Raw genomic sequence first — 56,702 nt, 5'->3', positions numbered from 1 at the left:
GAACGGCAGAAAACCTGCCTTATGCGCTCTATAGTGTCACCTCCGACCTGAATGATGCCAGATGAGACAACTTCTGGGAACCATCCGGGTCGCACACCACCACCCACGACGCCTGAGGAGGCACCATGACCGAACACCGGACCTCACCGGAACCACCGCCCACACCACCGACACCACCGCCCGTCCCATTTCCTGCACAGCGGATCATCCGCACCGTGATCCAGACGACCGCGGCCGTGATCTTGAGCTCGGTGGCTTGCATCACGACCGCGAGCATCATCGCGCCACAACTCCTGGAGGCGATCCGAGAACTCCTTCCGGACGACGTCTACGCCTGGGCGGCGGCAGCCGTGGCCACGACGGCGGCGATCGCCGCAGCGCTGGCCCGCATCATGGCGATCCCGGGCGTGAACGGGTTCCTGACGAGACTGAGCGCAGGATTCACTCCCCGCCACGCACGACCCGATTCAGGCACTGAATCTGCCACTCAAGAAAGAATTTCATGAATGATTGGCAAAATGAACTGGACAAGACGACGAGATCGCCATAGAGTCGTACTCGAACACACGTTCGAACGTCGGAGGACGTTTCCTCCATCAACAGAAGGGAGAGCTCATGGTTTTGAAGTACCAATACCCGTATGACCTCAGTCATTACGACAGCAGCGACGGGTACAACGCTCCACGAGCCGGCGGCTCAAACCATCGGGGTGCCGACTTCAACGGCTTCCCGGAGGGCAAGCCGATTCCCGCGGTCGCAGCCGGAACCGTCGTCGAGAACTACCGGAGCGGAGGGCTCGGATGGCTTGTCGTCCTGGCGCACTCTGACGGCGCGTTCTCGGGGTACTGCCACATGTACCAGCAGTCCCCGCTCGCCATCGGCACCGCCGTCACGCGAGGGCAGATCCTCGGAGGAATCGGTGACACCGGCGAGTACTCCGAAGGCGCCCACCTCCACCTCACCATCGGGCTCAACCAGTCCGGCGCGACGGGCGGAGGCTCCCACTGGATCGATCACACCGATCCGATCCAGTTCATCAACGATCGCCTCAACGGCGACGACCCAGGCAACACCGGCGGACCGACCGCCCCGACTCAGGAAGAAATCGACGAAATGGCAGCTACGAAGAACGCATCGATCGTCCGCGACTACCAGAAGGAGAACGCGGGCACCCTCGCGATCGCCCTCGTGTACCCGGACGGCAAGGCCGTGAAGCTCGCGGGCAACATGGACGTGGACGGAGCGATCACCGCTCACGTGCAGGTCTACGGCATCTCGCCCACCAACCCGAACAACACGGCGCTGCGCGACAAGTACGCGTCCCAGCTGACCACTGCTCAGTGGAACGCGTTCTGGGCCGTCTACCCGGGCACCAAGATCGGCTTCTGAGCCGAGGAGCCCCACCCGATGCCCCCGAGCAGACCGTAACTGCTCGGGGGCATCCCCATCGGCACCACGAAAGGAGCCTCATGGTTCTCAAGTATCAGCACCCGTTCGCTCAGATCGACCTCGCCGACGGCTGGGGATCGATGGCCGGCGGACGGACCCAACCGCACCGCGGGCTGGACTACCAGCCCGGCGCCGGAGCCGCGATCCCGGCGGTCGCAGCGGGCGTCGTCTCCGCCAACCGGTGGAACGCGGCCCTGGGGAACGTCCTGGTCATCGCCCACCCCGACGGCATGTACTCGGGCTACTCGCACCTGGCGGCCGCCTCACCGCATCAGGTCGGCGCGGCGGTCGTCCGTGGTGAACCCGTCGGCGTCGTCGGGAACACCGGATCCGCCTCCAGCGGAGCCCATCTGCACCTCACCATCACCTTCACCGCGGACGGCACGTGGAACAACGCCGACATCCGCGTCACCACCGATCCGTATCCGTTCATCAACGCTCGCCTGAACGGCGAGGACCCCGTCCAACCACTCAAGGAGTCAGACATGCCCAAGATCATCAGCGTGCCAGGCGGCACCATCGCACTCGTCACCGAGACGTTCGGCACGATGTACACCTCCACCAGCGGCGGGCAGGGGTTCTCCATCGCCGCCAACACGAAGGCGTACGGGCAGGTCACCGGCCTGACCCAGGACCAGGTCACGACGCTCGTCGCCGAGGCGAACGCCCGAGGCCAGCGCATCGCCGACCTCGTCGCGGCCGCGCGGTAACCCACGCCGGAATGGAGGAAGCCCCCGAGCAGACCGTAACTGCTCGGGGGCTTCCTCCATTCTGCACCGTGCACGTCTCGTGCACAGCGCCCAGGCTCGATGCTCAGGCGAACTGCGCGTAGAACGCGTCAGGGTCGTGGGCGAGCGAGGCCTTGACCATGGCGCTCCAGTCGTCGACGACGACCTCGGAAGCGCCGTCCGCGACGCCGTCGAGGCTCGCCCGCGCGACGTCCGCGGGGTCGACCATGGGGCCGTCGTAGCCGGCCATGATGTCGGTGTCGGCGGCCCCGAGGTGGAGGCCCTGCACCGTGATGCCCTTCGAGGCGAGTTCCAAGCGGACCGCGTTCGTCATGTTCCACTCCGCCGCCTTGGCAGCGGCGTATCCGCCGGAGCCGGGGTGGGCGAACCAGCTCAGGGCGGAGAGCACGTTGACGATCGTCCCTCCACCGTTCGCTTCGATCACCGGCGCGAACGCACGCACCATGGCGAGGTTGCCCCAGTAGTGCGTGTCCATCTCCCGCCGAGCGTCCGCGAGGTCGCCGGTCAGCATCGAGCCCTGCGTCGCGATCCCGGCGTTGTTGACGAGCAACGTGACGTCGGTCGCGATCTCGGCCGCCGCAGCGACGGACGCCTGATCGGTGATGTCGAGCTGCAGCACCTCCACGCCCGGGATGTCGACGAGTTCCGGGCGCCGCGCGGTGGCGTACACCTTCGACGCGCCGCGCTCGAGCAGTTGCACGACGAACCGGCGGCCGATGCCCCGGTTCGAGCCGGTGACGAGTGCGACGGATCCTGCGATGTCCATGATTCCCTTCCGCGTGCGGGGCGATCCCGCAGCAGCCTGGTTAGGCTAAGACCTCACATCAATGTCAGGTGCAAGCCAGGAACGGAAGCTCGATGCGCATCGGAGATCTCGCGGCTCGGACCGGGGTGAGCGTCCGCTCGCTCCGGTACTACGAGGAGCAGGGGCTGCTCACCGCCACCCGCACGACGACTGGCCAACGGACCTATGAACGAGCGGCGGTGGAACGCGTCGAGCTCGTGCAGCAGCTCTTCGCCGCCGGGCTGCCGAGCCGCACGATCGTCCAACTGCTCCCCTGTGTCGATGCGGGAGTCGCGACGCCGGAGTCGCTCGCGCTGCTCCGGACCGAACGCGACCGCATCACCGCGCAGATGGCCGACCTCGAAGCAGCACGCGCCCGTTTGGAAACGGTCATCGACATCACGCTCCACCCGACGCCGGAGCACTGCCCCGCGCTGCGCGAGGAGCTTCCGGCCGAGATGGACGCCGCCTGACGCCATCCGGCACGGCTCCGGCAGAGTCGGCCCATCGCGGCTACCATGACCACGTCGGAGGTCGAGGGCTACCGGTCGCTCGCCTTCGCGGCAGCCGAGTCGGGCACGCCTGAGCCCGACTCCCGATCCGGGGGTCAGTGATGAGTGAACCAGCAAAGCAGGGACCGGCGAGTCAGGGACCAGCGACCGCCACCGAGTCGGTCACCGCCCAGGCAGCGCGTACCCGGCTCGAGGAGCGCGTGGCTGGCATCGAGTCGATCCTGATCTCGGTCCCCATGCTGCTACTCGAGATCGCGCTCATCCTCTCGCTGTTCGTCCCCTACGCGACCCAGACGAAGACGGACGAGGACCCCGAGTCCTTCAACCTGTTCTTCTTCCTCGCGGGATTCGCCGATCGTGACGACGACGGCGACCCGGAGGCCGCCTCGATCCTGTTCGCGAGCGCGTTCCTGGTGCTCATCGTGGTGATCATCGGCACGATCTGCACAGCGCCGATGCTCGCGGGCAAGCGGGTCTCGTCGCGAGCGGGAGCGACTGCGGTCACCTTCATCATCGTGCTCATCCTCGGCAACATCGGCGCCTGGATGGTGATGCTGATGGGGGTCTATGCCGACTCGCCCTGGACCATCGGACCTGCCCTGCCACTCCTCAATCTCGGCACCCTGCTCGCGGCGATGATCGCCTTCATGCCCGGTTACCGTCGCATCTGGGAGCGATGAGGCAGTCCCAGTCCCCCGCCGATGCGATCAGCTAGTGCGACTGCAGGACCGCCCAGGCGATGAGGCTGTCCAGACGACGGACGTCCGCGCCCTTCGCGAGCTTCACCTTGATGTGCCCGGCCCGGGTCCAGAGCTCGATCTCGGAATTCCAGTCGAGCGTTCCGGCGTTCTCCGACGACCACATGTTGATTGAGCTGTACGGCAAGGAGTAGATCTCGACCTTCTTGCCGGAGATGCCCTGCGCATCGCGCACGATCAGGCGCTTGGTCGTGAACACCGCGGAGTCGCGGAACGTCTTGAACGCTGCAACGGCTTGCTCACCCTGAACGAGCAGCTGTGTCACATCGGCGGGGATCGGGATCTCGTTCTGCAGGGTCCAGGCCATGATCGGTGCGCTTTCCATGGCCTGAGTGTGGCAGAGGATGGCGGTGGTGCGGTCGCATCGGGATGGGGACCTCTCCCCATCCGTCGATCACGTCGCAGGCCCGCGCCGTTGGCATACTTGCTGCATGCCCGGAACCGACGACACCCGATGAGTGTGCTCGAGGACTATCAGTGGGCCGTCGAGGCAGAGCTGCAGAACACCCCGTTCATCGTCACCCGCCTCCCCGACGGGTTCCAGGTCGGATACGACCTCGCGGACGCCCGCTGGTGGAACGTCCTCCAGCTGAACGAGGTGTCCGACAGCATCACCTACACCGTGCGGGTCGATGAGCGACGTCGGCGGTTCAGCATCACCGACACGGTCAAGCGGATGAGCTGGTCGGCTGGTGTCTCCGGCTTCGTGCCGCGCCTCTCCTGGTCGTTCTCCTGGCAGTCCGGCCGAGTCCGGTACGGCAGGGTCATCATGCTCGGGACCTCCCCCGGCGGGTTCGAGATCGCGTTCAGTCCCGAGAACGAACGCGCGCGCATCAAGGAGATCGGCGAGGAACTCGGTCTGCGTCCTCGCATGAGCCCTCACGTCAGCATCGGGCTCTGGGCGGCGGCCGGTGGCGTCGCGATCGGCCTGATCGTGCCCGCCATCATCATGCTGAGTCTCTCCCTCACTGGGAACCACTGATGCAGGAGCTTCGAATCGGAACGGTGGCGCACTGATGGCAGCAAGCAAGCGCGCGATGGGCGACACACGGGGCTTCCTGCACAGCAGGGTGTTCCAGACGCTGGCGATCGTCTTGATGCTGTTGGCCGGTCCGGTGGCTGTGGTCGTCGGTTCCTTCATGATGGCTGCCGACAGTGACCTGTTGCAGAACGGGGAGCGGACGAGTGGGACGGTCACCGAGGTGGACGACGGAAGGAAGGCGTCGGACCACCGGTTCAGGACCGACTATCTGGCACCCGACGGTACGGAGCAGCGCGTCTGGGCGGACTGGCCCCTCGACGGCAAACCCGCCGTCGGCGACGTCGTCACGGTGATCTACCGCGCGGACGACCCCGGCACGGCGGTGCTCGAGGGCTATGACGGGCCGGGGACCTCGGTCGTCGGTATCGGTATCGTGCTGACCGGCGTGAGTCTCCTGATCGGCACCGCGATGCTCGTCGGCGTCCTGCTCCGTGCGGGACGGGGACCCGAGCCCGGCGAGACTCCGAAGGGCTGACGCCACGCTGTTCGCGCATCCCACAGGAGAGCTGCCGATTCAGGCCGCATACAGACCTTCTGCGACAGCGTCGGCCGAGGCAGCGAAATACGGGTTCCGAACAGCGGAAGCCATCACGAGGTCGACCGGGCGGCCGAACAAGGACTCAAGGTCCTCTCGAAGACCGAAGTACGCGTCGAACGGATCTGCCGACCCCGGCACGAATTCGACGAGCAGGTCGACGTCGCTCCGGCCGTCGTCGAACCGATCGGACAGGGCGGAGCCGAAGATACGCAATCTGGCGACCCCGCGCGCGCGACAGATTGTTCCGAGCGCGCTCGCGTCGACCGAGATCCGTGACGTCATGGAGGGAAGTGTACCGATTCGGCACCAGCCGCGGCAGGCGGAAGGGCCCGAGCTCGTGCTCGTCACGATCTCGGTGGCGCCGTGCACTCGACCGCGCGGCGGCCGAGCCATTGGTGGCGCCGCTCGTCGAGCACATCATCGACGAATTCGGGCTCAGGCGGGAACCCGGCAAGTGCGTCGAAGAGCTGCAGATGCCATTGGATGAGGACAAAGGGACGGCGCTGCACAGAATCATCCGGGCTGATGGCTTGGGTGTCGTCGCATACGCCGGTGACGACCGTGGGGACCTGCCTCCGTTCAGGGTGGCGCTGGATAGCGGCGGGTATGCACTCGTCGTCGACGGCCCCGATGCTGCGGAGGAGGTCGCTTCGGTGGCCGGAGTCCACTTCTCAGGTCCGGGCGAGTTCCAGCAGTGGCTCGGGCAACTCGACGACGCTCTGGGATGACCGGACCGCTCCTCGCGGTCGGCGCGAAGAAGCGGACGCCACGGCCCAACAGAAAAGCACCGAAGAAATCTCCGGTGCTTCTCTCTTGAACAGCTGCTCTGGTAGCAGGAGAGAGATTCGAACTCTCGACCTCACGATTATGAGTCGTGCGCTCTCACCAACTGAGCTACCCTGCCACGTCTCTCCGTATGCCGGCGAGAGCAGTGACGGAGAGAACGAGCCCCGAGCGGGACTTGAACCCGCGACCTCTTCCTTACCAAGGAAGTGCTCTACCACTGAGCTATCGGAGCGCGAACCAAACCGCTCACGCGGAAATGGCACCAGTAGAGACTAGCATCCCGCGAGGGGTGCTTCGTACACCGGATCGGGATCAGTTCGCGGCGAAGGTGTCCGCGGCGTGGACGACCTTCTGCAGGTACGACGCGGCCCCGTTGTACGAGCCGATCGCCGCGATCCAGTCGGCCTCGATGCGGAGGTCCCGGCCGCCGTGGCACAGGTAATGCGCTGCGGCGAGCGCCGCGTCGTCGATCTGCTGCGGGTCCGCGACGCCGTCGCCGTTCCCGTCCGCGCCCCACCGCTGCCAGGTGGACGGGATGAACTGCATCGGCCCGACCGCGCGATCCCATCTGGCGTCGCCGTCGAAGGCGCCGCGGTCCGTGTCGGTGACGGCGTCGAACTCGGTGCCGGTGAGCGCCGGGCCGACGATGGGTGGAACGGCCCGCCCGGCGTCGTCGAGCGCACCGCCGAAGATCGTGCCGTGCCCGGACTCGACGCTGCCGAGCGCGGCCAGCGTGTTCCAGGCGATCCCGCAGCCCGGTTGCCCCTCGGCGACGGCGAGTGCCGCACCGGCATAGGCGACCATCGCGCGCTCGGGGATGCCGAGGCGGAGCGCCGTGGCCGTCGCCCAGGCACGATCCACCCGGTCGGTGATGGCCGCCGGCGCCAGACCGGCCGAGCCCGCGGCCGGGATACCGGGTCCCTCGACGGCGGCGTGGGGCGCGGTTCCGAGGGTCGAGTCCCGCGCTTCCGCCCGACTGACGAGCTCCGGTCCCCACACGACCGCGGCGATGACGATGGCGAGGCCGACGATCGCGACCGCCCCACCGGCGACGAGCCATCCCACGCGGACGTGCGACCGCCGGTTCCGTCGTGTCAGCGCGGCCGGGCGCCGGGAGCCGTTGCGCGCACGGTTCGGCCGGGATCGCGGCTTCCCCGTCGAGCGAGCTGCACTGGTCGTGCGTCGTCCGGGCCCTGCGGTCTTTCGTTGTGCGGGCCGGCGGGCTCCACTCCCCTTCGCCGACGTCCCCACCGGTCCACCGTAGCCGGGTGGTGGTGCCAGCGCGGTGCGCCCACGCGAGCCGGGTCAGCGATGCGCCGCAGGTTCAGTGCTCCTGGGTGGCCTTCGCGGCCTGCTTGGCCTGGCGCTTCGCCCGAAGGTCTTTGGCGACGGCGACGCCCTTCTTGGCGGCGGCATTCGCCTTCGTGCTGGCCTGCTTCGCACCCTCGAACTCCGACGCGAGGACGGCGAGCCCGCCGACGGCGATCAGTGCGCCCGGTCCGGGGAGCGGGATCAGGGCCACGCCGAGCGCCACGGTGCCCCCGCCGACGACTCCGACACCCGCCCGGTACACCCGGTTCGCGGTCGGATTCCGACGGATGATGCCGCGCGTCGTCCGGGCCGCTGATCCGGCGATGCCTCCCGCCTGCGCGGCGACGCGCTTCGCCGTGCTGCGGGCCGAGCCGTCCGATTCCGTGGTCATGTCCCCACTCTAAGCAGGCCGGGCGGGTCGGTGGCCGGGAATCCGGTCCGAATCGACACCCGCGCGCCCGCCCTGGCGACACCGCGCTGGCCAGTCCACGAGCGGCGACAGGCCCCGTGAATGGCCTAGGGTAGCGACATGGACTCCGCCCTCCCGACCACGTCGGCGACCGCAGCTCAGCACGCCTCCCCCGCAGGAGGCTCCACCCCCGGTTCGGAGTGGTGGCGCTCCGCCGTCATCTACCAGATCTACCCGCGATCCTTCGCGGACGCGAACGGCGACGGCCTCGGCGACCTGCCCGGGATCACCTCCCGCCTCGGCGCCCTGCAGGAGCTCGGCGTCGACGCCATCTGGCTGTCCCCGTTCATGACGAGCCCGCAGAAGGACGCCGGCTACGACGTCGCCGACTACTGCGACGTCGACCCCATCTTCGGCACGCTCGCCGACTTCGACGCGATGACCGCCACTGCGCACGCTGCCGGCATCCGCGTCATCGTCGACCTCGTCCCCAACCACTCCTCGAGCGCCCACCGCTGGTTCCAGGAAGCCCTCGCGGCCGGGCCCGGCTCGGCGGAGCGCGCCCGGTACATGTTCCGCGACGGCAAGGGCGAGCACGGCGAGATCGCCCCCAACAACTGGGAGTCCGTCTTCGGCGGTCCGGCCTGGACGCGCGTCACCGAGGCCGACGGCACGCCTGGCCAGTGGTACCTGCACATCTTCGACTCCTCGCAGCCCGACTTCGACTGGACGAACCCGTGGGTCCGCGAGCAGTTCCGCGACGTCCTCCGGTTCTGGCTCGACCGCGGCGTCGACGGGTTCCGCGTCGACGTGGCGCACGGCATGATCAAGGCCGACGGCCTGCCCGACTACACCCCACCGGCCGAGGGCGGCAGCATGGGTGGCGCCTCGGCGGGCGTCGCGCTCGAACCCGGCATCAGCACGGGGCCCGCCTCGTGGCCGGAGACCGCGCCCTACTGGGGTCAGGACGGCGTGCACGAGATCTACCGCGACTGGCACGAGCTCCTGGAGACGTACGACGGCGACCGTGTGCTGTGCGCCGAGGCCTGGGTCGACCCGCTCGACAAGATGGCCCTGTGGGTGCGCCCCGACGAGATGCAGCAGGCGTTCAACTTCCCGTACCTCGAGACCCCCTGGAATGCGGCGGACCTCAAGGCGGTCATCGGCGAGTCGCTGCGGGCGTTCGCGCAGGTCGGCGCTCCGAGCACGTGGGTGCTGTCCAACCACGACGTCGTCCGGCACGCGTCCCGCCTCGCGCTCACGGAGGAGAACCCCCAGGGCTACGGCGTCGGTCCGAACACCCCCGGCCAGCCGGATCGGGCGCTCGGGCTGCAGCGGGCCAGGGCGGCGACCGCCCTCATGCTGAGCCTGCCCGGCGGAGCGTACCTCTATCAAGGCGAGGAGCTCGGGCTCCCCGAGGTCATCGACCTGCCGGATGACGCCCGACAGGACCCGACGTGGTTCCGCACGAACCACGAGCGGTACGGCCGCGACGGCTGCCGCGTGCCGATCCCGTGGGAGGCCGGCCACCCGGCCTACGGCTTCAACACGACCGGCGAGTCCTGGCTGCCGCAGCCCGACGACTGGAACGACTACTCGCGCGACGCACAGGCCGGCATCCCCGGTTCGACCCTGGAGCTGTACCGCACGCTGCTCCGTCTGCGCCGCGAGCACACGCTGGGGCTCGGTTCGATCGCTTGGATCGAGGGGGCTCCCGACACCATCCTCGCGCTGACCAACGGCGCGGTCACGGTCGTCGCGAACACCGGTGCCGACGACATCGCCGTCCCCTCGTCGCTCGCGGACTCGTCCGTGCTCGTCGCGAGCGGACCCTTCGACGGCAGCACCATCCACGGCGACACGACGGTCTGGTTCACGACGCCGTCGACCCTGCCCGTCGGCTGAGACACTCCGCGGCCGGTGTGCCAGCGCGGTGCGCCGACGTGACCGCGGGCGTTTCGGCGCCGGCGCGGTGCACTGACGTGAGCGCGCCGGAATCGGCCCCACCGCGGGGCGTGCGCGTGAGCGCGCCCCTCTGGAGGGGCGCGCTCACGCCGTAGACCCGCGCTCGCGTCAGCGCACCGCGCTGGCCCGAGGGCCGTCAGGTCAGTGGTGGAGGATCGCGACCGCGTGGGCGCCGAGCCGGAGTGATCCGTCCGTCGTGACGACCTCACCGAAGCTGTCGAGGAGTTCGCCGACCCGCAGTGCGAGCTCGACCGGTTCCGTCCCGAAGTTGACCGCCAGGGTGGCCGAGCCACGACGCAGGACGAACGAGCCGGTCGCCTCGTCGACGATCGCCGTCGTGTCGGCGAAGGCCGGATCGGTGAACGCCGGGACCGTCCGTCGCAGCTCGATCACCCGTCGGTACCAGGTCAGCAGCGCCGCGTGCCGTCCACCGGATCGCTCCGACCAGTCGAGCACCGACCGACGATAGGTCTCGGGATCCTGCGGATCCGGCACGTCGGCCTCGTTCCAACCCATCCGGGCGAACTCGGCGATCCGGCCCTTCGCCGTCGCCTCACCGAGCTCGGGCTCCGGGTGCGAGGTGAAGAACTGCCAGGGCGTGGAGGCGGCCCACTCCTCCCCCATGAACAGCATCGGGGTGAACGGCCCCAGCAGCGTGACGGCGGCGGCGATGGCGAGTTGCCCGTCGTCGAGCGTCGCGGCCAGCCGGTCGCCTGTCGCCCGGTTCCCGATCTGGTCGTGGTTCTGGTCGGACACGACGAGCCGCCAGCTCGGCGTCCGTTCGAGGTCGATGCGGCGGCCGTGGTGGCGCTTGCGGAAGCTCGACCACGTGCCGTTGTGGAAGAACCCCTCCTCCATGACCTTGCCGAGTGCACCGAGCGGCGCGAAGTCGGCGTAGTAGCCGGACACCTCGCCGGTGAGCGCGACATGGAGCGCGTGGTGGAAGTCGTCGCTCCACTGCGCGTCGAGGCCGTACCCGCCAGCACCGCCGGGGCCCCGGGGCGTGATGAGCTTCGGGTCGTTCAGATCCGACTCGGCGATCAGCGTGAACGGCCGGTCGAGGTCGGCGCTGAGCGCATCGACCGCGGCGTCGAGTTCCTCGAGGAGGTGGATCGCACGGGTGTCGTGCAGGGCGTGAACCGCATCGAGGCGCAGGCCGTCCACCCCGTACTCCTCGAACCACAGCAGCGCGCTGTCGATGATGTACCGACGCACCTCGTCGGAGTCCGGCCCGTCGAGGTTGAGGCTGTCGCCCCAGGTGTTGCCGGCGCCGTCCGCGAGGTAGGGGCCGAAGCGGGGCAGGACGTTGCCGGAGGGACCGAGGTGGTTGTACACGACGTCCTGGATGACGGCGAGCCCGCGCTCATGGCACGCGGCGACGAAGCGACGGTAGCCGTCCGGTCCGCCGTAGGCCTCGTGGACCGCCGACCAGAAGACGCCGTCGTAGCCCCAGTTCCAGACACCGTTGAACGCGTTGACCGGCAGGATCTCGACGGCGTCGACACCGAGCTCGACCAGGTCGTCGAGCCGTTCGATCGCGCCGTCGAAGGTGGCGGCCTCGGTGAAGGTGCCGATGTGGAGTTCGTAGAGCACGGCACCGATGAGCGAGCGACCCCGCCAGCCGGTCCCGTCGCACGGCACGGGGTCGGATGCGACGACGCGGGACGGGCCGTGGACGCCCTCCGGCTGCCGACGCGAGCGCGGATCGGCGAACGGACCCTCACCGTCGACGAGGTAGCGGTAGTCGCTGTCAACGACCGCCGCGCGGGGCTCGGCACCGTCGAGCGCGATCCACCACCCCTCGGCGACGTCGCGGTCCATCGGGTGCTGCTCACCGCCCAGGACGAGGTCGACGCGCTGGGCCTCGGGTGCCCAGACGCGGAACCCGTCGGCCGGACTCGTGGTGCTGGTCGTCATCGTGCTCACTCCTCGCTCGCGGCCTCGGCCGCATCGTCGGGCCGTGTGAGGACGGCGACGGGATACTGCTCCAGCAGCGCCGCGAGGCGGACCTCTCCGCCCTGCAACTCACGGCCGGTCAGCACGTCGACGAGCCGGCCTTCCGGCAGGGTGACCGTGGTCGACTTCCAGCCACCGTGCTCCGCGAGCCGGAGCGAGAGCCGGGTCGCGACCGTGGTCACGCCACCGCGCGAGAACGCGACGACGTGGTCGGCGGCCGGTCCGTCCGCCCCGATGGGCGTGTACTCGGTGAAGCGCGACGGGTGCTCCCGTCGCAGGCGGAGGAGCCGGCTGGTCACGAGCAGCTTCGCCGCTCCGTCCGCGTCGACCGGCGGCAGCCAACCCTCGTCGAGACGGGCGAGCACCGCACGACGCTCGGCGTAGTCGACCGGGCGACGGTTGTCGGGGTCCACGAGCGATCGGTCCCAGAGCTCGCTGCCCTGGTACACGTCCGGCACGCCGGGCATCGTCAGCTGGATCGCCTTGGCGACCAGACTGTTCGACCATCCGGCCGCCTCGACGTCCGCGACGGCGTCGAGCAGCGCGGCGTTCGCACGACGGCTGTCGTACAGTCCGTCGACCGCGGCGTGCAGGGCGGCCTCGAACATCTCGTCCGGTGCGGTCCAGGTGGTCGAGTCGCCGGCCTCGCGGGCGGCCTTCTCGACGTAGGCGTGCAGTCGTTCGCGCTCGATCGGCCAGGCACCGACGGCCGCCTGCCAGACCAGCTGCTCGAGCTGCCGGTCGGGGAAGCCGTTCGAGGTGTGGAGGGCGACGGCGTGCTCCGCCCACCGGTCCGCGACCTCACTCAGCGCGTCGATGCGGGCACGGACGTCCTCGCTGCGCTTCGTGTCGTGCGTGCTGAGCGTCGTCATCGAGGACGGCCATTCCGCCTGCCGCCGCGCCTGGCGGTGGTGGAACTCGGCGACGCTGATGTCGGTCTCGGCGGGGTCTCCGCCGACCTCGGTCAGCGAGGTGAGCGCCGTGTAGCGGTAGAACGCGGTGTCCTCGACGCCCTTCGCCATCACCATGCCCGAGGTCTGCTGGAAGCGCGCGGCGAGCGGATCGGTCGCGCTGCGCAGGCGGGGAGCCAAGGCGGCGAAGGCGTCGGCGAGCTCCGGCCGACGGGTCTCCGCCTCGTCGAGTGCGGCGTCCAGGTACTCGTCGCCGAGCGGCAGGTAGGAACGGTAGACGGGGAACGCGGTCAGGATCTCGGCGAGCGCGTCGACGGCGTCCGGCACCTCGGGGACGAGCCTCGCGAGGCGGCGGACCTCGGACCCGAGGATCCCGTCGGCGATGCCCCGCTTCGTGGTGTGCACGAGGTCGTCCCAGGCGTCGCGCGTCAACTCGACCCCCGCGAGCTGACCGAGCGTCGGCAGACCGGTCGGGTCGACGAGCACCCGGTCGACGTCGCCCAGGGCGTCGTAGCCGGTGGTGCCGAGCGTGGCCCACTCGGCCGGGAGGTCCTCTTCGCCCTCGAGGATCTTCTCCACCCAGATGGGTGCTCCGCCGATGCGCTCGGACAGTCGGTCGAGGTAGGCACCGGGGTCGAGGAGCCCGTCCGGGTGGTCCACGCGGATCCCGTCGGCGAGGCCGTCGTCGAACCAGCGACCGATCTCGACGTGCGAGCCGTCGAAGACCGCCGGGTCCTCGACCCGGATCGCGGCGAGCGTGTTGACGGCGAAGAACCGTCGGTAGTTCAGCTCGCTGTCGGCGCGGCGCCAGTTGACGAGTTCGTAGTGCTGCCGGTCGTGCACCTCGCGCGGGCTCGCGTCGTCGTCGGCCGTCCCGGGAGCGATGGGCAGTCGGTGGTCGAAGTAGCGGAGTTCGCCGTCCTCGATGCTGAGGTCGTCGAGCGCACTGCGGCCGTCCTCGTCGTCGCCGAGGATCGGCACCCGGATCCGACCGTCGCCGGCCTCCCAGTCGACGTCGAACGCCGCGGCGTGCTCCGCGTCCCGGCCATGCTGGAGCAGGTCCCACCACCAGGCGTTCTCCACCGGTGTCGCGACGCCCATGTGGTTGGGGACGGTGTCGATGAGGACGCCGAGGCCCGCCGAATGGGCCGCTTCGGCGAGCGCCGTGAGCCCGTCGGCACCGCCGCGTTCCGGGTCGACCTCGGTGTGGTCGACGACGTCGTAGCCGTGGGTGGATCCGGGTTCCGCGCGGAGGATCGGCGACAGGTAGACCCAGTCGGCGCCGAGGGCCTGGAGGTAGTCGACGAGCGCCGCGGCGTCCTGCAGCCGGAAGTCGGCGGTCAGTTGGAGGCGGTAGGTCGAGACGGGCACGGCGGAACGCTGTGGCCCGCCGCCGGACACGTCGGTCATGATGCGACCCCCGATCGCAGGAGGGTGAAGGAGGTCCCCTGCACGATCACCGTCGTCGACCCCTCGGCGAGCATCTGCTCCGGGTCACTCGACTCGACGAGCGTCCACGGCAGGCCGGGAGCCTTCGGCAGGCTGAACTCCACGCCGTTCTCGGCCGCGTTGAGCAGCAGGGCGAACGAGGCCGATCCGGCGTGACGGAACACGAAGGTGATCGACCGGGCGTCGGGGTTGTCCCAGTCCTCGTCGGCGAAGGGTTCGTCATCGGACCGGGTGATGAAGACCCGGTCGTCGGCTTTGGAGCCCGGACCCTGGCGGAACCAGTCGGGTCGCAGGGCCGGCTCGGCGAGGCGCAGGGCGATCAGCCGCTTCGTGAAGCCGAGGAGGTCGTGGTCGGCGTGCTCCCAGTCGAACCACGACACCTCGTTGTCCTGGCAGTAGGCGTTGTTGTTGCCGCCCTGGGTGCGGGCGATCTCGTCGCCGCCGAGGATCATCGGGACACCGGCCGACAGCAGGACCGTCGCGAGGAAGTTGCGACGCTGGCGGTCGCGGCGCGCGTTCACGGCGGGGTCGTCCGTCGGACCCTCCGCACCGTTGTTGCTGGAGCGGTTGTCGCTCTCGCCGTCGTTGTTGTCCTCGCCGTTCGCCGCGTTGTGCTTCATCGAGTACGCCGTGAGGTCGGCGAGGGTGAAGCCGTCGTGCGCGGTGACGAAGTTGACGCTGGACAGCGGCGAGCGTCGGGACGCCTCGTAGACGTCCGGGCTGCCGAGGACGCGCTGCGACATGGTGCCGAGCACGCTGTCGGCGCCGTTCCAGAAGTCGCGCACGTCGTCGCGGAACTTCCCGTTCCACTCGGACCAGCTCGCGGGGAAGCCACCGACCTGGTAGCCGGCGGTGTCCCACGGCTCCGCGATCATCTTGATCGGGGCGAGGACCGGGTCCTGCTCGATGAGCGACAGGAACGCGCTGTGGATCTCGGCGGAGCCGTCCTGGCGGGTGAGCGTCGTCGCGAGGTCGAAGCGGAAGCCGTCGACGTGCATCTCGGTCACCCAGTAGCGCAGGGAGTCCATGATGAGGCCGAGCGCCGCAGGGTGTCCGACGTTGACGCTGTTGCCCGTGCCGGTGGTGTCGAAGTAGTGCTCGCGGTCCTCGTCGACGAGACGGTAGTAGGCCGCGTTGTCGATGCCCTTGAACGACAGGGTCGGGCCCATGTGGTTGCCCTCGGCCGTGTGGTTGTAGACGACGTCGAGGATGACCTCGAGGCCGGCGGCGTGCATCGCCTTGACCATGGCCTTGAACTCGTCGACCTGCCCACCGGTGTCGCCGGCGGCCGCGTACTCGCCGTGCGGGGCGAAGAAGCCGATCGAGTTGTAGCCCCAGTAGTTGCGGAGGCCCTTCTCCTCGAGGTGGCTGTCCTGCACGAACTGGTGCACGGGGAGGAGTTCGACCGCGGTCACGCCGAGGTCGGTGAGGTAGCGGATGGCCGCCGGGTGGGCGAGACCGGCGTAGGTGCCGCGGATCTCCTCGGGCACCTCGGCGAGCTGCTTGGTGAAGCCCTTCACGTGGACCTCGTACACGATCGTCTCGGCGAGCGGGATGCGCGGGGCGACGTCCTGTCCGTCGGCGTCCCAGTCGAACGAGGACGGGTCGGTGACCACGCCGAGCGCGACGTGGCCTGCGGAGTCGGTGTCGTCCATCGTCTCCGGCGCGTCGAGACGGTGGCTGAACTGCGCCTGGCCGAGGTCGTATCGCCCCGTGACCGCCGTCGCGTGCGGGTCGAGCAGCACCTTCGCCGGGTTGTGCCGGAGACCGTTCGCCGGGTCCCAGGGGCCGTCGACGCGGATGCCGTACCGCGTCCCGGGGACGAGGCCCTCCACCAGTCCGTGGAACACGTGTCCGGTGCGCTGTTCGAGGCGCGTCTGCTGTTCTTCCCCGCCCTGGGGGAAGATGCACACGGTGACGGCGTCGGCGGTCTCCGAGTAGATGGCGACGTTCGCACCATCGCCCCGAAGGGTGACGCCGAGCGGATAGGGGGTCGAGAGCGTCATGGCGCCCTTTCACTCGAAGGGATCGATCGTTGTTGAGACGGTACACCGGCCGGATGACTTCCCCGGATCCGGACGAAACGTGGTAATGGGCCGATCAGAAGGCGAAGATGCCGATCGCGACACCGATGGCGAGCCCCGCGGCGGCCGTCGCGGCGGCGAGGAGCAACGCGATCCGCGGGTCGACGCCCTGGTCGACGACGAGACCGAGCCGTGCACGCACCCGACGGACCCGGCGCACGCGCGACTCCGACCAGATCTCGCGCAGGCTGGCCGCGACCTCGTGGGCGGCGGGTCGGTCCTCCGGCTTGCGGGCGGTCATCGACCGCAGCAGCGGGTGCCAGGCGGCGGGGAGCTCGGGCGGGATCACTGGGTCACGGTGCAGGCGTGCGATGGCGGCCTCGACGAGACCGCCGTCGAACTCCCGGCGCCCGGTGACGGCCTCGAGCAGGACGAGTCCGAGCGAGTAGATGTCCGTCTCGGTGCCGACGGTGTCGCCGAGCGCCTGCTCGGGCGAGAGGTAGGACGCCGTGCCGGAGATGGCCTCGGTGTTCGTGAGGCGCGACCCGCCCACGAAGTGCGCGATCCCGAAGTCGGACAGCTTCACGAGGTTCGCGTGGCCGAACGCGGCGATGTCGCTGAAGAGCATGTTGTCGGGCTTGATGTCGCGGTGCACGATCGACCGCGTGTGGATGAAGGACAGCGCGTCGGCGACCTGCGCACCGAGGGCGGCTGCGTCACGCGGGAGCATCGGGCCGGCCTGCAGCTTGTCGGTGAGCGTGGCGCCCGGGATGTACTCCATGACGAGGAACCGGTGCTCGACGCCGCGGTGGACGACGGAACCGGAGTCGTAGAGCTCGACGAGGCCCGGGTGGCGGAGTTCCCCGAGCAGACGGATCTCCCGCTCCTGACGCAGCCGGTCGTTCGCGGTCGCGGCCTCGTCGCGGAAGAGCTTCACGGCGACGGGGCGCGAGAGCAGCTCGTCGCGTGCGCGGTAGACGTTGGCGGACCCGCCGGAGCCGAGCTGCTCACCGATGCTGTAACGCCCGTTCGACAGGCTGACGCCGGTGACGACCGTCTCGGTGTGCTCGGTGAACATCGCAGCTGGATCGGTGATCGATCCGGCGTGTGCCGGCGGTCGGTGCAGAGAGTCGCTCACGGCCGCCCCCTTCACGGTGCAGTCGATGTTGGCCGCGCCACCGTGTTCTCGGCAGGCTGTTCCAGCAACCACGTTACAAGGCGTTCGTCGTTCAGGCGGATTCGTGTCGGAGTGTTGAGAACGGCTAGCGCACCTGGTAGGCGTCTGCAAGACCCCGATGCTGCCTTGCGGGCCCCGAACCGCGACGAGGACCATGGAGAGGGCCGGGGAACCCGGGCCGAGTCGTCTGCTGCGAGGAGCACCCATGTCCACTGTCGCTGAAACCGTCGTCGCCACCCTCCAGGCCAGCGGTGTACAACGCGTCTACGGCCTCCCCGGCGACTCCCTGAACGGCTTCACCGATGCTCTCCGCTCCTCCGGCGGCATCGACTGGGTGCACGTGCGCCACGAGGAGGCGGCCGCCTTCGCCGCGGCGGCGGAAGCGGAGCTGACCGGCGAGCTGGCGGTCGTCGCGGCGAGCTGCGGTCCCGGCAACCTGCACCTCATCAACGGCCTCTTCGACGCGAACCGCTCACGGGTACCGGTGCTCGCGATCGCCGCCCACATCCCGAGCTCCGAGATCGGGACCACCTACTTCCAGGAGACCCACCCGCAGGAGCTGTTCCGTGAGTGCAGCGTCTACGTGGAACTCGTCTCCCAGCCGGAGCAACTGCCGCGGGTGCTCGAGATCGCGATGCGCACCGCGGTCGAGCGCCGCGGCGTGGCCGTCGTGGTCGTCCCGGGCGACGTCATGCTCCAGCACGCGGTATCGGAGCACGTCGCCGCCATCCGGGCGACGCGACCCCGGATCCTGCCGTCGGAGCACGAACTCGACGAGGCCGCTCAACTGCTCAACGGCGGCAAGCGGGTCACCATCCTTGCCGGAGCCGGAGTCGCCGGAGCGCACGAGCAGCTCATCGCGACCGCGGACGCGCTCGGCGCCCCCATCGTCCACGCCCTGCGCGGCAAGGAGCACGTCGAGTACGACAACCCGTTCGACGTCGGCATGACCGGCCTCCTCGGGTTCGCCAGCGGCTACCACGCCATGCTCTCGTGCGACGTCCTCCTCATGCTGGGCACCGACTTCCCCTATCCGCAGTTCTTCCCCGAGCACGCGACCGTCATCCAGGTCGACATCCGCGGTGAGCAGATCGGCCGGCGTCACCCGGTCGACCTGCCGCTCGTCGGGACCGTCCGGGACACGCTCGAGGCGCTGCTGCCGAAGCTCGAGCGCAAGACGCACCGCAAGCACCTGGAGGAGTCGCTCAAGCACTACCGCAGCTCGCGGAAGGGCCTCGACGACCTCGCGACCGCGGACCACGACGGCCAGGCGATCCACCCGCAGTACCTCGCGAAGGTCGTCGACCAGCTGGCGACGGACGACGCCGTGTTCATCCCCGACGTCGGCTCCCCCGTCGTCTGGGCGTCGCGCTACCTCACCATGAACGGGCGGCGCCGACTCATCGGCTCGTTCAGCCACGGCAGCATGGCGAACGCCGTCTCCCACGGTCTCGGAGCCCAGGCGTCCCACCCCGGCCGCCAGGTCATCGCGCTCGCGGGCGACGGCGGACTCACCATGCTGCTCGGCGAACTCATCTCGCTCACCCAGAACAAGCTGCCCGTGAAGATCATCGTCATCAACAACTCCTCGCTCAACTTCGTGGAGCTGGAGATGAAGGCCGCCGGGTTCGTCAACTTCGGCACCGACCTTGTGAACCCCGACTTCTCGCGTGTGGCGGAGGGCATGGGGATCCACGGCGAACGCGTCGAGCGGGCGAGCGAGTTGGAGGGCGCCATCCGTCGGGCCTTCGATCACGACGGTCCGGCGCTCGTCGACGTCGTGACCGCCAGGCAGGAACTGTCGATCCCGCCGACGATCACCGCCGAGCAGATGAAGGGGTTCACCCTGTACGCGCTCCGGACGGTCATGTCGGGCCGCGGCGACGAACTGCTCGACCTCGCGAACACGAACCTGCTTCGCCGCATCCTGCCCGGTCACTGAGCGACGGCCGGATTCCCCCGCGGTATCCAGGGACCGCCGGGTAGACTCGTCTACCGTGTCCAGACTTCTCGTTACCGGCGGCGCCGGATTCATCGGCTCGAACTTCGTCCACTACGTCCTGAACAACACCGATCACTCGGTGACCGTCCTCGACAAGATGACCTACGCGGGCAACCGCGCCTCACTCGACGGCCTCCCGGCCGATCGTTTCGAGCTCGTCGTCGGCGACATCCAGGACGCGACGCTCGTCGACGAGCTCTTCGCCCGTCACGACGCCGTCGTGCACTACGCGGCGGAGTCGCACAACGACAACTCCCTGCATGACCCGCGCCCGTTCCTCGACACGAACATCATCGGCACGTACACGCTGCTCGAGGCGGCTCGCAAGCACGGGACGCGGTTCCACCACATCTCGACCGACGAGGTCTACGGCGACCTCGAACTCGACGACCCGGAGCGCTTCACCGAGCAGACGCCGTACAACCCGTCGAGCCCGTACTCCTCGACGAAGGCCGGCAGCGACCTCCTCGTCCGCGCGTGGGTGCGTTCCTTCGGCGTCAAGGCAACGATCTCGAACTGCTCGAACAACTACGGTCCGTACCAGCACGTGGAGAAGTTCATCCCGCGCCAGATCACGAACGTGCTCGGCGGTGAGCGCCCGAAGCTGTACGGCACGGGCGAGAACGTGCGCGACTGGATCCACGCGAACGACCACTCGTCCGCCGTCCTCACGATCCTCGACAAGGGGGTCATCGGCGAGACGTACCTCATCGGTGCCGACGGCGAGAAGAACAACAAGGACGTCGTCGAGCTCATCCTCACCCAGCTCGGTCAGCCGGCGGACGCCTACGACCACGTGAACGACCGTCCCGGCCACGACCTCCGCTACGCGATCGACTCGTCGAAGCTGCGCACGGAGCTCGGCTGGACCCCGGCGTTCAGCGACTTCGAGGCCGGCCTCGCCGACACGATCGCCTGGTACCGCGACAACGAGTCGTGGTGGAAGCCGCAGAAGGCCGCCACCGAGGCGAAGTACCAGGAGCAGGGTCAGTAACCCTCCGACACCGTCACGAAGGCCCGTCCGGCAGCAGCCGGGCGGGCCTTCGTCGTTCCGTGCCCGGCGCCTTGAGCCTCAAGACCCGGGTCCCTGAGCCCCAACCGCGGTCCCTGAGCCTGTCGAAGGGCGACGCACCCCGTGGGCACTTCGACAAGCTCAGTGACCGAAGGAAGTACCCCGCACCACGAGGACCCCATCCCCAACCCCGGACGCCCACCACCGGTCCCTGAGCCCCAACCCCGGTCCCTGAGCCTGTCGAAGGGCGACGCACCCCGTGGGCACTTCGACAAGCTCAGTGACCGAAGGAAGTACCCCGCACCACGAGGGCCCCATCCCCGCCCCGGAGAACCCTCACGGTCCCTGAAGCCCCAACCCCGGTCCCTGAGCCTGTCGAAGGGCACCCGCCCTCGGGGTGACACAAGACTGCCCCGCCCGGAGTCGGGCGAGGCAGTCGAAGCGTTCGGGTTGCGCGGCGTCAGTCGACGTTCGCGTAGAGCCACTCGAGCGGGTCGACCCAGGTGACGCCGTCGAGTCGGATCTCGAAGTGGAGGTGCGGGCCCGTGGACATGCCCGTGCTGCCGGTGAGGCCAAGGATGGTGCCGACCTTGATCGCCTGCCCCTCGACGACGCGGACCGAGCCGTGCTGCATGTGCGCGTAGACGCTCGAGACGAGGCGGCCGTTGATGGTGTGGTCGACGATGACGTTGACGCCGAGCGAGCCTTCACCGTCTTCGACGTGGCGGACGACGCCGTCGGCGATGACCTGGATGGGCGCGCCGTTGCCGGGGTTGAAGTCCTGGCCGTGGTGGTCGCTGGAGCACCCGGCGCAGTCGCGGGCACCGAAGCGGTCGCCGATGGTGACCCCGACCGCGAACGGCCACTGGATGGTCCCGTTCGGGTTGTTCGTGAAGGTGTTCGCCGGGCGGATGCCCATCGCGGCGGCGGCTTCCTCGACGGTGCTCGTCGTGTAGTCGTCGCGGGTGAAGGTCAGCTCTGCCGAACCCTCGCTGTCGAGCGACTGCGAGGCCTGGTTGCTCAGCCCGTTGCCATCGCCGAGCTCGGCCTGCGAGGCCTCGGCCACCGACGTCGCGACGTCTTCAGCGGTGAGCAGCGCGTTGGCGGGCACCGAGGTGGCCACGGCCATGAGGGCGACGAAGCCCATCGCGGCACCCGCGAAGATCTTGGTGGTGATGCGACGCTTGCGCGCGATCGTCGTCGGGCGGGGCGAGGCTGGTGCGGCAGCCGGGCGGGACGATGCGCGAGGCTTCGAGGCCGGCTTCGGTGCAGGGGCTCGGCGCGCACGGGGGGCGTCGACCGTGGACGCGTCGACCGTCACGGTGATGGACTCGGTGGCCGGAGCGGAGTCGGAAGCCACGGCCGGTTCGGTGATGAGCGGCTCTGCCTCGACCGGCGCGACGTCAGCGACGTCGGTGGTGTGCACGGCGTCGATCGCCTCCGCGATCATCTGGTCGACCGGATCGATGGCCGCGGCCGTCTCCTCCTGGTCGGCGCTGGCCTCGTGCGTCGGGTCCTGCAGCACGGACTCCTGGTGCTCCAGAGCGGCCGCCGCCTGACGCTCACGTTCGCGGAGTTCACGGCGGCTGAGCGGCGGTGTCTGCAGGGATGCAGCGTCGTTCTCGACAGACGTGTTCTGCGGGTCCTGAGGGTCGGGAAGCACAGGGGTGTCCTCAGGGCTGGCATGGCGTGACAAGGGGGCGGGGGCCTTTCAATGGGGCTGGCAGGAAGGTCTCGACGTCCATCCGCGCGGGGGAACGCGAAGGTAACGAATGCATAAATGCTAGCAACGGGAGGCTGAAAAAGCCATGGCAGTGCTCGGTTTTATCCGATAAAGTCCTGGTCAGAGGCCATATGAGAGTTCTCTTATGAACGAGTCGCCGCCGGAGCGTTACCGCGAGCCGCGGCAGCGCGCACGGAGTTTCACCCGATCGGCGTCGCGAAGCCCTGCTCGACGAGGAGCCGTTCGAGGACCGCGAGCAGCGGCGCATCGGCGGCCATGATGAGCTGTGTGGTGGCCGGAGCACCGTCGAAGCCGGCGACCGTCGCGCCCGCCTCGGCGGCGATGAGCGCGCCTGCGACCTGGTCCCACGGCTTCAGGCCGCTCTCGTAGTAGGCGTCGAGACGGCCGGACGCGACGCTGCAGAGGTCGAGTGCGGCGGAGCCGATCCGACGGACGTCGCGGAAGGTTCCGAGGAGGGCGCCGAGCACGGCAGCCTGTTCCATGCGCCGCGAGGCGGTGTAGGAGAAGCCGGTGCCGAGCAGCGCCACGTTCGGGGCGACGCCTCGGTTGACCTCGAGTGCGCGGCCGTTCAGTCGTGCTCCACCGCCGCGGGAGGCGGTGTAGCGCTCCCCCAGGACCGGGTTCACCACGGCTCCGGCGAGGGCGGTCCAGGTGGCCGGGTCCGGTTCGCCTTCGACGACGCCGATGCTGACGGCGTAGGCGGGGATGTCGTAGAGGTAGTTGACGGTGCCGTCGATGGGGTCGACGACCCAGGTCAGGCCGGAGGTCCCCGTCGCTCCGCCCTCCGCGCCGGTCTCCTCGCCGAGGAATCCGTCGTCTGGTCGTGCTGCGAGGAGGCGCTCGCGGATGAACTGCTCGGACTCGCGGTCGGCTCGGGTCACGACGTCCTCGACCGACGACTTGCTCGCGGCGATCTCGACGCCCTCACGGCGTCGGCGCAGGATCAGCTCGCCGGCCTCAGCGGCGATGTCGGTGGCGATCTGGAGGAGTTCTTCGTGTCCGGTCACCCCACCACCCTATGGCGACCCCTGCCGCCCTTCGACATGCTCAGGGACCGAAGCCTTCCGGACTTCCCTCTCCCCGCTCACCGAGGCAGCGCAACCCGAGTGCCCTTCGACAAGCTCAGGGACCGGCATCTCCCGGGCACACCCCTCCCGGTCACTGAGCCTGTCGAAGTGCGCACGAGGACGCCTCATCGTTCCGGGCACACCTCCCCCCGGTCACTGAGCCTGTCGAAGTGCGCACGAGGATGCCTCATCGTTCCGGGCACACCTGTCCCGGTCACTGAGCCTGTCGAAGTGCCCACGAGAAACCCTTCGACAGGCTCTGGGACCGGCGGAGGTCAGAACGGCGCGGGGTCCGGTTCCGTCCGATGGCGCTTCCCGTCGGGTGTCGTCCACTCGAGGACCCCGCCTGGACCGTGGTCGAGGTTCCATCCGGGGAGGTGTTTCATCCGGTGGTGATGTCGGCAGAGACAGGCAAGGTTCCCGACATCCGTGGTCCCGCCCTCTTCCCACGCGACCGAGTGATCGAGGTCGCAAGCCCTGGCGCGTCGACCGCAACCGGGCGCCCGACAGGTGGCGTCCCGGAGGCGCACTGCCCGTTGCAGGTCGGCCGGAACTCGGTACTGATTCCGCCCGACGGAGAGCAACGCGCCGGTCTCGGGCTGGACGAGGATCCGGGTGAAGCTGGGTGCGTTCACCGTGATACGGGCTGCGGTCTCCGGGTCGATCGGCCCGTACCCGTCGAGGGTGGCCGGGGCGTCGGAGACGCCGGCCATGCTCAGTGCCGGCACCGTGATCTGCACGGTCGGCTTGATGTGCTCCTGCACTTCGATCGGGTGCGGGAGGACCGGGCTGAACATCACGTCTTCCGGGGTCACGCCGGTGAGCGCCAGCGCTGCAAGGGCGTCGGCCTGCAGCTGGGCGCAGGTGCGGGTGTCACCCGCATTGCGCGATTCCGTGGCTGCAGCCTCGACCCGCTCGACGACGCCCTGCGCGATCGGTGCCGTGGTGAAGAGATGCACCCAGGCCATGCCGTCTGCCGCTGGCTCGAACTCCACCCGACGGTCCGCCTCGGACCGCCGGGCGCGTGCGGTGATCGACTCGGGGTGGAGTCGCTCGCGCAGGACGCGGGCGCGCCTCCGGAGGCTTGCGTTGGTGGACTCTTCCGCGACCGCTAGGACTTCGACGAGGAACACTGCCCGCCCTGCTGTAGGCACGTCACTGAGTTGGTCGACGATCGTCTGCGCGTGCCGGACCGAGATGCGGCCGGCCTCAAGCGACGCGAGCACGGCAGGCGCGTCGTTCACGAGCCGCTCGGCGTCGTTCGTCGCCCGCTGGACCGTCTGCTCGGGCGTTCGGGTCGCCATCGCGAGGGCTGCGCAGGTGGAGCGGCGGGAGAGCGCCTGCCGCTCAGCGGACGGGAAGATCGCCTGGACCGTGGCGTCGGCGAACGCGTCGGCGTAGGCGGCAGATCGAGCAAGGAGTCGGGCCTCCTCGGCGTCCAGGTTGGCGCGACGCCGCTGGATGTCCGCGTAGTGATCCGAGAACTCCGCGAGACGCGCGGCGTATTCGTCGCTCGCGCGGATCGCGGTGAGGGTGGCCTCGGTCATGACCCAAGTCCACCATGGACCACTGACATTCCAGATGCTGAGTTGTGTCGGCTGTGGAAGTCTCCTCGTGTGCCCTTCGACAAGCTCAGGGACCGGTGAAGGTCGGCCGGATTGGCGGTGTTTTCCGTGTGCCCTTCGACAAGCTCAGGGACCGGAGGAGGCATGCCGGATTGGCGGGGTTCTCCGTGCACCCTTCGACAAGCTCAGGGACCGGAGAGGGTTGCTCAGGGACCGGAGAGGGGTGGTCAGGGTCCGGAGGAGGCATCCCGGGTCCGTGGGGTACTCCGTGGGCACTGCGACACTTCGACAGGCTCAGTGCGACGCAGCTCAGGGACCGGCAGTCCACTCCCGCCCGACTCTCCGGCACGACGAAAAATCGCCCCATCCGAGGATGAGGCGATTTGTCCGTGGCGAGTGAGGGATTCGAACCCCCGAAGGCTGAGCCGTCTGATTTACAGTCAGATCCCTTTGGCCGCTAGGGTAACTCGCCAAGCGCGCCCGACCGACTTTCGAACAGCCAACCGAAAGCGCTTGACCAATATAGCCGTCAGACCGCCGGACGCGAAATCAGCATCGGCATCCGTCACCGGGCCGCTCAGCGCTTGTCGGACGGCGCGGCTTCGGCGTACTCGTTCGCCGCGGCGGCGACCCGCCGAAGGTACTCGGGTGATGAGTTGTACGCCCGGATCCCGGTCAGCCAACCATCCTCCGTCCGCATGTCGTAGTCACTCGCCCGGCAGAGGTAGTTCGCGGCCGCCATGGCCGCGTCGTCGAGGTTCTGCGGGTCGAGCACGCCGTCACCACTCGCATCGGTCCCCCAGTTCTCCCACGACTGCGGAATGAACTGGAACGGCCCGACGGCACGATCGTGGACGGGGTCGCCGTCGATGACCCCCTGGTCGGTGTCGGTGATCTCCTCGGTCTCGCCACCCTTCAGCGGCACACCGAAGATCGGCGGCGTCACGACGCCGTCCTCGCCGAGCTTCGAGCCGTCGTGGCGACCGTGGTCGCTCTCGGCGAACCCGACGGCCGCGATCGTCGTCCAGCCGATGCCGCACTCCGGCGTCAGCTCGGCCTTGCGGATGGCGGCACCGGCATAGGAACGCAGGGCGCGCTCGGGGATGCCACTCGCCTCGGCGACCTCGGTGATCCACTGGGGATCGGCGAGGTCGACGTTCGCGACGCCGCCGTCAGGGGCGTCGCTCTTCGGCGGGAGCTCGACGGGAACCGCATACGGGACGGGGTCCGGCTCGGGAGCGCAACCGCTCAACACGAGCACACCGATCACCAGGGTCGCTCCGGCGAGCGCCCCTCGTCGTCCGACGATGGTCCGCTGGTCCTGCTTCACCGGGCTGCGCATCGCACCCACCCAACCACACCTGCCTGAGCGACACCGGCGCTACCATGGTCCACATGGCAGATTCATCGTTTGACGTCGTGAGCAAGGTCGACAAGATGGAGGCGGACAACGCCCTCAACCAGGCGCACAAGGAGGTCGAGCAGCGGTACGACTTCAAGAACGTCGGTGCATCGATCGCCTGGAGCGGCGAGAAGATCCTCATGAAGGCGAACACCGAGGAGCGCGTGAAGGCGATCCTCGACGTCTTCGAGTCGAAGCTCATCAAGCGCGGCATCTCGCTCAAGAGCCTCGAGGTCGGCGACCCGTTCGCGAGCGGCAAGGAGTACCGGATCGAGGCGACCCTCAAGGAGGGCATCAGCCAGGAGATCGCGAAGAAGGCCAACAAGCTCATCCGCGACGAGGGCCCGAAGTCGGTCAAGTCGCAGATCCAGGGCGACGAGCTCCGTGTCTCGTCGAAGAGCCGTGACGATCTCCAGGCCACCATGGCGCTGCTCAAGGGCGCCGACCTCGACATCGACCTCCAGTTCGTCAACTACCGCTAGCTGGTCGGACGCGGTCGATCGCCTCGATCGCGTCATGATCGACCTCCGCACCACTCTCTTCACCGGAGCACCCGATCCAGCGTGCTCCCGTTCGGCACAGTGCCGGACGAACCGTACCCGCACGAGCGGGCTCGATGGTTGGAGTGGAGCAGTGGATCACCACAGACCCGCGGACGGGTCGCATCTCGAACTCTTCCGGACCTCGCGCGCCGGCCAGGAGGTCGGTGTCCCGTGCTGGTGCACGATCGGCGCGAATCACAGCTACGCCGACTGGCTCGCCGCCGGGCGACCGGATCCGCGACGTCCGATGGGCTCGCGACGTAACCTCCCGCCCGCTGAACGCTAGCGGTCGGCGGTCGGCGGCTTCGTGAGGTAGCCACGTCCCCACGCGACGATCTGCTCGAACGCGCGCTGTCGGACGGGCTCCTCGGACAGGAAGACGTCGTGCAGCGCGCCGTCGAGGCGCACGATCGTGACGGTCTCGCCGAGGTCGAGTGCGCGTTCCGCGACCGCGTCGACGTCGAGCGCCGTGTCACTCCGCATCATCGCCTCGTTCCACCGCGGCAGCAGGACGCTCCGCGCCGACAACAGCGTGAGTGCCGGCACACGCAGCTGCAGGCCCGCGTCGACGAGCCGATGCCCTCGCAGGATCGCGTTCAACCACCCCGGATGCAATGGGAAGCCGTGGAGCGGACGCCAGGCGAAGTCGTAGTCCCATGCCCCGTCCATCGTGCTCGACACGGAGCGGGTGTAGAACCCGAGGTCGACGACGGGGAGCTGCGCACGCGGGTCGATCCGCGATCCGGCTTGGACGAGCGGGGCGATCGCGAGCCGCCCGAGCTGCCTCGCCTGGAATTCGAGCCACGGACTGTTCAGCACGAGACCGGCGACGCGATCCTGGTTCCGGGCCGTCCAGAGACTCAGGGTGAGCCCGCCGGTCGAGTGACCGAGGAGGACGAGTCGGCGGCGGGTCCGACGCCCGGCAGCGTGGTCCTCGGGGCCGTGCCCCATCACCGCGAGCGCGGCCTCGATGTCCTCGTCGTAGGTGCGGAGGTCGTCGACGTATCCCGGCGTCTGGTGCGGACGGAGACTCCGGCCGTACTTGCGCAGGTCGAGCGCGTAGAACCGCGCACCGAGCCTGGCCCAGAATCGAGCCAGATGACGTTGGAAGAAGTAGTCGGACCAGCCGTGGACGTACAGGACGTCGATGCCGTCCGCGACGTCGGGCAGCAGGAACTCACCGAGCTGCTCGAGGGGCGGCATGCGGTAGCGGACGAGGGTCGCGACGACGTCGCCCTCGTCATCCGGTTCGAGGGCCAGCGTGCGCTGCTGGAAACCCTCGCCGAGGATGTCGGCGGTCCACCCGCGAGATCCGGCCATACGGCCACGTTACCGTGACGGGTGATCGAGGGCCGGATGGTCGGGCTCATGCGCCGACCATCCGGCCTCCGACTACTGCTGGTACGGGTTGTGCTGCTGCGGTGCCTGCGGCTGCTGTCCGTAGGGCTGCTGCGGCTGACCGTGCTGCTGCGGCCCCTGCTGCTCGTGCTGACCCTGCAGGAACTGCTGACCGTGCTGCTGACCACTGTGCTGCTCGTGCGGGGCGTCGGCGAGTCCCTCGGGAGCGACGAACCGCGTCACGAGCACGGCGCCGATCGTGAGGAAGCCCGCGAGGGTGACCCCGTAGAGGATCGGCGAGAGGAAGCCCTGATTGACGAAGAACGCCGGCGTGCCGTACTGCTCGACGACGCCGCGCACGATGGTGACGATGAGCACGATGAGCAGCATGACGCCCGTGCCGACGGCCGCGGCGATGCCCACCGACTGGATCAGGTCGCGGGCGGTGCGGACCCGCGTGAGCGGACGGACCATGATGAGGATGAGAGCCGCTCCCGCACCCCAGAGGGCGATGTTCACGAGATTCGCGCCAAAGCTCAACAGGACGTCGCCGACGGGGTAGTACTCCGAGATGCTGAAGAAGGACCCGATGAGGCTCACCAGTGCGACGGCCGCGGCGATACCCGCTGCGATCCCGACCGACACGAGCGCGAGACGCGTCTCGCGTGCACGGGGGTTCGGCGCCTTCTGCTGAGGCTGCGCGTACTGCTGCGGCTGACCGTACTGCCCCTGCTGCGGCTGTCCGTACTGGCCCTGGGGGGCTCCGTACTGACCGGTCTGCTGCGGCTGGCCGTACTGCCCCGTGTCCTGACCGTACTGGCCGGTGTGCTGCGGCTGGCCCGGCTGCTGCGGCTGGCCGTACTGGCCCTGCTGCGGCTGACCCCACTGGCCCGCCTGCTCACCGGTCTGCGGCTGGCCCCACTGGCCACCCTGCTGCGGGGCCGGGGTCTGCTGACCCGTCTGGTCCCACTGCTGCTGCACGGGGTCCGGGTGCATCTCGCCGTAGCGCGGCTGCTGCTGTTGCTGCTGCTGGCCGTCGGCGACGAATGCCGGCGGCTCGGACGGCGGTACGGACGTCGGCTGCTCCGACGGGACGTTCTGGGGCGCGTTGGGGTCGGTCATCCGTCCAGCATAGTGACCGACGCCCGTCGGAACCGGGTTCCGTCGAGCGGCTTGACGCGGGGCGATCGGCGGGATCGCGGGCTGCTCAGGCGGACGGTGTCCCGGTGCCCGACGGCTGCGCACGCGAGATCGCCACCATCTCCTCACGCGGCACCACCTTGATGCGGGCGCGACCCTGTGGTTCGCCGAGCGCGATCTCGTGCTGGTCGAGGAGGTGCCAGCCCTCGAGGTCCGTGTAGGCGACGCCACGCGACTCGAGCAGCGCGACGACGGCCTCCTCCTCGGGTTCGGCGGGCGCCCACCAGTCCGCCTGGTCGTTGATGACGTGGCTGATGGTCTCCATCGCGTCCGACTTCGTGTGGCCGATGAGGCCGACCGGACCACGCTTGATCCACCCGGTCGCGTAGACGCCCGGGACACGCTCGTTGCTCTCGGGGTGGAGGACCTTGCCCTCGTGGTTGGGGATGACGCCGTGCCGCGAGTCGAAGGGCACGTCGGGCAGTGGGCTTCCGAAGTACCCCACCGCGCGGTAGAGCGCCTGGATCGGGACCTCGCGGATCTCACCCGTGCCCTCGACCCCGCCCTGTCCGTCTGGTCTCGTCCGCTCGTACCGGAAGGCGGCGACCTTGCCGGAACCGTCGTCGACGACCTCGAGCGGCTTCGCGTAGAAGTGCAGATGCAGGCGGCGGGAGGCCTGACCGGTCTCGCGCTTGCGCCACTGCTGCAGGACTCGGTCGATGACCATGACCTGCTTGTTGCTCGCCACCGCCGCCTTCGACGCGTCGTCGTAGTCGAAGTCCTCGTCGGCGAGGATCATGTCGACGTCGTTGAGTTCCCCGAGTTCGCGGAGCTCCAGCGGCGTGAACTTCACCTGTGCGGGCCCGCGACGCCCGAAGACGTGCACGTCGGTCACAGGCGACTGCTGCAGCCCCTCGTGGACATTGGCCGGGATCTCGGTCGGGAGCAGGTCCTCCGGGTGCTTCGCGAGCATCCGAGCGACGTCGAGCGCGACGTTGCCGTTGCCGATCACGGCGATCGACTCCGCCTCGAGCGGCCAGGTGCGGGGGACGTCGGGGTGTCCGTCGAACCAGCTCACGAACTCGGCGGCACCGTACGACCCGTCGAGGTCGATGCCCGGGATGTCGAGCGGGGCGTCCTCGACGGCACCCGTGGAGAAGATCACGGCGTTGTAGTGGTGCTTGAGGTCGTCGAGCGTGATGTCGACGCCGAAGCGGACGTTGCCGAAAATCCGGATGTCGCCTCGGTCGAGGACGTCGCGGAGCGCGTTGATGATCCCCTTGATACGCGGGTGGTCGGGCGCGACGCCGTAGCGGACCAGGCCGTACGGGGCCGGAAGCTGCTCGAAGAGGTCGATGGAGACGTCGAACTTCCGTTCCGCCTTCAGGAGGATGTCCGCCGCGTAGATGCCTGCGGGTCCTGCGCCGACGATGGCCAGCCTGAGCTTGGTCACGGTGGTTCCTTTCGTGTCCCCTGCGGGGTTCCGGGTGCGGCCGGTTGAGCGCTCCGGCCGTCATGCATGCGCGTCTGGGATGCCGTGCCGCTCCGGTGGAGCGGCGCCGCCATCAACTCCTTCGGTCGACGATCGCCTTCGCGAAGTGCACGAGCGCCTTCTTGACCGAGCCGTCGGGCAGCGGTGCCAGTGCCGCGATCGCTTCGTCGGCCCACTGCCGGGCCTCGGCGAAGGTCCGTGCGGTCACGGCGTGGTCGCGCAGGGTGGCGACGAGCGCGGCGAACCGGACGGGGTCGTGGTCCGTCTCCGTGACCTCGGCGTCGAGGCGAGCGACGAGCGCTGCTGCCTCGGGGTCGGCGACCGCCTCGCGGCGCAGGTAGAGCATGGGGAGGGTGACGACGCCGGCCCGCAGATCGGTGCCGGGGACCTTGCCGGTCTCCTCGGGTTGCGGCGACAGGTCGATGACGTCGTCGATGAGCTGGAAGGCGATGCCGACCTTCTCGCCGAACTCGACGACCGCGCTCTCGTACACCTCGGGGGCGTTGGAGAAGATGATGCCGCTCCGGGCTGCGGCGGCGATGAGCGACCCGGTCTTGTCGGCGAGGACCTGGATGTAGTGCTCGACCTCGTCCTGACCCTCGCGAGGGCCGGTGGTCTCGTGCAGCTGCCCCAGCACGAGGCGCTCGAACGTGGCGGCCTGGATCCGGATCGCCCGCTCGCCGAGGTCGGCCATGATCTGGCTGGCACGGGCGAACAGCAGGTCGCCGGTGAGGATGGCGGTGTTGTTGCCGAACACCTGGTGGGCGCTGGGGACGCCGCGACGCTTGTCGGCGTCGTCCATGACGTCGTCGTGGTAGAGCGAGCCGAGGTGGGTGATCTCGATCGCCTCGGCCGCCCGCAGGACGTTGTCGGTGATGCCGTCGCCGAGCTGGGCGATGAGCATCGTGAGCAGCGGGCGGACCCGCTTGCCACCGGCCTCGAGCAGGTACCGTGCGGTGACGTCGACGAGGTCGTCGGTGAACCCGAGCTGCTCCTCCAGACCGATCTCGAGGCGGGCCACGCCGTCGTCGATGGTCTTGGCGAGCTTGCGGTCTGCACCGGTCGCGAACATGCGTTCGGCAAGCCCGGCCTGGCTGGCCAGGTTGCTGACACGGCGGGTCGCGCTGGGATTCACAGCTCTAGCCTAGCCGGGGCAGCCCGTCACCTGTGCCGGAGGACCGGAATCCACGGGTGCGATCAGGCGATTGGCAGCTGTGGTCGGACCACACGCCTCGAATCAGCGGAGTCGCACACCCTCAGCGTCGTAGAACGCCAGATGCGGGAACTCGTGCGCGAGGTCGAGCAGCATCGAATATCCGTCGGTGTTGAGCGGCGGCCACGTCCAGGCGTCGACGCCCTGGGCGGTCGGCAACGCGGCGCGGAAGAGGCCGGCTTCGACGCCGGTCCCGAGGTGTTTCGGCGGCACGACGACGAGGGCGATCCTGGCCGACGGCCCGGACGCCACGAACTGGAGCCGCGCACCGGTCGCGTCGTCTCGCACGATGAACTCGCGGGTACCCGGGGTGTCCGGCGGGATCTCGGTGGTGTCGTAGCGCTCGTACGGCTTCGCGAACGCGGACTTCGCCCGCCTGGCGTTCAGGAGGATGACGACGAGCACGAGACCGACGATCGCGATGCCCCAGATCCACGGGCCGCCTGGCAGGGTGTCCAACATCCCACCAGTATGCCCGGCCCGCCTGGACGACCCCGGGAGATGCGCCCTTCGACAGGCTCAGGGACCGGAGGGAGGCTCAGGGACCGGAGGGAGGCTCAGGGACCGGAGGTCAGGCGAGACCGCCGTCGACGGAACGGCCGTACTCGATCGGCTCGTCTGGCACGAGGACCTCGGTGTCGCGGTTGAGGCTCTCCCCGCGGAAGAAGGGCCGCGAGGACTTCCGGCTGTACCAGAGCAGCATGAGCACGAAACCGAAGGCCAGCGAACCGACACCGATGACGAACGTGCCGCCGACGCCGAACAGGACCGTGTAGCCGTAGTCGACGTCGAACATGTCGATGCAGCTCTGCACGAAGGCGAAGGTGAGCATGAGCGCCCCGAGGAGCGGGAAGAGGCCCTTGAAGAAGAAGTCCTGCGCGGAGCGGAAGAGCACCTTCCGGAAGTACCAGACGCACGCGTACCCGGTGATGCCGTAGTAGAAGGCGATCGCGAGTCCGAGGGAGAGGATCGAGTCCGCCAGGATGTTCTCGCTCACGAGCGTCATGCCGACGTAGTAGACGATGGCGACGATGCCCATGACGAGCGTCGAGAAGGACGGCGTCTTGAACGTCGGGTGCACGGTCGCGAACCGTTTCGGCAGGGCCTTGTAGGCCGCCATCGCGAGCGTGCCGCGCGCTGTCGGGAGGATCGTCGTCTGCGTCGACGACACCGCCGAGATGAGCACGGCGACGACCAGGATCCACGCCCACGGTCCGAGCACGAGGTCCTTCAGCGCCAGGAAGATGTCGTTCGCGTTGTCCTCGTTGGCGAGGCCGGTGCCCGTGGTACCGAGTCCGGCGTAGACCATCGCGGCGACCGTGACGGTGACGTAGGTGACCAACAGGATGACCGTGGAGATGACCGCCGCGCGGCCCGGGATCTTCTGCGGGTCCTTCGTCTCCTCGTTCAGGGCGAGGCAGGTGTCCCAACCCCAGTAGATGAAGAGTGCGAGCAGCACCGCCTCGATGAAGCCGTGGTAATCGGTGAACGCGAACGGGTTGAACCAGTCGAGCGAGATCGGCGTCGCGTCGGGGGCGGTGCCGTTCGACGCTCCGATGAAGGCGAACACGGCGAACAGCACGAGCGCGAGGTACTGGACCGCCAGGAGGATGTTCTGGATCCGCTCCCCCAGTTCGATGCCGCGGTACGACACCCACGTCATGAGGGCGATGAACACGACACCGGTCGCGGTGACGAGCGGGACGTTCGAGGCGAGGGAACCGTCACCGATGAGCAACCACAGGTACTGCCCCGCGATCTGTGCGAGGTTGGCGAGCACGACGATGCCGGCGAGCGCGACGCCCCACCCGCCGATCCAGCCGGTGACCGGGCCGAAGGCCTTCGTCGCCCAGGTGAAGGTGGTGCCGCAGTCCGGCACGTCCCGGTTCAGCTCGCGGTAGGCGAACGCGATGAACAGCATCGGGATGAAGGCGACGATGAAGGCGATCGGCGCCTGTGCACCCACGGCGAGCACGACGAACCCGAGCGTCGCGACGAGCGAGTACACCGGCGCGGTCGACGCCAAGCCGATGATCACGGAGCCGAAGAGACCGAGGGTGCCGGTGGCGAGCCCCTTGCCGCCGGTGGGTGATGCCGGCTGCGACCCGCGGGCCGTGTCCTGTGCTGTCATGACGGAACGGTAGGGCCGGGCGCACCCGTGTGTCAATGCTCCCGTTCGGGACCGGACTACGGAATCAGTCGCGCCGACTCGCGGGAACTGACGGGATCAACAGGTTCCTGCCCTCGACAATGCCGAGACGAGCCCCGATGGTGACGAGACTCAGGCGGGCTTGAGTCCCCGGTGCAGCGCGACGATCCCGCCGGTGAGGTTGCGGTACGCGACGTGCTCGTAGCCGGCTTCGCGCAGCCAGGCGGCCAGCTCCGGCTGGCTCGGCCAGGCGCGGATCGAGTCGTTCAGGTAGGTGTACGCCTCGGCGTTCGAGGAGGCCACTCCGGCGACGAGCGGCATGACCCGCTCGAGGTAGAGGTTGTAGGCGGCGCGCATCGGGGCGAGCGTCGGCGTGGAGAACTCGCAGATGACGATGCGGCCGCCGGGCTTCGTGACCCGGAGCATCTCGGCGAGGGCGTCCTTCGGGCGGACGACGTTGCGGAGGCCGAAGGAGATCGTCGTGGCGTCGAACTCCTCGTCGGCGAAGGGCAGTGCGGTCGCGTCGGCCTCGACGAACTGGATGTCGGAGCGGTCGGCGTACTTCTCGCGGCCCACGGCGATCATGCCGGGCGAGAAGTCGGCGGCCACGACCTGCGCACCGTTGCGTGCCAGCGCCGCGGAGGACGTGCCCGTGCCGGCGGCGAGGTCGAGGATGCGCTCAGCGGCGGCCGGACCGACCGCACGAGTGGTCGCGATGCGCCACAGGGCGTCGTTCCCGACGGAGAGGACCGCGTTCATGCGGTCGTACTTCGTCGAGACGTCGTCGAACATGGCCGAGACCTGCTCGGGCTGCTTGGAGAGGTCGGCGCGGTTCACCCGTCCATCCTACGTCCGCGCCGCTGGGAGCCGGCCGTCCGAGCACGGCTCCCAGGCTCGCGCTCAGTATTCGATGCGTCCGTGCCGGTTGTGGAACTCGCCGGTGGGACCGTCCGGACCGAGCAGGGCGAGCGCGACGGTCGCGTCCGTCCCCTCGGTCACCGTCTGATGGCCGCCGTGTCCGTTGAAGTCGGTCGCCGTGTAGCCCGGGTCGCTCACGTTCACCCGGAACCCGGGCAGGTTCTTCGCGTACTGCACGGTGAGCGTGATGACGGCCGCCTTCGACGCGGCGTACGGGATCGTCGGCACCGCGAACTCGTCGGCCCCCTCGGAGGTGAGGAAGCGGGGCCATCCCACCCCCGACGCGACGTTCACGATGACGGGTCGGGACGAACGCTGCAGGAGGGGCAACGCCGCCTGGGTGACGCGGACGAGACCGACGACGTTCGTGTCGAGGACGTCCTGCATCGTCTCCGGGGTGAGGTCGTCCACGCCGAAGGACGTGCCGAGCACGCCGGCGTTGTTGACGAGCACGTCGAGCTCCGGGAGCACTGCGAGCGCCGCGTCGACGCTCGCCTGATCGGTGACGTCGAGTTGGACGGGGTGGGCGCCGAGCGCGGCGACGGCATCGCCGCGGCCCAGGTCGCGCATGCCGGCGTAGACGGTGTGGCCGGCGTCGATCAGTCGGCGTGCGGTTTCGAGTCCGAGGCTCTTGTTGGCCCCGGTGATGAGTGTGGTGGTCATGGGTCCATGCTCCGCCCGGCATGGTCGGTCCGCCAGGCCCCGGTCGACAGGGGGACCGGCAGTACCAGGATGCGGACCGCCTGCGGGGGCACAATGGCCGGATGGACGAATTCGCCGGTGTGCTCCGGGCCTGGCGCGAACGGGTCTCCCCTGCCGAGGCCGGTCTCCCCGCCGGCCCGGGAAGACGGACGGCCGGCCTGCGCCGCGAGGAGCTCTCCACCCTCGCCGGCATCAGCGTGGACTACATCGTCAGGCTCGAGCAGGGTCGCGCCCGGAATCCGTCACCGCAGCTGCTCCGGGCCCTCGCGGTCGCACTGCGACTGACGGATCAGGAGCGCGACCACCTCTACCGGGTCGCCGGAGCCGCTCCACCGCCGCCCGGGGTCGTCCCCCGGCACATCGGCCCGGGCGTGCAGCGCATCGTCGACCGGCTCGGCGACGTGCCGCTGGCGGTCTTCTCCGCCGCCCACGACATCCTGCTCTGGAACCCGCTGTGGGCCGCGGTGAACGGCGACCCCTCCGCCCTCGTCGGCGACGATCGCAACCTGGTGTGGCGGCACTTCACCGCGGGGCACGACGGCACGGACTTCGACGAGCAGCACGAGGAGGAGTTCGCGAGCGACCTCGCCGCAGACCTCCGGGCCGCGGTCGGGCGCTACCCGCGGGACGACGAGCTCGCACGACTCGTCGCCCGGCTGCGATCGGTGTCACCCGAGTTCGAACGGCGCTGGGCGGAGGCCAGGGTCGCGGAGCACCGGGCGAGCCGGAAGACGGTCACGCGGACGCCGGTCGGACCGATCACCGTCGACTGCGACGTCCTGTCCACGCCGGGCGGCGACCTGCGCATCGTCGTGTACACGGCGGCACCGGGCACCGAGGACGCGGCGAAACTCGCACTGCTCGGGGTCACCGGGTTGCAGACGATCGGCACGTCCGGCCGGTGAACGGCCCGCCGACGAGGCGGTGACCGAGCCTCCACCCGTCGGGCTGCGGCGGGGAGGGACCCCTCCTGCGCGGGCGTAGGGTTGAACGGTGACCATTCCCCTGACCTCGTCACTGGTCGCCCAGACCGTCGCCATCGACGACCCGCGCCAGCTCCTCCCGTTCGCCGACCAGACCTCGCCGCTCCTCTGGGTGCGGAAGGGACACGGGCTGGTCGGACTTGGTGAGGCGCTCCGCCTGGAGTTCTCGGGCCCCGACCGGTTCACGCGTGCCGCGGCGGCCTGGCGGGACGTCTGCGCCGCAGCAGTGGTGACGGACGAGGTACGACGGCCCGGGACCGGCCTGGTCGCGTTCGGCACGTTCGCCTTCGACGACGAGTCCTCCGCGACGAGCGTCCTCATCGTGCCGCGCACGATCATCGGCCGTTACCCCGACGCGAGCTTCATCACGCGGGTCTCCCTCGGCGACGGCGCCGAGGACGTCGATCCGGTGACCACGGCCTACGGGCCCGAGTACCGCATCCAGCTGACCCCCGGCGTGCAGAGCCGCGAGGGCTACCTCGACTCGGCCGAGCGCGCCATCGCCCGCATCCAGGCCGGCGGCCTGAGCAAGGTCGTGCTCGCACGCGACCTGGCCGGGCACCTCCCCGCGGAAGCGGACCGCCGCCGAGTGCTCCACGACCTCGCCCTCGGCTACCCCGACTGCTGGACCTACGCGGTCGACGGCTTCATCGGCTCGAGCCCGGAGACGCTCGTCCGAGTGGATCGGGGTGCCGTCTCGGCACGCGTCCTCGCCGGCACGATCTCGCGTGGTCCCGACGCCGAGAGCGACCACGACCAGGCCGTCGCACTCATGACGAGCGCGAAGGACCAGGGTGAGCACCAGTTCGCCGTGCAGTCGGTGCTGACCGCCCTGCAGGCACACAGCCCCCAGTTGCGCCGCAGCGAGGTCCCCTTCACCCTCAAGTTGCCGAACCTCTGGCACCTCGCGACCGACATCGACGGACGACTCTCGGACGGCTCGTCCTCGCTCGACCTCATGGACGGCCTGCACCCGACCGCCGCCGTCGCCGGAACCCCGACGCGCGACGCCGTCGCCCTCATCCGCGAGCTGGAACCGTTCGACCGCGGTCGCTACGCCGGTCCGGTCGGGTGGGTGGACGCCTCGGGTGACGGCGAGTGGGCGGTGGCCCTCCGCTGTGCGCAGATCGCGCCGGACGGTGACATCACCGCCTACGCCGGCTGTGGCATCGTCGCCGACTCGGACGCTGCGACGGAGCTCGTCGAGACGAAGATGAAGTTCCGTCCGATCGTGGAAGCCTTCGGCTGAGCCGAAGAACCTCGACTCAGCTCGCCGCGAGTCGTGCCTGCTCGACGGCGATGTCGTAGTCGGCCGCCGGCCACTGCGGATCGATGTCCTCGAGGGCGTCGAGCAGCAGCCGTTGGACCGCGATGCGCGCGTACCACTTGCGGTCCGCCGGCACGACGAACCAGGGGGCGGCCTCGGTGCTCGTCCGCTCGAACGCCACCTGATAGGCGTCCTGATAGGCCGGCCACAGCTCGCGTTCGTCCACATCGCCCGGGTTGTACTTCCAGTGCTTGTCCGGACGCGCGAGCCGGTCGGCGAGCCGTTCCTTCTGCTCGTCGGCGCTGATCTGCAGCATCACCTTGACGATGCGGGTCCCGCTCGCGACGATGCCCGCCTCGAAGTCGTTGATCGCCCCGTACCGACGCTCGATCTCGTCCGGCTCGGCGAGCTGACGCACCCGACCGATGAGGACGTCCTCGTAGTGCGAACGGTCGAAGACGCCGATCTGACCGGGCTTCGGCAGGTGCGGCTCAACCCGCCAGAGGAAGTCGTGGGAGCGCTCCTCCTCCGTGGGCTTCTTGAAGGCGTGGTGGTGCACGCCCTGCGGGTCGACCGAGCCGACGACGTGCTTGACGATGCCACCCTTGCCCGCCGTGTCCATCGCCTGCAGGACGAGGAGCACCGCTTCCGGGGCTCCCTGCGTGCTCGCCGCGAAGAGTCGCTCCTGCAGCTCGGACAGCGCGGGCACCCCTGTGTCGAGCTCGACCCGGCCCTGCTGCTTGTCACCGTCGAAGCCCGGCGTCGATGAGGGATCGACGTCGGCGAGGCTGAACCCCTCCCCCACGCGCAGCGTGTCTCGGGGTGGTGCCGTCCAGGTCGATGCGTGCTTCGATGCCGTCATCCGCCCATTCTGGCTGCAGGTCGCTTCGGAAGTCGACCCCTGGCAGGACCGGCGGGTCAGGCTCGCGGCAGCGGGACCTCGATGAGGACGGGACCGGTCACCGGCGCGGTGAACGCCTGGTCGAGTTCCGTGCGCGTGCGGGCCGAGCGGTACTCCCACCCGTAGGCGGTCGCGAGCGACTCCAGCCGGACGTGCTGTGGCGTGTACTGGACGCGGTCGAAGAGCGCTCCAGGGGCACTCTGGGCGACCTCGAGCGCGTCGAAGATGGTGCCGCCCCCGTCGTTGCCGACGATCACCTGGAGACGCGGCGCGACGCCGTCGTCCAGGAGCATCGCGCCGACGTCGTGGAGGAAGGCGAGGTCGCCGAGGAGCACCCGCGTCACACCTGGGCCTCCGTCGGCCTGGCTCGCCAGCGCGATCCCCGTGGCGGTGGCGATGGTGCCGTCGATACCCGCGAGTCCGCGGTTGGCGTGCACGCTGATCTTGCGGCCGGGGACGAGACCGTCGGCCACGCGGATGAGCCTCGACGCGCCGACGACGAGGCGGTCGTGCGGCCAGGTGGCACGCCAGACCGCGTCGACGAGGACCTCGCGGGTGACCGGGAGGCGGACGGCGTCGAGCTCGGCCCGGACGGAGGCCAGCCGCTCGGCGGGAGTCGTCGAGTGCAGCCCGTCGAGATCGGGGGCTGCAGGCGAGGGGTCCACCACCCGTTCTCGGGATCCGACGACCCAGGCTCCGAGCCAAGCGCGATCCGCGGGCCCCGCCTCGACGGAGACGGAGGACACGATCCGGTCGGCCCGTCGTCCGGGGTTGTAGACCTCGGCTCCGGCCGGGGCGACGACGATCGTCTCGACCTGCGGCTGCTGGAGCAGGAGCGGGACCTCGCGACTGAGGGTCGGGTGGCCGAAGACGACGACGCGCTCGACGGCCTCGCGGTAATCGTCCTCGCGGAGCAGCTCCCGGTAGGCGGCGATGACGTTCCGCCCGAACCGGGATCCGCTCGACACCTCCGCGATCAGCGGCCATCCGCCGTCCGCCGCGAGCTGCTCGGCGGCCGGGCCGGCGTGGTGCCCGGCGACGACGAGGGTCCTGGGTCCGCGCTCGAGCACGAGATGCGGTCGCCCGGGGTAGCGCGGTGCTTCCGTGGTGGCGTCGGTCTCGTCCAGGACGTCGGGGGCAGCCTCGTCGACGACCGGGTCGAAGCTGCCCGAGAGCGGCTCCCGGAAGGCGAGGTTCAGGTGCACCGGGCCCGGATCGAGGACGTCCGTCGCTGCGAGGTACGCCCGCTGGGCGAGATCGCGGGCGGCGTCCTGCTCACCGGCGTCACCGGTCGGGGCCTCGACGACCACGGCGAGGCGCGCTGCGAACCCGTAGAGGTCGTCCTGCTTCGTCGTCTGGTTCGCGCGGATGCCATGCGCCTCGGCCGGCCGGTCGGCGGTGAGGACGATGAGCGGGACGCGCGAGTGATGCGCCTCGAGGACCGCCGGATGCAGATTCGCGGTCGCCGTGCCCGAGGTCGTGATCACGACGGCCGGACGGTCGGTCTCGACGCCGAGGCCCAAGGCGAGGAAGCCGGCGACCCGCTCGTCGATGCGCACATGCAGGGTGATCCGTCCAAAGGCCGCCAGCTCGGCAGCGGCGAGCGCGAGCGCCTGCGACCGGGAACCTGGGCAGACGACGACGTCGGAGACACCCACGGCGACGAGCGCGTCGAGGAGTGCCCACGCGGACGCGCTGGCCGGGCTCGACGAGGGAGCCGAGCCGACGGGCTCGGGAGCGGCGGACGGGTTCACGAGGCGCTCGGCGCGCCAGGCGGTCTGCGGCCGGAACCGTCGTCGGGCGTGTCGGATCCCGGGGTGGGGTCGTCGTGCGTCGTCGCATCCGGGCTGTCGCCCGACTCGTCGTCGAAGCGGTTGAGCTCGTCCTCGAGGTCGCGGATGCGCTTCGTCTGCGCACGGTCGGCGTCGAGCTTCTTGAGGAAGTCGGGGTCGTCGTCCGGCGCTGAGCCGCGGGGCACGGCCTTCGGAGCGCGAACCCGGCCGATGATCCACCAGAGGACTCCGCCGATGACCGGCAGGAGGAGGATGGCGATGATCCACGAGGTCTTGCTGATCCCTCGGACGCGGTCGCGCGGCATCGTGGCGCAGTCAACCACCGAATACACGATGAAGACGACTGCCGCGACGGCGAGGCCGATCCAGAGACGAACCATGTCTCCATCGTAAACGCCAGGTGACGTGATTACCTGGGGTTGCCTTCAGGCGGGACGCCTAGACTTGTCTGGTGAAACGCGTTCCCGCCGCCGTCCGGTACACCATCCTCCGCCTGTTGGCGTTCGTGGTGCCGCTCCTGCTCCTCGTCTTCCTCACGGGTCTGCAGCCCTGGGTCGCCGCGATCATCGCCGCGATCATCGGACTCTGCGTGTCCTACATCTTCCTGCGCACCCCGCGGGAGACCGTCGCGCAGGAGCTCTACGCCCGTCGGCACGGCGACAAGCCGACGCCGCACGACGATGAGGACTCCGAGGACGCGGCGCTCGATGCGAGCGCGGCGGCACCGGAAGCGTCGTCAGCCGGCGATGCCGGGCGTGTAGAAGAACGCCAGACCGAGGATCACCCCGAACGCTAGCTGCACGAGCCCCGTCAGCTTGAGCACCAGGATCTGCTCCCTGGCCGTCGTGGAGAACAGCACGATCACGCACGCCGGGATGGCGGCGAGCAGCGCGAACATGGTGAACCAGGCGATCGGGTAGAACAGCGCGAGGAACGCGGCGATGCCGAACGGCACGAGCAGCAGGACGCAGTAGAGCACCTTCGACGCGATCCGGCCGATGAACGTCGACAGGGTGCGCTTCCCGACCGCCTTGTCCTGTTCGAGGTCGCGGAGGTTGTTGACGACGAGCGCCGCGCAGGCGATGAGGCCGGCGCCGATCGCACCGAACCATGCTTCCTGGTTCACCGTCCCGACCTGGACGAAGGTCGTGCCGAGCGTGGCGACGAGGCCGAAGAACACGAAGACGAAGACCTCGCCGAGCGCGAAGTACCCGTAGGGCCGCTTCCCGCCCGTGTAGAACCAGGCGGCGACGATCGCGACCGCCCCGACGAGGAGCAGCCACCAGAACTGGGTGAGGATCGTGAGGACGATGCCGGCCACCGCCGCGATACCGAAGAACACGAGCGCGACGGCCAGGACCGTCTTGGGCTTCGCCGCGCCGGAACCGGTCAGTCGGCTCGGGCCGACCCGCAGGTCGTCCGTTCCGCGGATGCCGTCGGAGTAGTCATTGGCGTAGTTGACGCCGATCTGCAGCGCGAGCGCGACGACGAGGCAGAGCAGCGCCCGGACCGGGTGGTAGACGCCGGGTCCCGCGATGATCGTCGCGGCGCCGGTGCCGATGAGCACGGGGGCGACGGCCATCGGCAGCGTACGGATCCGCGCCGCCCCGACCCAGTCGCCGAAGGTCGCCGGCTTCGCGAGCGGGACCTTGCGACCACCACCGCGTGCGGGGTTGCCCGATCGTCCACCGTTCGCGCCACGACCCGCCGTGGGGCGCTGTGCGGACGTCTTCTGCTGTTTCGGCGCTGCCGGCCGTGCTCCATGTGCCACGACGGCGAGTCTACCCGCGGAGCCTCGGGGCCGACGGTGTCACAGGGCCCCGGCGGCCTGGAGCGTCTGGAGGATCGCCGGAGCGATGTGCTCGGCGAACGCCGGGGTGAGGTGCACGCTGTCGTACTTCGTCGGCGTCGTCCCCGCGAACGCCGGGCACACGCCCTCCGAACAGCTGAACGGGAGCGACGAGACGAACCGCTCTCCGGCTGCTCCCGCCGCGGACTCGGTCGCTGCGGCGAAGTCGTTCCAGGCGGCGTCGACGCCGACGGCGCAGTCCTGCGGGCTGGACACCCGCGAGTAGCAGGAACCGAGATCCGCACCGAGCGGCGGCGGCGCGAGGAACACGACGCGGCCGGGGACCTGGTACCCGGCCGTCTCGGCGAGCGCCGACGCGACCATGGACGTCGTGTCGAGCGATCGGCCGTCGGATGCGCGGCCCGCGGTGAACGCGTTCGAGACGATCACGAGGTCGGGCTGGTCGGCCGCGATGCGTTCGGCGATGTCGTGCTTCCGCGTCGGGCAGTCGTCCATGACGCCGGCGCCGCTGTTCTGGATGAGGTCCTGCGTGAAGCGGCATCCGTAGAGACCGATGGTGGTGATCCGTACCGCACCGCCGCTCTGGTCCGCGATCGCACGGAACGCCGGCGCGTAGGCGAGCGCGGTCGAGTCGCCGACGAGGTAGACGTGCTTCGGCGCAGCGGCATCCCCCCACGTGCACGAGCCGTCGTCGGGCGTCGCACCCAGGTCGAAGCAGGCCCGTGCGGGGTTGGTGCTCGAGGTCGCGCTGATCGCGTCGTCGAGGCTCGGCGAGAGGTTGTCCGGCCACGCCGAGGCCTCATTCGCGAGTTGCAGCTCAGCGGCGATGCCCTGGAGCGGGTCTCCGGCCGGTGTCGCGACGGCCGCGGGCCCCCCGGTCGTGACCGGCAGGCGGAGCGCGGGGCCGATGGCGATGACCGCGAGCCCGGCGACGATCACGAGTCCGACCGCCGAGTAGAGGTACTGGGAGGCGAACCGCTCGCGCCAGGCGGTCCAGGCGGCGTCCCTGGCGTCGCGGTCACCGCGGAAGGAACCCACGAGTGGCGTGCGGTGCAACGGCTGCTCGACGAGCAGGAAGGAGAGCACCGAGACCCCGAGGATGAGCCCGAGCATCCCGGGGACCGTGCTGAGGGCGGTGTCGGGGACGAGCATCGGCACGAACACGAGGATCGGGAGGTGCCAGAGGTAGAGCGAGTAGGAGATCGCTCCGACGCCACGGCTCAGCGGATTCGCGAGTGGGAACATCCAGCGCTGGTACGCCGGGCCGGCTCCGGTCCCGGCGGCGATGAGCAGCATCGCGGCGGCGACGGGGGCGACCGCCCAGGGGCCGGGGAACCCGATCGACCCGGTGATGAGCAGCGCGGACGCGACGATGCCGACGAGCCCCGCCCATCCGGCGACCACCCGGAGCGCCAGCGGCAGTCGGCCGAGGAGCGGCACGAGCACGGCCAGGAATGCGCCGGCCCCCAGCTCCCAGACCCGCGCGCCGGTCGCGAAGTAGGCGGCCTGCGGGGCCGCCCCCGACTGCCACACCGCGACGGCGAAGGAGGCTGCGATGAGGACGACGAGGACGCCACCGACGACGAGGCGCGAGCGCAGCACGGGTCGGGCTCCGCGGGCCGCGACGGCGAGGAGGATGAGGAGCAGCACCGGCCACACGAGGTAGAACTGCTCCTCGATCGAGAGGGACCAGAAGTGCTGCAGCGGTGACGCGGCGTCCGTCGCGTGGAAGTAGTCGGTGCCCGACGCCTCGAAGCGCCAGTTCGAGACGAGCAGCGCGGCCGACACCGCGTCCCACCAGGTCGCGAGCGCCCGCGGGGCGTTGAAGAGCCACGACGCCAGCGCGACGGTCGCGGCCAGGACGACGAGCGACGCGGGCAGGATCCGCTTGATCCGCCGCCCGAAGAAGGCCGGCAGGGAGATGCGCCCGGAACGCTCGTGCTCGCGCAGGAGCAACCCGGTGATGAGGAAGCCGGAGATCACGAAGAACACGTCCACGCCCACGAAGCCGCCGGCCGGCCGGCCGGTCGCGTGGGCGAGGATCACCGCGGTCACGGCGAGCGCCCGCATCCCCTGGATGTCGGCGCGGAACGCCGTCGTCGGCCTCGTGGGCGCAGCGCCCGTGTCGGTCCCCGTTGTCACCTGTCGTCGTCCCCCGGCTACGGTCGCTCGTCGACACGCATGAGAGAGCATGCCCTATGCGACAACCGCCTGCAAACCGGCCCTCGTGGGCACGCGGAGGGCTGGCTCAACCCACTCGTGAGCGGAGTGCGAGGAGGTCGGGTTTGCCGCTCGCGAGCAGCGGGAGCTCCGCCAGACGGACCAGTCGGGCGGGACGCGCCGGGCGGCCGAGCGCCTCGGCGACGGCGTCCCGAGCCGCCTGCAGGAGGACCTCGTCCGCGTGCGGATCCGAAGACGTCCCGGCAACCGTCACGATCGCAGACGCCTGACCGAACCGCTCGTCGGGCACGGCGACGACGACGGCCTCGGCCAGCCCCTTCACCGACCGGACGACCGCCTGCACGCGGTCGAGGGAGATGTTCACCCCGCCGCTGATGATCACGTTGTCGGCCCGCCCGGTCACGCGGACGACGCCGTCGACGAGCTCGGCGGTGTCGCCGGTGCGGTACCACCGGCGGCCGCCGTCGTCCGGGAAGGCGGTCGCCGTGCGGTCCGGTTCGCCGAGGTAGCCCTCGGCGAGCACCGGTCCGGCGATGAGGAGCTCCCCGTCCACCAGCCGGGGTTCGACACCGGGGAACGGCACGCCGTCGTACAGACAACCGCCGGAGGTCTCGCTTGAGCCGTAACTCCGCACCACGCGGATGCCGAGCGCTGCGGACCGCTCGAGCAGCGGAGCGGGGGTGGCCTGTCCCCCGACGAGCAGCCCGGCGAGTCCTGCGAGCGCGTCGCGCACGGAGGTGCTCGTCTCGGCGGCGTCGACGAGCAGGCGCAGCTGCGCCGGCACGAGGGCGGCGAAGCCGGCATCGGCGTCGAGCCGCTCGACGAGTCCACAGAACGCCCGGGCGTCGAACGACCCTGTCGGCGCCTCGATCGGCCTGGTCCCGGCGACGATCGACCGGAGCAGCACGTTGACGCCGGCGATGTAGTGCGTCGGGAGCGCCAGGATCCACTGCGAGGAACGGCGGTGGGCCTCAAGGCCGCCCAGGGCCACCGCGGAACCCGCCGCGCTGGCCAGGAGGGCGTCGGCCGCGAGGGCGACCCGCTTCGGCACGCCCGTCGAGCCGGACGTCTCGATCACGAGGGCCACCCGGTCGTCGACCGCGGCCGGTGCCGCGGACGATCCGGGTTGCATCGGGAGGACCGCGGGTCCGGAGCCGTCGAGCGCCGTCTCCAGGGCTGCGAGCATCGCCGAGGCGGACGCGTCGACGGGGAGCAGCTGACGGGTCATGGATTCAGCGTACGCCGGGTGCGTCGGTGCTCCGCCGACCCCTCGAGGTCACGGAGCTCAGAACTGCCAGGGGAACGGAGCCCAGTCCGGCTTGCGCTTCTCCAGGAAGGCGTCGCGCCCCTCCACGGCCTCGTCGGTGCCGTACGCGAGACGGGTGGCCTCGCCCGCGAAGACCTGCTGGCCGACGAGACCGTCGTCGACGGCGTTGAAGGCGAACTTCAGCATGCGGATGGCGGTCGGCGACTTGCCGAGGATGGTGCGGGCCCAGGCGACCCCCGTCTGCTCGAGCTCGGCGTGCGGGACGACCGCGTTGATCGCGCCCGCCTGCAGCGCGCGCTCCGCGTCGTACTCCTGGGCGAGGAAGAACACCTCGCGGGCGAACTTCTGGCCGACCTGCTTGGCGAAGTAGGCGCTCCCGTACCCCGCGTCGAAGGAACCGACGTCGGCGTCGGTCTGCTTGAACCGCGCGTGTTCCCGACTCGCGATCGACAGGTCGCACACGACGCCGAGGGAGTGCCCACCGCCCGCGGACCACCCGGGAACGAGGTTGATGACGACCTTCGGCATGAAGCGGATGAGGCGCTGGACCTCGAGGATGTGCAGGCGACCGTTGCGCGCCGCGTCGATCCCGCTCGCCGTCTCGTCGTCCGCGGCGTCGTCGCTCGCGTACCGGTAGCCGTCGCGACCACGGATGCGCTGGTCGCCGCCCGAGCAGAACGCCCAGCCGCCGTCCTTCGCGCTCGGACCGTTCCCGGTGAGGAGCACCACGCCGACCGTCGGGCTCTGGCGCGCGTGGTCGAGCGCGCGGTACAGCTCGTCGACGGTGTGCGGACGGAAGGCGTTGCGCACCTCGGGGCGGTCGAACGCGATGCGCACGAAGCCGCCCTCGCGCGCGACGTGGTACGTCAGATCGGTGAGGTCCTCGAACCCCGGTACGACGTCCCAGATCTCCGGGTCGAACAGTTCGGACACTCGATCGCTCATGCGTCCAGCCTAGGCACTACTTCGGCTTGTCGAGGTCCGCGTAGGGCTTGAGCGCCTCCAGGTAGTCGGCGCGGTCCGCCTCCTTCAGGAGCGCATAGGAGTCGAGGTGCAGCTCGACACCCTCCGCCGCCATGTCGTAGTAGTCGACGTCGAACTCGCGGTCCTTCGCGACCGTGCCGGCCGAATCGAGCGTGAGATCGACGATGCTCGTCCGGAAATCCCCGGCCCCCGTGATGGCATTGTAGGTGTGCAGGTCCCACAGCGCCTGGGTGTCGAGGGTCTCGCCGCCGTACCGCTCGGTGAGCTCGCCCGGCTCACGCCAGGAGGACGGTGCGTTCTGCATGTCGAGGTTCGCGATGCCGTAGCGGAGCAGCACCTGCCGGATCAGCTCGACCACCCGCGACTTCTCCTCGAAGGTGCGCACGGTCGTCGTCGTCTGCCACACCGGTGCCGTGTACTCGAAGAGCATGGAGTCCCCGCCGTACCCGTTCTGATCAGCCTCCGTCTCGGCGGGCTGTCGCTCCACCCAGTCGAACCCGAACTCGGCGGTCAACGCCGTCCGGATCTCCGCGAGCATCTCGTCGGACGTCCCGACGAAGTCCTCGTAGCTCGGCCCGTCGAGGGTCTCCTTCGCGTCGACGTAGGCGGACCCCGGGTAGGTGTCCCAGATCGGGTCGTGCTCCTCGTCGCCGCCGCCACCGGCGGAGGCACCATTCCCGGCCCGATCCGTGGAGAGACCGCCGACCGCCATCGCCGTGACGGGGTTGACGACGAGGATGAGCACCAGCGCCAGCACGCCCCAGCGGCGCCGCACCTTCCGGCGGATGACGATGACACTCCCGATGAGCAGCACGATCTGCACCACGACGACGAGGGCGAACGCCACGAGGATGGCCCATGCCCCCTCGCCGGGCCGGTAGCTCACGGCCAGCAGGACGGTGAAGAGGGTGACGGCCACGACCGCGCCGAGCAGGGCGAGCGGGGAGAAGGAGGCGACGACACCCCGACTCCGCGCGCCGAGTTCGTCCCGACCCGTCGGGGATGCACCGGCGGCAGGCGAGTGAGCCGCCGGACTCCGCTCGCCGTCGTCGGCCGGGATCGCCGTGGATTTGGGTTGCGAGGCAGCCGCGCGCTCCGCCGCCTTCCGTTGACGACGCGACGACGGCTTCCGTGATGCTGGCTGCCGCGGCGTCCGTCGTCCTCGGGACCCCGGACGACGGAACCGGGCGGTCTCCGCCTCCAGCTCCTCGGGCGTGCGCTCCGGGGCGGCAGGCGCTTGCGCGGTCGAGGACGCGGCTGCCGGCGGCGCTCCGGGGATCGGCGGGGCGTTCGGATCGCGCGGCTCGTCGGAGGATCCGCCGGGCGACTCCTCGATCACCGGGAACACCTCGGCCTCGGGGCTCGGCTCGAAGATCGGCTCGGGCACCGAGAAGGCGGTGGGTTCGTCCGCGGGCACGCTTCGCCGATCGCCGGGTGTCGGCTTGCGTCGGGAGAACAGCGGCACGGGATCGATTGTGTCACGGGCGTCCCGCGACGGCTTCCGACGTCCGGGTGCAGGATGGGGACATGCAAGCGAACCTCGACGACGTCCTCGCCACCGCCCGCGTGGTCTCCATCCCCCTCCGCGTCCGGTTCCGGGGCATCGACACCCGCGAGGCCGTCCTCTTCCGTGGGCCCGCCGGGTGGACGGAGTTCTCCCCCTTCGTCGAGTACGACGACCAGGAGTCGGCCGCGTGGCTCCGGGCCGCCATCGACTTCGGCTGGTCGGACCTCCCACCCCTCCACCGGGATCGCATCCTCGTGAACGCGACGGTCCCGGCCGTGGACGCGGCGGACGTGACGTCGATCCTCTCCCGCTTCCCGGGCTGCCGGACCGCGAAGGTGAAGGTGGCCGAGCGCGGGCAGGTGCTCGCCGACGACGTCGCGCGCGTCGCCGCCGTCCGGCGGGCCATCGGACCCGAGGGTCGCCTGCGCGTCGACGCCAACACCAACTGGAACGTCGACGAGGCCGAGCACGCCATCCGCGCCCTCGAACCCTTCGACCTCGAGTACGTCGAGCAGCCCTGTGCGACCGTCGCGGAACTCGCCGAGATCCGTGAACGGGTCTCCTCCTTGGACGTCGCCATCGCGGCGGACGAGAGCGTCCGCAAGGCTGAGGACCCCCTCGCCGTGGCTCGCGCCGGTGCCGCCGACCTGCTCGTCGTGAAGGCGCAGCCGCTCGGCGGCGTGCACGCCGCGCTCCGCATCGCGGGCGAGGCCGGCCTGCCGATCGTCGTCTCGAGCGCGCTGGACACGTCGGTCGGCATCTCCATGGGTGCCCACCTCGCGGCGGCCCTGCCGGAACTCGACTACGACTGCGGGCTCGCCACCACCGCGCTCCTCGGCGGCGACGTGACGACCGCACCGCTCGATCCCGTGGACGGCGGCATCGCCGTTCGGCGCGTCGAGGTGGACGTCGATCTCCTCGAGCGTTTCACGGCGTCACCGGAGCGGACCGCCTGGTGGCTCGACCGACTCCGCCGCACGCACGCGTTGCTCGGCTGAGGGCCGGTGCAGGGACTTACAGGCCGCTGTAGGCGTGCAGACCCTTGAAGAACACGTTGACCACGACGAAATTGAACATCACGGCACTGAAGCCGATGATCGCGAGCGTGGCCGCCCGTGATCCGCGCCAGCCGCGCGTCGCCCTGGCGTGGATGTACCCGGCGAAGATCACCCAGATGATGAAGGTCCACACCTCTTTGGTGTCCCAGCCCCAGTACCGACCCCAGGCGCGCTCCGCCCAGATGGCACCGGCCATGAGCGTGAACGTCCAGAAGATGAAGCCGATGATGTTGACGCGGTAGGCGAGGTTCTCGAGACGCTCCGCGTTCGGGAGGGTGAGCAGGAAGCGGAGACGCCCGGAGCTCTGGGTGGGCTGCACGAGCCCGAGCCGGCGCTCGCGACGCCCCTGCAGGAGCTGCACGACGCTCAACGCGAAGCCGATGGCGAAGAACGCCGTACCGAGGCTCGCGACGAACACGTGGATGACGAGCCACGCCGACTGCAGCGCCGGCGGCAGCGGGACGACCTCGACGTAGAAGTTCGCGGTCGCGAGGCCGAGGAGCACGGTCACGAGGCCGATCACGAAGCTGCCGAGGAATCGGAGGTCCACGCGTGCGATGACCACGAGGAACACCGCGACGATCAGCAGCGTGCCCGTCATCGCGAACTCGTACATGTTCGCCCACGGCACACGACCGGCGGCGATACCGCGCGTCACGTCCGCGACGAGGTGTAGCAGGAAGGCGATGACGGTGAGCGAGACCCCCACCCGGAGGCTCGGCGACTTGCGCGACGCCTGCTGCTCGGGCTCGTCCGAGGGACGGCGGGTCTTGCGCGGGACACCGTCGCTCGTGACGATCGGTGCGGCGGTCCGCGCCGCGGCGGAGGCGAGTGCACCGACGCGTTCCTCGGCGGCTGCCGACCGTTCCAGCTCGGCCCGCTCGGCCGCGTCGATCGCCGCGGTGACCTCGGCGCTGCGGCGCGCGAGATCGAACGTGAAGGCGATGAACGCCAGCGCGTAGACGGCGACGGCCGACCAGAGGCAGAGGTTCGAGATTTCGACGAGGGTCACGGGGTGATTCTACCTTCGGGTTCGGACGGGACAGGCGTTGGACTGTGCGCTTCGGCGATCGCCGCGACGGCGGCTTCGAGGCCGGGGTCCTCGCCTCGGGCGAGCCCGGCGTATTCGAGGGAGACCGTGCCGTCGCTCCCGGTCACGGCCTTCACCCAGACGCGGCGTCTGGCGACGAAGAGCGAGGTGATGAGGCCGGACAGGGCGAGGATGGCGAACGCGAGCACCCACAGCTGGGTCGGGTCGTGGTGGACGTCGAACGAGGCGAACCGCTTGACGGAGCCGGCGTAGTTCTCGGTCGACGGGTTGGCGGCGACGTTGTCGAAGGACACCGTGCCGAGTCCGTTCGGCAGGTCGGTGATCTGGCCGGGCGTGAGTTCGATCGACTCGACGCCGGTGTCGCCGCCCGTGAGCTGCTTCATGTCGTCGACGTCGAGCGCGTAGACCGACTTCGGAGCACCGGCGTTGATGCCGAGGTCGCCGGAGTAGACGTTGAGCGTCAGCACCGGGTAGGCGAGGTCGGGGTAGGACGAGAAGAACGGCGGCTTGGATGCTGCCTGCGTCGGGTAGAAGAACCCGATCATGCCGAGCTGCTCCGCCAGTCCGTCCGGGACCTTGACGATGCCGAGCGAGGTGAGCTGGGCGTCCTGCGGCAGGAACGGGATGGAGTCGCTGAACACGACCTTGCCCTCGGGATCACGGACGGTGATCGTCGGCGCGTAGCCGTTGCCGAGCAGGTAGACGTCGGTGCCCTCGAACCGCAGCGGATCGTTGACCTTGATCGTCGCGTCCTGCGGCTTCCCACCGGGCGAGGTCGTCGTGACCTTCGCGCGGTAGTCGATCGCCTGACCGTACGCGTCGAGGTTCTCGGTCTCGTAGGTGACGCCGAACTCGTCGAGCGTCAGCTTGTAGGGCGCCAGCTCCGACTCGTTGAAGAAGCGGCCCGGGTTGAACGAGTCGTAGTCGAGCAGGGTGTTGACGAAGGTCTGCCCCTCGACGAGCACGCGCTGACCGGAGAAGCCGAAACCGCCGCCGAAGCCGACCGTCACGAGGATGCCGACGAGGGCCGAGTGGAAGACGAGGTTGCCGGTCTCGCGGAGGAAGCCGCGCTCGGCGGACACCGATGCGGACCCCTCGGCGTCGTAGCGTTCGACGCGGTAGCCCTGGCGCTTCAACTGCTTCGTCGCGTCGTCGATGAGCTCGGTGGCGCTCGCGCCGCTGTCGTCGCTGCGACGTTCGAACGCGGAGAGCCGAGACAGACGCGCGGGCGTCCGCGGCGGGCGGGAGCGCAGGGCGAGCCAGTGGTGCTTCGTCCGCGGGATCACGCAGCCGATGAGCGAGATGAACAGCAGCAGGTAGATCGCGGAGAACCAGGCCGAGCTGTAGACGTCGAACGCCTGCACCTTGTCGAGGATGGGCGCGAGGTCCGGGTTGTCGGTGAAGTACTGGGTGACGCCGTTCGGGTCGCTCGACCGTTGCGGGACGAGCGAACCGGGCACCGCGGCGATCGCGAGCAGCAACAGCAGGAACAGCGCCGTGCGCATGCTCGTGAGCTGACGCCAGAAGAAGCGGAGCCAGCCGACGAAGCCGAGTTTCGGCTGGTTGATGCCGTCGGCCGGAGCCGGTGCGGCGGAATCGATGTGATCAGAGGGGCGTGACAAGGCCGCTCATCACCCCCTGCAACGAGTACATCCAAGCGGACCAGAGACCAGACACCATCAACACACCGATCACGATGAGGAGCACGCCGCCGATGATGTTGATCGTGCGGATGTGCCGTTTGAGGAACGCCAACGACCCCGTGACCCAACCGAGTCCGAGCGCGACGAGCAGGAAGGGGATGCCGAGACCGAGGCAGTAGAACAGCCCGAGGAGCGCCCCGCGCCAGGCGGAGCCGCCCGAGAGCGAGAGCGCGCTGATCGCGGTGAGGGTCGGGCCGAGGCAGGGCGTCCAGCCGATGGCGAAGACGAAGCCGAGCAGCGGCGCGCCGGCGAGGCCGGTGGCGGGTGCCCAGCTGGTGCGCACCGTGCGCTGCAGCCGCGAGAACTGCCCGATGAAGATGAGCCCCATGAGGATGACGACCGCGCCGAGGACGCGGGTGATGACGCCCTCCCACTCGACGAACCAGGCGCCGATCGTTCCGACGAACGCCGCGATCGCCACGAACACGACGGTGAAGCCGAGGATGAAGAGACTGACGCCGAGCAGCACGCGGCGGCGGCCCGCACCGGAGCGCCCCTCCTCGACCGTCGTCATGCCGCCGACGTATCCGAGGTAGCCGGGGACGAGCGGCAGGACGCACGGCGAGAGGAAGGACAGCAGACCGGCCGCGATGGCGATCGGGATCGCCACGAGGAGCTGGCCGCCGTAGACGAGCTCGCCGGGGCTCACTCTGGGGCGCTCTCGGCGATCGTGTCGCGGATGAGGGTGTCGAGGATGGTGCGGTCCTGCAGCTGCCCGAGGATGCGTGCGGCGACCCGACCCTGGGCGTCGAGGACGATGGTGGTCGGCACCGCGTTCGGCGGGACACTGCCCGTGAAGGCGAGCTTCGCCTCCCCGCTGTCGACGTCGAGGATGGAGGGGTAGGTGATGCCGAAGGTGCCGTTGAACGCCTTCGCGGTGTCGGCGGTGTCGCGGACGTTGACGCCGATGAAGGTGGCGCCCTGGTCGGTGTAGGCCTCGTTGAGCGCCTGCAGGTCCTTCGCCTCCGCGCGGCAGGGGGCGCAGGCGGCGTACCAGAAGTTCACGACGAGGACCTGGCCCGCGTGGTCCGCGGAGGAGATCTGCTCGCCGTCCTCGCCGACGCCCGAGAAGCTGATCGACTCACCGCGGTCGTCGAGTGCGACCTCCGTCACGCTGCCGTCGCCGGCGACGTACCCCTTGCTGCTGCCCTCGCGGTACTGCTCGGCGAGCGGATCGCTCCCGCACGCTGTCAGGAGGAGCGCCCCGACGGCCAACACGGCGGCGACGGCGAACGTCCTCGATCGGCGGGCCATCAGACGGCCCCGACATCAGTCGCGCCGGACGACAGACGGGCGGCCGGATCGACGTAGCCGACCTCGACGAAGCCCTGCTCGGTCCGTTCGAAGGTGGTGATGCTCGACAGGGCGCAGCGTCGCTTCCGTGGGTCGTGACGATAGGGCACCCCGACCACGGAGCTGTGCAGCATCCAGATGGGCAGCTGGTGGCTGACGATGACGACGTCGCCGGACGGCGTCGCGCGCCAGGCGTCCTCGACGGCCGCCGTCATGCGATTGACGATCGACGCGTACGGCTCGCCCCAGCTCGGACGGGACGGGTTGCGGAGCTTGGGCCAGTTGAGCGGGTTCTTCAGGGCGCGGCTCATGCGCTTGCCCTCGAACTCGTTGAACGGTTCGATCACGCGCGGCTCGGAGACGACGGCGAGCCCGAACGCGGCGGCGACCGGCGCTGCGGACTCCTGGGTGCGCTGCAGTGGGGACGCGTAGAGCGCGCCCACCGTGCGATCACGGCTCACGAGGTCGTCGGCGGCGGCCTGCGCCATGCGCTCGCCGAGCTCCGACAGTCGGAATGCGGGGAGTCGACCGTAGAGCACACGAGAAGGATTGTGCACCTCGCCGTGACGCACGAGATGGATCTGGTCGGCTACCACCCTTCAAGTGTACGTTTCCCCAAGCTGCGGATTCACCGTGACCTCCGTCCAGGTCCGAGCCACGAGCGACGGCTAAGCTGTCGGGGTGAGTGAACGCGTCGTTGTGAAGAACCTGGCCGCCCTGTCCGACGGTCCCGTCACCGTCTCCGGATGGGTCGAGACCGTCCGCGACCAGAAGAAGGTGCAGTTCGTCGTCCTCCGCGACGAGAGCGGCGCCGTCCAGCTGGTGAACCCGGCTGTCCGCGAGGTCGACCCGGAGGTCGAGGGCTCCGCCGAGCGCCTCGCCACCACCGAGGCCATCTCCGCCCTCGCGCACGGCTCATTCATCACCGTCACCGGCGAGCTCAAGCACGACGAGCGCGTCAAGCTCGGCGGCATCGAGGTCAAGGTCGCGACGCTCGAGGTCGTCACCGCGGCCAACCCCGAGACGCCGATCGCTGCGGACTCCTCGCTCGACAAGCGGCTCGACTGGCGCTTCCTCGACCTGCGGCAGCCGAAGCAGGCCCTGATCTTCCGCATCCAGACCACGTTCGAGCACGCCCTGCGTCAGTACTGGATCGACAACGACTTCATCGAGATCCACACCCCGAAGCTCATGGCCAGCGCGAGCGAGTCGCGCGCCGAGCTCTTCGAGGTCGACTACTTCGAGGGCAAGGCGTACCTCGCGCAGTCGCCGCAGTTCTTCAAGCAGATGGCGCAGTCCGCCGGCTTCGGCAAGGTGTTCGAGGTCGGACCGGCATTCCGCGCCGACCCCTCGTTCACCAGCCGACACGCGACCGAGTTCACGAGCGTCGACGCCGAGATCAGCTGGATCGAGTCCCACGAGGACGTCATGCAGCTGCACGAGGAGCTCCTCGTCGCCGGCTTCACGGCGGTCAAGGAGAAGCACGGCGAGCAGATCGCCGAGCTCTTCGGCATCGAGCTCGAGGTCCCGTCCCGTCCGTTCCCGCGCATCCCGCTGGCCGAGGCCAAGCGCATCGTCGCCGAGCGCGGCTACGAGATCCCCCGCGCCGACGACGACATGGACCCCGAGGGCGAGCGTCAGATCGCTGCCTACGTCAAGGAGACCTTCGGTCACGACTTCGTCTTCCTGACCGACTACGCGTCGAGCATCCGGCCGTTCTACCACATGCGCAACACCGAGGACGGCTCGCTCACCAACAGCTACGACCTCATCTACAACGGGGTCGAGATCTCCACTGGCGCGCAGCGTGAGCACCGCGTCGACGTCCTCGTCGAGCAGGCCAAGGAGAAGGGCCTGGAGCCCGAGGAGCTCGAGTTCTACCTCGACTTCTTCCGCTACGGCGTCCCGGCGCACGGCGGCTTCGGCATGGGCCTCGCCCGTGTGCTCATGCTCATGCTGCACGAGACCTCCATCCGCGAGGTCACCTACCTGTTCCGCGGCCCGACCCGCCTCGCCCCGTAACCCCGCAAGAAGGACGCCATGCAGATCGTCATCCTGTACGGGACCGAATCCGGCAACGCCGAACGCCTCGCCGGCGACCTCGGCAAGGCCATCGGCTCACAGCACCAGTGGCGCGTCGTCGACCTCGGCGACGTCGACCCCGCGGAGCTGTCGACCGACGAGATCCACATCTTCATCACCTCGACGTACGGCGACGGCCTCCTCGGAGAGACCGGCCAGATCTTCTACGAGGCGCTCGAGGAGTCCGACGTGGAGCTCGACGGGCTCCGGTACGCCATCTTCGGGCTGGGCGACAGCAGCTACGAGGACACGTACAACCAGGGCAGCTCGCTGCTCGACGCCATCCTCACCGAGCACGGCGCGACCCGCTTCGGCGAGTTCGGCCTGCACGACGACGGCGGGTTCGAGCGCAAGAAGGACGTCGCGCTCGCCTGGCTGCCCGGCGTGCTCGCCGCCGCAGAACAGCTCTGACCAGCGCTCTGGTGCGTGCCCGGACGCGACGGTAGCGTGACTCGCACCGGCCGTGCGGCGCCCTCGCACGTGAGCGAGGGGTGAGCCAGATGGACGCGACCGCCGAATCCGTGGTCCTGCGCCTCCGTGCGGCGGGGTGCGTCTTCGCCGAGGACGAGGCGGCCCTGCTCCTCGCCGAGTCGGATGACCCGGATCGACTCGAACGGATGGTCGCGGCACGGGTCGCCGGCCGGCCGCTCGAACACGTCCTCGGTTGGGTCGCGTTCCGAGGCCGCCGGGTGGTCGTCGAGGACGGGGTCTTCGTG

At 69.6% G+C, this 56,702-nt stretch carries 53 protein-coding genes and 3 tRNA genes (1 of these 56 cut by a window edge); 19 read left to right on the top strand and 37 right to left on the bottom strand.

Annotation, left to right across the window (positions count from 1 at the left end):
* Positions 1–125: 125 nt before the first annotated feature.
* The 3 genes from IFU11_RS11770 to IFU11_RS11760 all read left to right on the top strand — a co-directional run bounded on the left by IFU11_RS11770 (position 126) and on the right by IFU11_RS11760 (position 2,159).
* Positions 126–506, top strand: coding sequence for a hypothetical protein (locus IFU11_RS11770; RefSeq protein WP_192019048.1), 381 nt, complete (start codon positions 126–128; stop codon positions 504–506).
* 109 nt (positions 507–615) lie between these two features.
* The gene (locus tag IFU11_RS11765) at positions 616–1,389 is read left to right on the top strand and encodes a M23 family metallopeptidase (protein WP_192019047.1); all 774 of its coding nucleotides are present in this window, start codon (positions 616–618) and stop codon (positions 1,387–1,389) included.
* A gap of 80 nt (positions 1,390–1,469) precedes the next feature.
* Entirely contained in the window at positions 1,470–2,159 is a 690-nt protein-coding gene (locus tag IFU11_RS11760) for a M23 family metallopeptidase (protein ID WP_192005900.1), read from the top strand.
* Between the two features lie 103 nt (positions 2,160–2,262).
* On the opposite strand, the gene IFU11_RS11755 is transcribed toward IFU11_RS11760, so the two are convergent.
* A complete protein-coding gene (locus IFU11_RS11755; protein ID WP_192019046.1) occupies positions 2,263–2,964 on the bottom strand; it encodes an SDR family oxidoreductase in 702 nt (233 codons plus the stop codon).
* Positions 2,965–3,056: 92 nt separating this feature from the next.
* Here IFU11_RS11755 and IFU11_RS11750 point away from each other — a divergent pair, with 92 nt between their 5' ends.
* A complete protein-coding gene (locus IFU11_RS11750; RefSeq protein WP_192019045.1) occupies positions 3,057–3,455 on the top strand; it encodes a MerR family transcriptional regulator in 399 nt (132 codons plus the stop codon).
* Between the two features lie 140 nt (positions 3,456–3,595).
* Complete coding sequence (locus IFU11_RS11745; RefSeq protein ID WP_192019044.1) at positions 3,596–4,174, top strand: hypothetical protein; 579 nt, start codon at positions 3,596–3,598, stop codon at positions 4,172–4,174.
* A gap of 31 nt (positions 4,175–4,205) precedes the next feature.
* Here the strand turns inward: IFU11_RS11745 and IFU11_RS11740 are convergent, their stop codons facing one another.
* Positions 4,206–4,577, bottom strand: coding sequence for a PH domain-containing protein (locus IFU11_RS11740; RefSeq protein WP_191941787.1), 372 nt, complete (start codon positions 4,575–4,577; stop codon positions 4,206–4,208).
* A 129-nt stretch (positions 4,578–4,706) separates the two neighbouring features.
* On the opposite strand from IFU11_RS11740, the gene IFU11_RS11735 reads away from it, so the two are divergent.
* Positions 4,707–5,234 (top strand): hypothetical protein, encoded by a 528-nt coding sequence (locus IFU11_RS11735; RefSeq protein WP_191941788.1) that lies wholly within the window; start codon positions 4,707–4,709, stop codon positions 5,232–5,234.
* A 55-nt stretch (positions 5,235–5,289) separates the two neighbouring features.
* Positions 5,290–5,769, top strand: coding sequence for a DUF3592 domain-containing protein (locus IFU11_RS11730; RefSeq protein WP_192019043.1), 480 nt, complete (start codon positions 5,290–5,292; stop codon positions 5,767–5,769).
* Between the two features lie 39 nt (positions 5,770–5,808).
* Here IFU11_RS11730 and IFU11_RS11725 read toward each other — a convergent pair whose 3' ends face one another.
* The gene (locus IFU11_RS11725) at positions 5,809–6,201 is read right to left on the bottom strand and encodes a nucleotidyltransferase family protein (protein WP_371742773.1); all 393 of its coding nucleotides are present in this window, start codon (positions 6,199–6,201) and stop codon (positions 5,809–5,811) included.
* Between the two features lie 26 nt (positions 6,202–6,227).
* On the opposite strand from IFU11_RS11725, the gene IFU11_RS11720 reads away from it, so the two are divergent.
* Positions 6,228–6,560 (top strand): hypothetical protein, encoded by a 333-nt coding sequence (locus IFU11_RS11720; RefSeq protein ID WP_192019042.1) that lies wholly within the window; start codon positions 6,228–6,230, stop codon positions 6,558–6,560.
* A 99-nt stretch (positions 6,561–6,659) separates the two neighbouring features.
* On the opposite strand, the gene IFU11_RS11715 is transcribed toward IFU11_RS11720, so the two are convergent.
* The 4 genes from IFU11_RS11715 to IFU11_RS11700 all read right to left on the bottom strand — a co-directional run bounded on the left by IFU11_RS11715 (position 6,660) and on the right by IFU11_RS11700 (position 8,320).
* Positions 6,660–6,736: transfer RNA gene (locus IFU11_RS11715), tRNA-Met, on the bottom strand.
* Between the two features lie 42 nt (positions 6,737–6,778).
* Positions 6,779–6,850, bottom strand: a tRNA-Thr gene (locus tag IFU11_RS11710).
* An 80-nt stretch (positions 6,851–6,930) separates the two neighbouring features.
* The gene (locus tag IFU11_RS11705; protein WP_371742772.1) at positions 6,931–7,683 is read right to left on the bottom strand and encodes a lytic transglycosylase domain-containing protein; all 753 of its coding nucleotides are present in this window, start codon (positions 7,681–7,683) and stop codon (positions 6,931–6,933) included.
* A 259-nt stretch (positions 7,684–7,942) separates the two neighbouring features.
* On the bottom strand, positions 7,943–8,320 hold the full coding sequence (locus IFU11_RS11700) for a PGPGW domain-containing protein (protein ID WP_192019041.1): 378 nt from the start codon (positions 8,318–8,320) through the stop codon (positions 7,943–7,945).
* Between the two features lie 138 nt (positions 8,321–8,458).
* Here IFU11_RS11700 and IFU11_RS11695 point away from each other — a divergent pair, with 138 nt between their 5' ends.
* Positions 8,459–10,243, top strand: a complete 1,785-nt coding sequence (locus tag IFU11_RS11695; RefSeq protein WP_192019040.1) for a glycoside hydrolase family 13 protein — start codon at positions 8,459–8,461, stop codon at positions 10,241–10,243.
* 201 nt (positions 10,244–10,444) lie between these two features.
* Here the strand turns inward: IFU11_RS11695 and treZ are convergent, their stop codons facing one another.
* The 4 genes from treZ to IFU11_RS11675 form a co-directional block, all read right to left on the bottom strand.
* Positions 10,445–12,220, bottom strand: a complete 1,776-nt coding sequence (gene treZ / locus IFU11_RS11690; protein ID WP_191941793.1) for a malto-oligosyltrehalose trehalohydrolase — start codon at positions 12,218–12,220, stop codon at positions 10,445–10,447.
* A 5-nt stretch (positions 12,221–12,225) separates the two neighbouring features.
* Entirely contained in the window at positions 12,226–14,580 is a 2,355-nt protein-coding gene (gene treY / locus IFU11_RS11685) for a malto-oligosyltrehalose synthase (RefSeq protein ID WP_192019039.1), read from the bottom strand.
* The gene (gene glgX, locus IFU11_RS11680; RefSeq protein WP_192019038.1) at positions 14,577–16,625 is read right to left on the bottom strand and encodes a glycogen debranching protein GlgX; all 2,049 of its coding nucleotides are present in this window, start codon (positions 16,623–16,625) and stop codon (positions 14,577–14,579) included. The genes treY and glgX overlap by 4 nt, the downstream gene beginning before the upstream one ends.
* A 94-nt stretch (positions 16,626–16,719) precedes the next feature.
* The gene (locus IFU11_RS11675) at positions 16,720–17,781 is read right to left on the bottom strand and encodes a serine/threonine-protein kinase (protein WP_159453425.1); all 1,062 of its coding nucleotides are present in this window, start codon (positions 17,779–17,781) and stop codon (positions 16,720–16,722) included.
* A 244-nt stretch (positions 17,782–18,025) separates the two neighbouring features.
* Here IFU11_RS11675 and poxB point away from each other — a divergent pair, with 244 nt between their 5' ends.
* Positions 18,026–19,762, top strand: a complete 1,737-nt coding sequence (gene poxB, locus IFU11_RS11670; protein WP_192019037.1) for a ubiquinone-dependent pyruvate dehydrogenase — start codon at positions 18,026–18,028, stop codon at positions 19,760–19,762.
* Positions 19,763–19,817: 55 nt separating this feature from the next.
* Positions 19,818–20,816, top strand: coding sequence for a dTDP-glucose 4,6-dehydratase (gene rfbB, locus IFU11_RS11665; protein WP_071258697.1), 999 nt, complete (start codon positions 19,818–19,820; stop codon positions 20,814–20,816).
* A gap of 478 nt (positions 20,817–21,294) precedes the next feature.
* Here the strand turns inward: rfbB and IFU11_RS20785 are convergent, their stop codons facing one another.
* The 5 genes from IFU11_RS20785 to IFU11_RS11640 form a co-directional block, all read right to left on the bottom strand.
* Positions 21,295–22,497, bottom strand: coding sequence for a M23 family metallopeptidase (locus IFU11_RS20785; RefSeq protein ID WP_192019036.1), 1,203 nt, complete (start codon positions 22,495–22,497; stop codon positions 21,295–21,297).
* A gap of 260 nt (positions 22,498–22,757) precedes the next feature.
* Positions 22,758–23,585: an inositol monophosphatase family protein gene (locus IFU11_RS11655; RefSeq protein WP_137243950.1), complete on the bottom strand. Its 828-nt coding sequence runs from the start codon at positions 23,583–23,585 to the stop codon at positions 22,758–22,760.
* 335 nt (positions 23,586–23,920) lie between these two features.
* Entirely contained in the window at positions 23,921–25,192 is a 1,272-nt protein-coding gene (locus tag IFU11_RS11650; protein ID WP_192019035.1) for an HNH endonuclease signature motif containing protein, read from the bottom strand.
* 408 nt (positions 25,193–25,600) lie between these two features.
* A tRNA-Tyr gene (locus tag IFU11_RS11645) sits at positions 25,601–25,682 on the bottom strand.
* Positions 25,683–25,787: 105 nt separating this feature from the next.
* The gene (locus tag IFU11_RS11640) at positions 25,788–26,552 is read right to left on the bottom strand and encodes a lytic transglycosylase domain-containing protein (RefSeq protein ID WP_192019034.1); all 765 of its coding nucleotides are present in this window, start codon (positions 26,550–26,552) and stop codon (positions 25,788–25,790) included.
* A gap of 53 nt (positions 26,553–26,605) precedes the next feature.
* Here IFU11_RS11640 and IFU11_RS11635 point away from each other — a divergent pair, with 53 nt between their 5' ends.
* Positions 26,606–27,094, top strand: coding sequence for a YajQ family cyclic di-GMP-binding protein (locus IFU11_RS11635; protein ID WP_056014685.1), 489 nt, complete (start codon positions 26,606–26,608; stop codon positions 27,092–27,094).
* 342 nt (positions 27,095–27,436) lie between these two features.
* Here IFU11_RS11635 and IFU11_RS11630 read toward each other — a convergent pair whose 3' ends face one another.
* From IFU11_RS11630 to IFU11_RS11595, 8 genes are all read right to left on the bottom strand, one after another.
* Positions 27,437–28,474, bottom strand: coding sequence for an alpha/beta hydrolase (locus IFU11_RS11630; protein WP_192019033.1), 1,038 nt, complete (start codon positions 28,472–28,474; stop codon positions 27,437–27,439).
* Positions 28,475–28,546: 72 nt separating this feature from the next.
* A complete protein-coding gene (locus tag IFU11_RS20635) occupies positions 28,547–29,614 on the bottom strand; it encodes a hypothetical protein (protein ID WP_192019032.1) in 1,068 nt (355 codons plus the stop codon).
* Between the two features lie 85 nt (positions 29,615–29,699).
* Positions 29,700–31,085 (bottom strand): FAD-dependent oxidoreductase, encoded by a 1,386-nt coding sequence (locus IFU11_RS11620; RefSeq protein WP_192019031.1) that lies wholly within the window; start codon positions 31,083–31,085, stop codon positions 29,700–29,702.
* Positions 31,086–31,197: 112 nt separating this feature from the next.
* A complete protein-coding gene (locus IFU11_RS11615) occupies positions 31,198–32,259 on the bottom strand; it encodes a polyprenyl synthetase family protein (RefSeq protein ID WP_371742771.1) in 1,062 nt (353 codons plus the stop codon).
* Between the two features lie 102 nt (positions 32,260–32,361).
* On the bottom strand, positions 32,362–32,799 hold the full coding sequence (locus IFU11_RS11610) for a hypothetical protein (protein WP_138945198.1): 438 nt from the start codon (positions 32,797–32,799) through the stop codon (positions 32,362–32,364).
* 109 nt (positions 32,800–32,908) lie between these two features.
* The gene (locus tag IFU11_RS11605; RefSeq protein WP_085514037.1) at positions 32,909–34,468 is read right to left on the bottom strand and encodes an APC family permease; all 1,560 of its coding nucleotides are present in this window, start codon (positions 34,466–34,468) and stop codon (positions 32,909–32,911) included.
* Positions 34,469–34,618: 150 nt separating this feature from the next.
* Positions 34,619–35,323 carry a demethylmenaquinone methyltransferase gene (locus IFU11_RS11600; protein ID WP_192019030.1) on the bottom strand — a complete coding sequence of 235 codons (705 nt, stop codon included), beginning with the start codon at positions 35,321–35,323 and terminating at the stop codon, positions 34,619–34,621.
* Between the two features lie 63 nt (positions 35,324–35,386).
* A complete protein-coding gene (locus IFU11_RS11595) occupies positions 35,387–36,067 on the bottom strand; it encodes an SDR family NAD(P)-dependent oxidoreductase (RefSeq protein ID WP_192019029.1) in 681 nt (226 codons plus the stop codon).
* 101 nt (positions 36,068–36,168) lie between these two features.
* On the opposite strand from IFU11_RS11595, the gene IFU11_RS11590 reads away from it, so the two are divergent.
* Positions 36,169–37,011, top strand: a complete 843-nt coding sequence (locus IFU11_RS11590) for a helix-turn-helix transcriptional regulator (protein WP_192019028.1) — start codon at positions 36,169–36,171, stop codon at positions 37,009–37,011.
* An 88-nt stretch (positions 37,012–37,099) separates the two neighbouring features.
* Positions 37,100–38,338, top strand: a complete 1,239-nt coding sequence (locus IFU11_RS11585) for an isochorismate synthase (protein ID WP_307783517.1) — start codon at positions 37,100–37,102, stop codon at positions 38,336–38,338.
* Between the two features lie 16 nt (positions 38,339–38,354).
* On the opposite strand, the gene IFU11_RS11580 is transcribed toward IFU11_RS11585, so the two are convergent.
* Genes IFU11_RS11580 through IFU11_RS11570 form a run of 3 tightly spaced genes read right to left on the bottom strand, consistent with a single transcriptional unit; the run spans position 38,355 to position 41,430 of the window.
* Positions 38,355–39,218: a polyphosphate kinase 2 family protein gene (locus tag IFU11_RS11580; RefSeq protein ID WP_191941804.1), complete on the bottom strand. Its 864-nt coding sequence runs from the start codon at positions 39,216–39,218 to the stop codon at positions 38,355–38,357.
* A 56-nt stretch (positions 39,219–39,274) separates the two neighbouring features.
* Positions 39,275–41,011 (bottom strand): 2-succinyl-5-enolpyruvyl-6-hydroxy-3-cyclohexene-1-carboxylic-acid synthase, encoded by a 1,737-nt coding sequence (gene menD / locus IFU11_RS11575; protein WP_192019027.1) that lies wholly within the window; start codon positions 41,009–41,011, stop codon positions 39,275–39,277.
* Positions 41,008–41,430 (bottom strand): PLD nuclease N-terminal domain-containing protein, encoded by a 423-nt coding sequence (locus IFU11_RS11570; protein ID WP_085514031.1) that lies wholly within the window; start codon positions 41,428–41,430, stop codon positions 41,008–41,010. The genes menD and IFU11_RS11570 overlap by 4 nt, the downstream gene beginning before the upstream one ends.
* A gap of 71 nt (positions 41,431–41,501) precedes the next feature.
* Here IFU11_RS11570 and IFU11_RS11565 point away from each other — a divergent pair, with 71 nt between their 5' ends.
* Complete coding sequence (locus IFU11_RS11565; RefSeq protein ID WP_079706654.1) at positions 41,502–41,846, top strand: DUF4229 domain-containing protein; 345 nt, start codon at positions 41,502–41,504, stop codon at positions 41,844–41,846.
* On the opposite strand, the gene IFU11_RS11560 is transcribed toward IFU11_RS11565, so the two are convergent.
* The 5 genes from IFU11_RS11560 to IFU11_RS11540 all read right to left on the bottom strand — a co-directional run bounded on the left by IFU11_RS11560 (position 41,787) and on the right by IFU11_RS11540 (position 48,757).
* A complete protein-coding gene (locus IFU11_RS11560) occupies positions 41,787–42,821 on the bottom strand; it encodes a 1,4-dihydroxy-2-naphthoate polyprenyltransferase (RefSeq protein ID WP_137243962.1) in 1,035 nt (344 codons plus the stop codon). The genes IFU11_RS11565 and IFU11_RS11560 overlap by 60 nt on opposite strands.
* A gap of 39 nt (positions 42,822–42,860) precedes the next feature.
* Positions 42,861–45,002, bottom strand: coding sequence for an acyltransferase family protein (locus tag IFU11_RS11555; RefSeq protein ID WP_371742770.1), 2,142 nt, complete (start codon positions 45,000–45,002; stop codon positions 42,861–42,863).
* A 106-nt stretch (positions 45,003–45,108) separates the two neighbouring features.
* On the bottom strand, positions 45,109–46,269 hold the full coding sequence (locus IFU11_RS11550) for an AMP-binding protein (protein WP_137243964.1): 1,161 nt from the start codon (positions 46,267–46,269) through the stop codon (positions 45,109–45,111).
* A gap of 57 nt (positions 46,270–46,326) precedes the next feature.
* A complete protein-coding gene (locus IFU11_RS11545) occupies positions 46,327–47,253 on the bottom strand; it encodes a 1,4-dihydroxy-2-naphthoyl-CoA synthase (RefSeq protein WP_064294597.1) in 927 nt (308 codons plus the stop codon).
* A 16-nt stretch (positions 47,254–47,269) separates the two neighbouring features.
* Entirely contained in the window at positions 47,270–48,757 is a 1,488-nt protein-coding gene (locus IFU11_RS11540) for a hypothetical protein (protein WP_137243965.1), read from the bottom strand.
* Positions 48,758–48,819: 62 nt separating this feature from the next.
* Between IFU11_RS11540 and IFU11_RS11535 the strand changes: the two genes are divergently transcribed.
* Positions 48,820–49,797: an o-succinylbenzoate synthase gene (locus tag IFU11_RS11535; RefSeq protein ID WP_137243966.1), complete on the top strand. Its 978-nt coding sequence runs from the start codon at positions 48,820–48,822 to the stop codon at positions 49,795–49,797.
* 16 nt (positions 49,798–49,813) lie between these two features.
* Here the strand turns inward: IFU11_RS11535 and ccsB are convergent, their stop codons facing one another.
* The 5 genes from ccsB to IFU11_RS11510 are packed head-to-tail and all read right to left on the bottom strand — an operon-like array spanning position 49,814 to position 54,500.
* Positions 49,814–50,869, bottom strand: coding sequence for a c-type cytochrome biogenesis protein CcsB (ccsB, locus tag IFU11_RS11530; protein ID WP_079706648.1), 1,056 nt, complete (start codon positions 50,867–50,869; stop codon positions 49,814–49,816).
* On the bottom strand, positions 50,866–52,530 hold the full coding sequence (gene resB, locus IFU11_RS11525; protein ID WP_137243967.1) for a cytochrome c biogenesis protein ResB: 1,665 nt from the start codon (positions 52,528–52,530) through the stop codon (positions 50,866–50,868). Before resB ends, ccsB begins: the two co-directional genes overlap by 4 nt.
* Complete coding sequence (locus IFU11_RS11520; RefSeq protein WP_079706647.1) at positions 52,514–53,260, bottom strand: cytochrome c biogenesis CcdA family protein; 747 nt, start codon at positions 53,258–53,260, stop codon at positions 52,514–52,516. The genes resB and IFU11_RS11520 overlap by 17 nt, the downstream gene beginning before the upstream one ends.
* Positions 53,257–53,865: a TlpA family protein disulfide reductase gene (locus tag IFU11_RS11515; protein WP_137243968.1), complete on the bottom strand. Its 609-nt coding sequence runs from the start codon at positions 53,863–53,865 to the stop codon at positions 53,257–53,259. The genes IFU11_RS11520 and IFU11_RS11515 overlap by 4 nt, the downstream gene beginning before the upstream one ends.
* Positions 53,865–54,500 carry a histidine phosphatase family protein gene (locus tag IFU11_RS11510; RefSeq protein ID WP_137243969.1) on the bottom strand — a complete coding sequence of 212 codons (636 nt, stop codon included), beginning with the start codon at positions 54,498–54,500 and terminating at the stop codon, positions 53,865–53,867. The genes IFU11_RS11515 and IFU11_RS11510 overlap by 1 nt, the downstream gene beginning before the upstream one ends.
* Positions 54,501–54,585: 85 nt before the next feature.
* Here IFU11_RS11510 and aspS point away from each other — a divergent pair, with 85 nt between their 5' ends.
* From aspS to IFU11_RS11495, 3 genes are all read left to right on the top strand, one after another.
* On the top strand, positions 54,586–55,926 hold the full coding sequence (aspS, locus tag IFU11_RS11505) for an aspartate--tRNA(Asn) ligase (protein ID WP_192019025.1): 1,341 nt from the start codon (positions 54,586–54,588) through the stop codon (positions 55,924–55,926).
* Positions 55,927–55,944: 18 nt separating this feature from the next.
* The gene (locus tag IFU11_RS11500; protein WP_085514012.1) at positions 55,945–56,397 is read left to right on the top strand and encodes a flavodoxin domain-containing protein; all 453 of its coding nucleotides are present in this window, start codon (positions 55,945–55,947) and stop codon (positions 56,395–56,397) included.
* Positions 56,398–56,486: 89 nt separating this feature from the next.
* Positions 56,487–56,702: the 5' portion of a putative protein N(5)-glutamine methyltransferase gene (locus IFU11_RS11495; protein WP_137243971.1), read on the top strand. It continues 561 nt past the right edge of the window; 216 of the gene's 777 nt are visible here — the first part of the coding sequence; the start codon lies at positions 56,487–56,489; its stop codon lies off the right edge, out of view.

The organism is Plantibacter sp. CFBP 8804 (genome assembly GCF_014841225.1).
Taxonomy (GTDB): domain Bacteria; phylum Actinomycetota; class Actinomycetes; order Actinomycetales; family Microbacteriaceae; genus Plantibacter; species Plantibacter auratus.
This window is presented reverse-complemented; position numbering and strand designations above follow the sequence as displayed.

Coding starts and splice junctions, on each gene's coding strand:
- IFU11_RS20635 (WP_192019032.1), bottom strand. CDS start 29,614: ATGACCGACCCCAACGCGCCCCAGAACGTCCCGTCGGAGCAGCCGACG.
- treY (WP_192019039.1), bottom strand. CDS start 14,580: ATGACCGACGTGTCCGGCGGCGGGCCACAGCGTTCCGCCGTGCCCGTC.
- IFU11_RS11610 (WP_138945198.1), bottom strand. CDS start 32,799: ATGTTGGACACCCTGCCAGGCGGCCCGTGGATCTGGGGCATCGCGATC.
- IFU11_RS11640 (WP_192019034.1), bottom strand. CDS start 26,552: ATGCGCAGCCCGGTGAAGCAGGACCAGCGGACCATCGTCGGACGACGA.
- IFU11_RS11650 (WP_192019035.1), bottom strand. CDS start 25,192: ATGACCGAGGCCACCCTCACCGCGATCCGCGCGAGCGACGAATACGCC.
- IFU11_RS11515 (WP_137243968.1), bottom strand. CDS start 53,865: ATGGCCCGCCGATCGAGGACGTTCGCCGTCGCCGCCGTGTTGGCCGTC.
- IFU11_RS11735 (WP_191941788.1), top strand. CDS start 4,707: ATGAGTGTGCTCGAGGACTATCAGTGGGCCGTCGAGGCAGAGCTGCAG.
- IFU11_RS11755 (WP_192019046.1), bottom strand. CDS start 2,964: ATGGACATCGCAGGATCCGTCGCACTCGTCACCGGCTCGAACCGGGGC.
- IFU11_RS11550 (WP_137243964.1), bottom strand. CDS start 46,269: ATGACCCGTCAGCTGCTCCCCGTCGACGCGTCCGCCTCGGCGATGCTC.
- IFU11_RS11750 (WP_192019045.1), top strand. CDS start 3,057: ATGCGCATCGGAGATCTCGCGGCTCGGACCGGGGTGAGCGTCCGCTCG.
- IFU11_RS11605 (WP_085514037.1), bottom strand. CDS start 34,468: ATGACAGCACAGGACACGGCCCGCGGGTCGCAGCCGGCATCACCCACC.
- treZ (WP_191941793.1), bottom strand. CDS start 12,220: ATGACGACCAGCACCACGAGTCCGGCCGACGGGTTCCGCGTCTGGGCA.
- glgX (WP_192019038.1), bottom strand. CDS start 16,625: ATGACGCTCTCGACCCCCTATCCGCTCGGCGTCACCCTTCGGGGCGAT.
- IFU11_RS11580 (WP_191941804.1), bottom strand. CDS start 39,218: ATGACGGCATCGAAGCACGCATCGACCTGGACGGCACCACCCCGAGAC.
- IFU11_RS11635 (WP_056014685.1), top strand. CDS start 26,606: ATGGCAGATTCATCGTTTGACGTCGTGAGCAAGGTCGACAAGATGGAG.
- poxB (WP_192019037.1), top strand. CDS start 18,026: ATGTCCACTGTCGCTGAAACCGTCGTCGCCACCCTCCAGGCCAGCGGT.
- IFU11_RS11765 (WP_192019047.1), top strand. CDS start 616: ATGGTTTTGAAGTACCAATACCCGTATGACCTCAGTCATTACGACAGC.
- IFU11_RS11500 (WP_085514012.1), top strand. CDS start 55,945: ATGCAGATCGTCATCCTGTACGGGACCGAATCCGGCAACGCCGAACGC.
- IFU11_RS11590 (WP_192019028.1), top strand. CDS start 36,169: ATGGACGAATTCGCCGGTGTGCTCCGGGCCTGGCGCGAACGGGTCTCC.
- IFU11_RS11545 (WP_064294597.1), bottom strand. CDS start 47,253: ATGAGCGATCGAGTGTCCGAACTGTTCGACCCGGAGATCTGGGACGTC.
- IFU11_RS11745 (WP_192019044.1), top strand. CDS start 3,596: ATGAGTGAACCAGCAAAGCAGGGACCGGCGAGTCAGGGACCAGCGACC.
- IFU11_RS11760 (WP_192005900.1), top strand. CDS start 1,470: ATGGTTCTCAAGTATCAGCACCCGTTCGCTCAGATCGACCTCGCCGAC.
- IFU11_RS11695 (WP_192019040.1), top strand. CDS start 8,459: ATGGACTCCGCCCTCCCGACCACGTCGGCGACCGCAGCTCAGCACGCC.
- IFU11_RS11535 (WP_137243966.1), top strand. CDS start 48,820: ATGCAAGCGAACCTCGACGACGTCCTCGCCACCGCCCGCGTGGTCTCC.
- IFU11_RS11700 (WP_192019041.1), bottom strand. CDS start 8,320: ATGACCACGGAATCGGACGGCTCGGCCCGCAGCACGGCGAAGCGCGTC.
- IFU11_RS11570 (WP_085514031.1), bottom strand. CDS start 41,430: ATGGTTCGTCTCTGGATCGGCCTCGCCGTCGCGGCAGTCGTCTTCATC.
- IFU11_RS11730 (WP_192019043.1), top strand. CDS start 5,290: ATGGGCGACACACGGGGCTTCCTGCACAGCAGGGTGTTCCAGACGCTG.
- IFU11_RS11595 (WP_192019029.1), bottom strand. CDS start 36,067: ATGACCACCACACTCATCACCGGGGCCAACAAGAGCCTCGGACTCGAA.
- IFU11_RS11740 (WP_191941787.1), bottom strand. CDS start 4,577: ATGGAAAGCGCACCGATCATGGCCTGGACCCTGCAGAACGAGATCCCG.
- IFU11_RS11630 (WP_192019033.1), bottom strand. CDS start 28,474: ATGGCCGGATCTCGCGGGTGGACCGCCGACATCCTCGGCGAGGGTTTC.
- IFU11_RS11770 (WP_192019048.1), top strand. CDS start 126: ATGACCGAACACCGGACCTCACCGGAACCACCGCCCACACCACCGACA.